The following is a 57,671-nucleotide window of genomic DNA, read 5'->3' as shown; positions in this document are numbered from 1 at the left end:
TATATTACCCTCTTGAAAACTTGTAAATTCAGGCACTTCTAAACAACCGAATAAGCTTTTTAACCCACCAAAACTGGTTGACATCCATGAAAAAGCATCATCAGCTTTAGCTGGAATCGCCATAAACAAAACTAATAAAACTAAACTCTTAAGAATTTTCATAATTTTAAATTGTTATCAAACACGTCATACTGTGGTTTTTATTTTTTGTCATTGCGAGCGACCAAAGACATTGTTGCATGGCTTGGTTTTCCGTCATTGCGAGAAGAATTACGCAGTAATTCGACGAAGCAATCCAGTAAAAAATTCTGATTTACAGAATTTTTTTTAATTATTTTTCTGGATTGCCACGTCGCTTCGCTCCTCGCAATGACGATTCGGGTATCCATGCAACAACCCAGCAACCAAAGGCGTTGTTGCATGGCTCGAAAAATGCACTCGATGTCATCCCCGCGTAAGCAGGAATGACATAAAACTAGCAATGCAACAACACTCATACCCACTCGCAATGACGATTTTCGATTCACCATCTATTTCGTTGTTTCAGGTTTAGGCGGTTCCTCATTTGTCTTTTCGCCTCCTTCTTTTTGCGTATTTTTCCTATTTTTTTTCAGCTTGATCTAATGTCTTATTGCGTTGTTTTAATCGTGCTTCTGCTCTGCCGGTAATACCTTGTCTTGTTTTATCATCCATTCCTATTGGACTTAATGCTTTTTGTCCTGCATCATGAGACATTCTATCACCAATTTCAGTAGCCGAAGGTCCGGCAGCACTAGTTAATTTTGCTACCATACGCCCTGAAAATTCGACATAACCATACATACCGTAAGCAATAATAACTAGAGCTATGATATTTTGCATATTTACTCCCATCATACCCGACATATAATCCATTCCCCAAGGGGCAAACCAATTAATACAGAAGATAGGTACATTCAGCAATGCAATAGGTAAAATAGTACTGATAAACGGAATTTTTATCGGTAAAGCACATTTCCAACAAACGCTATAACCTAGAACAAAATCTAGATAAATGGTAAATAACTGGGTTAGCACTATAATACCTGCCATCATAACTACCGGTTCTATCATATAGCGGATCGTAAACCTCACCCAATTATCAAATAAATACCTAGTAAAATCAAATAATAAGAAACTAATAAATAAAGGGGCTATACCGATTAATATACAAGTTGCCATAAATGCCATAATATAAACGGCAACAGCTCTAAGTGCCGTAATAATTACTATACCAACCGCAATAAAAGTAATTATAAAATATATAATACCGCTAAGCCCAATAGAAAGCAGTGAAAGTAATTGAGCGATAAAGGTTTGATTAAAAAATATTTTACTCATTACTGCATCTAAAAACATGAAAGGATTAGAAATAGTATTAGTAGAAGTAAACAAACTATATCCACTCATATTAGCAATAATTGCATCTGAAAAATTAGTAATTGCATCAAAAAGATAGTTATTGAAAAATTCAAAGGTATTACCGTTCATAAGTCCGCTAACTACCCCAATTTTTGCTATTCTAATTACTAGCTCTTTTTGGTTTATCTTAGCAAAACCAAGCAAGAACATTGCTCCATAAGTCATCACATATAGAATTAAAATCGCTTTAATATAGGTAAAAAAGTTAGTACAGGATGCATTATCAGTGGCTTTATAACATACCATATTTTTAAAAATAGAAGTAGCTGCTCCTTGCACTTTAGTTTTAAATAACTGAAGTAACGGATTCATTACTTTAATAGTAAAACTTCCTACTTTTAAGGATGTTGAGAAATGTACTTTATAGCTACCTTCACTATCTTTATAGTCCCTTAAATTATTACTAGGATCATTTAGAATTTTCATCCATATATAACCATCCTCATTTGCGTTAAAGTGATATTGACCGTCACTATTAACGCTAATTCCTTGAGGTGAATAGGTTTTACCGCTAGTATTCGGGTTTTCCGAAGGCTTTACTATTATGTATTGCACTCGTCCCCGATCATCAAAAGTATCGTTAAAACTATTACCATTCTCTCTATAGCATTTAGTCTGTTTAATATTTAAAACGTATCCTCCCGTATTCTTACTAGCATCTTGTGAGGCGGGATACCAAAGCCTATATTGTAAATAGCTTTTTTCAATATTACTGTTAAAAGGTCTATTATATATAACTTTATATAAATATTTACCGTCTTTAGCTTTATAGTCAGGCGGTTGCTCTGGCTCCGCAACAAACTCAGCAAATTCTAGCTTAGAAGGCAGAGCTTGACTTACAGAACCCGCATCATTCATTTGATATATTAATCCAGTTGGTCCTTTGCCTCCTTTACCGTCCGCCGTATACCAAAATCTTCGATTCTTTTGAAAATCTCCATCCTTACATATTCCTGAAGTACAATTTACACCTCCAATATAATCTTTATCTTTAGGACTACGATTCTCGACACTATCAGGACATTGACCGTTTGGAGGAATATTGGCGTTATTAGAACATTGAAGTCCCGCATAATCAATAAATAAATTACTGGAATTATTCGACCAGCTAAAGGTAAAACTACCGTCATCTTTATAAGCCTCTGGCATGTCGCCCTCATGATTTATCCAAGCAGGTAAGGAGTCACATGTAAAACCAAGGCAACAATGAGAAGCGGCATTAGCAGCATCACATATCCACTGTGCAACATCTTCTTGATGAATACATCCAAAAACACAATGACATTTTTCCCGATGCTTATTACCTTGCCAATAATTTTGCTTCAGTTCGCAAGCATTAACATATTTACCGGAATAAATAGAATATTTTCCACAAATCGACTCATAAGAAGTTTTGCCTTGGGAACAATCTTTCGTAACCGTATCATCTTTAAAAGCATCCTCAACTGTCGCATCTGTATTGGCAAAATTAGGAGATACGGAAACTAAAACTCTATCATTAGCGTATAATTCGGCAATATTACGCCATTCATTATTTTTTGCATCCATTATTAGAGAGAGAGGCGGATGATTTGCATCGGTAATACGAGGAATCGGAATCATGTTACCTTTATCGTCTAAATTAGATTTACCAGGCCTTGTACTTTCAGTAAATTGTACATTATCTTTTGGTACATAAGCTAAACATAAACTAACCTGACCGACCACTTGTAAATTCACCGGTTGGCTTTTTTCTACTAGTACCTGAGTATTTAACCATTCACCGTAATGATTGGGATCAGGAATAAGCTGAGTCGTACCGTCGGGCAATATCTTAGAAGTATTTACATAATTAGCATTAGCATTAAGAGTTATAGTACCCGTTATTGAATCTGAACCTCCTTTACCGTCCGGAGCATATCTCATGTAGCAGCCGTCACCGACTTTTACTGCTCCTATCATACCAAGTGCTGCAAAAATAAAGCAAACTAACGTTCCTACTATAGCGAGTACTCCTAAAACTTTTAATAAGTTACTCTGCATATTCTATTATTTACCTCCACCCGAACCACTTGCTACATCAGCTAATCCTCCGCCTGCACCGCTTTCTGAATCCCCACCTTGCTGTTCTCCCTCTTTACGCTTACCTCCAACATCCGGCTTATCTCCTACCGACGGCTTACCTTGTGAAGCCATGGCTGCATCCTTAAGGAAAGCTGCTCCTTTCTTTACTAAATCAACGATTTTAGTTGGGCTTGCCGTTACTGTATCCATATTAGGACCATTAGTTAAATCAGAAGCAAATCGCCCTATAGATTTAGAGAAATAATAAAAAATAACCGAAAATACTAATATGCACAAAAGTTCCGCTAAAATAGATACAACATCTCTAACAATTGATTTTATTGGGAAAAGTCTCAATAAATGCTCTTCCCAACCTTCACCTGCATAATATTGTAACATTTTATATCCAAAACTTTCCTGACATTTATCTGCTCCGCCGTTAGGGAGCCTTAACTCAAAAGTGCTAAATCTAATATCCCCTTTTTCATAATCATATCTAAGGAATTCACAATTTTTAAATATTGCGGAATCATACATAGTGAGTAATAAAGCTATAAAACCTGCTACTACTGCCGGCTGCAATGCACATGAAATACATACTTTTAACCACCCGTCAAAATAAGCTTTTGTACGAGTAAATAGAGCCATAGGAATGAATATAGGAGAAATATATGTCATAACGTAAATAGTAATCATGCAAACTAAATAATGCGTAATAAAATATAAAAGTATAGATAAAAATATTACAGAAAATACTAAACCTGCCGCAAGTATAATAACGTTTCCGGCCATAAGGAATCCAAACATAACGGTAAAAAATCTAAGTGCTCCTGCTTTACTTAAATCTTTCGGTCTATCTTTTTTGCCGTCAGGATCAAAATTAGGTATAGGTGTATTATTACCGCCGGGACCATTACCGACTGAATTCCCTAAAACTCCATTCTTATCTATATTATAAAGTAAATCCAAGCCAAGATAATAACCTATACGGCAATCAATCGCGTCCCATAAACCGTAAAATTTATAACCATCCTTATACTTTGAATTATCAAATTGACATAATCCTCTAGAACCTACTGCATTAAAGATCATCTGTGCAAAGTCCGGTGCTGCTCCCGTCAAAAGAGGTAATCCATATTTTAACATACCGTTTTCTTTTATCGGCTGACCACCGCTAAAATCTAAAGGTCCAAGACCAATAGAAAAATAGGTAACAAATAAGAACTTTATTACAAAAAGAGCTATTTTTTCAGTACTTGCATATTCTTTATTTAGAGCCATATTAAAGGCAAAAAACATAGTATAAAGAATTAATGCCGCACCTATAATTCTCTTTAAATAACCTTGAAACGTAGAAAAAGCAGCAAGATGAGTTATTCTAGAATTTTGATCTTGAGAGCTACAACCATTTCCGGCAAAAAATATTTTATTAAGCGTTTCGCTCAAACACTGAACTGCAAGACCGGAAAAATTAATTAACGATTGACTATAATTTGCTCCCGTATAGCAACTTTTTCCTATATTACAATTTTCATCATTAGGCGGAGTAGGCGGCGGAGTAGCACTTAAAGATTTACATGCTACCGGCATCGGTCCTCTTGACGTAGGCATAACTAAACATAGATCATTATCCCATTTTTTAACCGTTAAAACAATATTCTTTAATATAGGATTTGCTCCAAGATCAGGATTATTATCAGTACTTAAATCACTAATCTTCTTAGAGTCACCTTCATTTAAATTATATATGGTGCAAGGACTACTACTACCTGCGACATTTTTAAAACAAAACGTTATACTAGACGCAACTGAATTACAATTACCTCTCGGATCTTTCATATCAATACTACGAATTATATAGCCATATGCCGTGTCCGTTTCTAAATACCCATCTGAAGTAGTCGGTAAACTAGAACATGATTCTCCAAAGCCGGCAAAGCTCACTAAGTTTACAGACACTATATAAACTATAATAAATATCTTTAAGGTTTTAAGAGTTTTCATTAGAACTATTATCTTTTTTTTCTGTTACTACGCCACTTTTTACTAACTCATCCCATGCCTTTTCAGCATTTACACGTCGTTCTGATATTTCTCCTCCTTCTTGTTCTCTTACTCTTCCTCCTCCGCTTGCTACTAGTGCATTCCATGCTGTTTCTACTTTTACACGTTTATCTCGAATCTCTACATTTTCCCGTATCTGTTTTACTCCTGTCGGATTTTCATGTTCCTTTAAGTTAAAACTATAATCAATTACTCCTGACCCTCTACTTGTACTGTCAACTTTTTCTTGCGGTGACGTAGTGGTATTATCTTCTTTTTTGTCATTTTCTATATTTTTATTTTCTTCTACCTTTGCTTTTTCTGACTTATTAAGTGCATCAGCTAATTTATCAAATTTATTAGTTACACTATTATCTCTTTCTCTTATCTCAGTTACTACACCGCTATCGACTAACTCATTCCATTTCTTTTCTGCATTCGCACGTCGCTCCGATGTTTCTTCACCTTGCTGATCTCTTATTCTTCCTCCGCCGCTTGCTACTAATTCGTTCCACGCTTTCTCTACTTCTACACGTTTATCTCGAATCTCTGCATTTTCTCGTATTTGCTTTACTCCTGCCGGATTTTCATGTTCCTTTAAGTTAAAACTATAATAAATTACTCCTGTACCTTTACTTGTGCTGTCAACTTTTTCCTGTGGAGGCGGAGTATTATCAATCTCTTTTTTACTTTCTTGATTATTATCTCTTATGATTTTTCCAACACTTTCAGTTTCAATATTACTTTGTGGTGCAGGTGTAGAAATAGAAGTTCTAATATTAGTAGGCGGTGGTGAAACAGCTTCTGGAGGAGCAGGAGGAGGAGTAACAACATCTGATCTTACTTCACTACTTACTGTTTTTGGACTAGAAGTTGCTACAGAAGACGAAGCTGTCGGTGTTGTTACCGCAGGTGCCGACGTACCTCCACTTGCAGCAATATTATCATTTGGCCCTCCGCCTCCGCTCTTAGCAATATTATCACTTACTCCTCCACCTTGACCAGCTTTTAAATCAGCAACTCCTCCTCTACTTGCTATCTGATCAACCCCCTTAGTTGCCGCACCTGCAGCAGCAAGGGCTGCCATACCTACCTTAAATATTGCTTGCGGTTTTATAGCAACATTATTAAGAGCTACTCCTTCCGTCATATCTGCAGCAAATTCAGCTAGCTGACTACTAAAATTATACATCAAATACAATGTAAAACACGCCGTAACTAACGCAAGCAAAATATTTTTAATTTTCTCAAAAAGCACTTTTGGAGACATGAAAAACATTCCGGGTCCCAAAACTACTCCCGATAAAAACTGGAATTTAGCAAGAAATTTATCGGTAGGGGTATCTCCTGGTTTACTATCAACGATTTCACTTACACTATCTTTTGCAAAATTAAATGCCGTGGTAATAGGGTTATTTAACATATAACCTAAACTATTTTGACAGCTTTCTACTGAATCTTTATCAGGATATTGTGACGCATCATCCCAATCATTATTAATATAAAATATTAAAATATCCCTCTTAGAAGTAATACCACCTTGAATTTTGTCTTCTATACTATTGTGAATTAACTTGCTCTTATATTGACATTTACCGTAGAAACCATAATCATATACTGAAAACATCGTAATCATAAAAGTAACTACCACCATAGGCTGTAGCAAGAACGAAATCATCAGCTTAACCCAGCTGTCAAAATAATTGCGTGTATAGGTGAATAAAAACATAGGCACGAAAAGAGGAGCTAGAATACCGAGTATTACTATCGATATCATACACATAATCGTTGCATTAACCATAAAGGCAGCAACCGAAATCACAAGTAACGGATAAGAAAGAGCGAGTGATACCAACATCATATTACCGGATATTATCGCCGGAATTAGCAAATAAACATATGGTGGAGCACTAAAACTAAAGAAATCAAAATTTAAAAAATCATGGCTTCGATAAGCATTTTCGACAAGTAACGTAGATAATATATCAAGTCCTAAATAATGAGCTACCCTACAATCTAACGCATCCCATAATGCAATATAAGAAACGGTACTGTCATAAGAAAGGTTGTTAAATTTACATAAACCGGACGGAGCAGCATTCATCACCCAACCTGCTAAACCGTTTATACCATTAAGTAAGAAAGGAAACGCCCACTGAATCATACCGTCTAGCCGGTCATACGGAGAACCATGACCAGGGGTTATATTAATTCCTATTGAAAAATAAGTTACGAATATCATTTTCAATATAAAATTTATATACTCACTTTTTGGCAGCACTTCACCTGCAAGTAATAGTTTAAAGCCAAAAAATATAACATATAAAGTTAGAAAAGCCGTAACTATTTTATACATTCCTACTTGGAACTGAAATAATGCACTATCTTGCCTTGAAGCCAAATGAACCACTTGATCTACATTATCAAAACTACAAACATCTTTACTAATTAGTAATCTAGCAATCATTTGCCTCATACATTCTATAAGAGGAGAAGTCATGACTACTGCAGTTTTTGAAGCATTATAAGCTTTTTGATAACATCCGCCGCCTGCTGCACTACAAGAAACTAAAGCTAAAGGATCGGTAGGCGTTTCCTTAGGATCTTCAATAAAATCCTTATCTGCTACATCCATAAAACTATTATACATGGATTGCGGAAACGGCTCTTTCATATATTTACAGCCGACAGGGACGTCTCCTGTAAATCCTTTTGTCGATACGCATATTCTATCTTTATCTTGAATAACTTTCCAATATATTACAGGGAAGCCTACATCAAATGCAAAACCGTCATCACCGGGCTTACCGCTATATGGAACATGATATTCCTTTTTTTTATTTTCCCACGCTTTCTTTATATCATCCCAAGGGTCACTCCCTGTTAAGACGGCTTTAGCAATAGCAAGTGCCGATTCAGCAACAGATTTTTCCCGAGATACAATTAATTTAGCATTACTACATAAAGCAAAACGTAATTCTGGATTTTTAGGATCAATTCTGTGTTCACGAGTACATTGACCTCCGGGGAAATTTCCAAAATTACTATCGTTAAATAAATCACTGTCGTTTATTTTAAGCTTTAAAAACGTATTCATGTATAAAACGGGAGAGACACGATTCATGACCGCAAAAGTAAAGAACGGAGCAACAATACATGTATGAGAAAATTCAGTACGCAGCAAATCGCCTACGCCTTGGGTTTCGCAAGTTAAGCCACTCAAAATATCTACAATGCTATCAAGAGTATCCTCGGCATGGGTTTTAGTAACTAGCCCTAAATTTAGGGCGAAGCTTAATACTAATGTTATAAGTATACTACGAGGAAATAATTTCATGACTAGTTACTTGCCTCGTATGAGATAGTTTTTAACGTCATTGCGAGGAAAAATTGAAAATTTTGACTAAGCAATCCAGTAAAAAATTCTAATTTACAGAATTTTTTTATTACTTTTTCTGGATTGCCACGCAGTCTACGACTGCTTGCAATGACGACTCGGTATCCATTAAATCTATAATGTTTTAACTGCTTCATAAAATATAGGTAACCACTTATCCGGATCATTACCGTATTTCTCTCTAATTTGATCGAGCAATATTACAGTCTCAACTCTGCCTGATAAAACACTAATTATATTATTCATACCTTCTAAGTTAACTTTAGCAACTACGGCCTCTATTCCTTGTTTTATTAAAAAATAACGTGTAGTAGGGTCGGTAGTTTTAATTAAAATATATTCTCGCTGACTTAACATAAATGCACTACGATAAATATCCGTAGCTTTCAAATTAGGTAAAAAAATCTGCGTAGCTGTTTGTTGAATCAATGTATCACTAATTCTACTTTTTGCGGCATCTTCAACACTCTGTGTAGCAAATATAACAAAAGTATTTAATTTTCTCAACACTTTTAACCAATCTTTGATCTTAGGTGCAAATACCGGATTATCGATTAAAGCCCATGCTTCATCAAGTACTATCATAGTTTTCTGTCCATCTAAAGAGATATTAATGCGATGGAAAATATATAACAATACCGGTGCAAGGCTTACAGGATCTTTAAGTAATTCAGTCATATCAAAACCGAATACCCTTGCTTTTTGTAAATCAATATCATCTACTTCATTGTCAAATATCTTAGCATGTGAACCTTTACCAACCCACATTGCAATCCTACTTGCCAAACTATTGGGTGTATCAATACCAAGAAATGCTATAACATTACTAAGCCTTCTGTCTTTTTTCTCTAATCTAAAATTACCACTTACTGCTTGAGATAAGATTTTATTATCTTGTGCAGTTACACTTTCACCGTTAGAAGTTACAAGTACACGAAGCCACTCTAAAATAAATGTTCTATTCCCACTAGTATCTTCAAGCTGCAAGGGATTAAAATTACATTTTAATCCCGGATCAATTACCGTATAAACTCCGTTTAAAGCACGTATAAATATTTCTGCTCCTCGATCTTTATCAAAAAAGAACATACGAGGTTTGAATTTTTGTGCTTCCGCACATAAGAAATTCATAAGAACTGTTTTACCGGCACCAGTTGGACCGATAATTAGAGTATGTCCAACATCCCTTACATGGAAATTAAAATAAAACGGCGTACCTGAAGTAGTATCAAGTACTGTGACATATTCTCCCCAATGGTTATCTCTAATTTTACCGAGCGGATAATTATGTTGTGAGGCAAAGCTAGCCATATTAAGAGTATTTATAGTAGATTTACGTACTATATAATCCATATTTCCCGGCAACTGTCCCCAATAGCTAGGTTCCATGTTAACTTTTTCTCTAACCGGCTGAATGCCTGAATTAGAAAGCTCCACTGCTGCCATTGATAATATATCTTCCAAAGCTTTAATATTATTCGCAGAACATAAAAGCGATAAATGATGCTCACCGAAACCGATATCACCGCTAGTGGCCATATCAAGGGCCGTATTAATTTCAGCAATTTGCGAAGTAGCTTTATCACCGGATTGTATCATTCTATTTTGCTGTAATTGCATTTTACCGATCGCTATGGTTCTATTAGCAAAGACAAAGCTTTGAGTCATGACAAATTCAAAAGGCATTTGCAGAAATCCATCAAACATTCCTGCCGAAGTATTAGGCCCGTATTCAAGTATACCGATCATTCCGGCATATTTTTTGCCAAGCGGACTTCTTGCTTCAATAGTACGAGAATCAAAAAATAAACGATGAGTCGGTAAATATTCGTCAATAGTACCACGCGGTAATGCTATAGGACCTGGTGAATCGCCGCAATTGATTAAAGATGAAAGGAATTCTAAAATTTCACAATAACTACCTGACTGCGTTTGACGAACTCCAAGTAATCTTGCTCCGTAACTTCTGAATGTATTAACCACTCTAGTTGACATTTCTTGAAGATTTTCTTTCATCTCTTTCATGTCATTTTCCCAAGCGGTTTTATTAGATTTTTGTCTAAGCTTCTTTAGAAAATACTCAACTATAGCAGCACCGCCGGTATCAGGCTTATATAAAATACTAACATATAATTCGTTAAAAAATGACCTAGCACCCGCATGTTTCTTACGCCATTCTACACCTAAATAAGTAATGAAATCATTAGGAACTTTTACAGTAGGATCATATGTAAATTCCGTATCGTCAAATATTACTGCTTTACGTCTTCTAATAGTATGGAAATACATAACGATATTTCCCGAAGCCATATTTTTAAGTAAGGCATTTCTGATATTCTTTTTAATGTCTAGATCTTCATCATCAGCAGTTTCAAAAGAAAATCCGTTTATTTTAATAACTTGTAATAAAGAATTAGCTTTTGTTAAAATAGTATTACTATCCCAATGACATTTATAAGGAATAAAATGCGAAGTTGGTCTTTCTTGTTTAGACCTTAATTCTTTAGCTGCTCTAGTTCTAAATAACTTCATTACCTCACCTGATTTAACGATTTTGATTTATTTTGTCATTGCGAGAAGAGGCGAAGCCTCGACGTGGCAATCTCAGAAATTTTATACTGTCAGCCTACGGCTGCTCGCAAGGCATTGTTGCGTAGACCGGTAAATGCTCTTGTGTCATTCCCGCGAAAGCGGAAATCCAGCATAAAGCGAAATAAATCGAGCTTTTAATTTCAAAAATTTGCTGTATTTATACCTTTTTTCTGGATCCCCGCCTACGCGAGGATGACATCGAGTAGGTTTAGCATCCACGAGGGAATGACATAAAACTCAAATATGATACGAATTTGCTCCGTAGTAAAATTTATTAGGACATTGGCTAGTTCTGGACATTTTATTTAAATATAGCTCTATGAATCTCGGTTCTTTAAAACATATAATATAAGCTACCAAATGCAAAGCAGCTGCAATGAATAAAATCATAATGCCGTTATTCCAAATAAATACTATCATCGTCATTATCATATTTAATGCAGCAAACTTAATACTTACTCCAAATATCATCGGCGGTCTAGTTAACCCTACAAATAAAAGATCAGATGCTAATGCTCCTGACATAAAAAACCTCTATTAATTTATGTTAATATCAAACATAGTTGACAATATTGAATTCGGTACTTCACTATTCACAAAATGTATGTAACCGTTTTATTTTCAAGCGCATCAACCGCTATCTTAATTAATTCTTCTTCGATGAAATTATTACTATCATCTAACATTGATTTCAATAAGTTAATATCTTGTATTTTTATATTATACGGAAATATCTCGGATACCTGTAATATCTCATATGGCAATATTAAATGTTCCGCACTTAATGCAGAAGCAATTGTTGCTACCATTAAGTTAACATTTAATAAATGCGTTTTTTCCTGATTGTCACTCGCAAATGGTGCTATCACTGGTATAATATTATTATCTTCAAAATTTAATAAAATTTCTGGATTAATCATAATAGGCTTGCTTAAAAAAACCAATATTTATAACATCATGATTTACAATTTTTCGGTGAGATAATTTTGACTTTTTTGCTTGCAGTAAATTAGCATCCTTACCTGAGATACCAACTGCATAACAACCTATACTACTTAACTTTGTTACTATAAGCTTGTTAACGTAACTGGATAAAATTTCCATAATAATAGGATTATTTAGAGAACTATAGTCGCTTATTTTACTAATTTTTTGACTAAAATTTCATCTATTTGTGATATTAAAGACGAACTTCGTAAATCAATATGATCATGTACTATATATATTTTAGCACCGCACATCTCAAGCAATCTAACAGATTCAATAAAAGCCGTAAATAATTTATCGTCAATAATAATAGCAGCAGGTAATTTTAGAACTATTGCTTGATGCTTCAACTCACTACTACACTTTAATTATATTCTTAATTATAGCAATGTTATTTAATGAAGAAATACTATCTACCTCTTTACCTTTAAGGTTTGATGCATTTTGCCAAACTAGCTTTAAGTTCTCTTGCACCTTCTTTACTCCTACTACTTACATACATAACATTACATGAGTAGTTTAAAGTTGCAAGAAAATTCTGTACTTCATCGTTAAGGTTTTTACAATCCGTAACTTTATCGGATTTTGTGAAAATAATTTGAAATTCTCTTTTATTTGCAAATAATAGCTCAGCTACTTTCTTATCGTTTTCTTTTATACCCCTTCTTCTTGAGTCAATCAATAAGTTAACTAACCTTAAATTATGACTATTTCGTAAATAATAACCAATTAATACTTCCCACTGTTCTTTGACTGATATAGGAACATTAGCAAAACCATAACCGGGAAGGTCAACTATAATAAGTTTATCTGCAAGGTTAAAAAAATTGATTTGCCTAGTACGTCCCGGAGTATTAGAAACTTTAGCAAGATTTTTATTATTACATATCGTATTTATTAGGCTTGATTTGCCGACATTTGACTTACCGACAAAAGCAATTTCCGGTAATGAAAAATTGGGGATTTGATTTATATTCATAGCACCGGCTACAAATTTAACTTGATGACGAAAAAGCTTACTGCCATCAGTTGATTTTTTATTATTTACCGCTTTTTCATTATTAATCATAGTTTTTTAGATTTGATAAATTTGCAGGTGTTGTATAATCCATTGTAAGAAAAATTAGACGTTATTATATGGATAGGTTTTGTCGTCATTGCAAGAAGGCATTGTTGCGTGGATCAATTTTACCTCTTTGTCAAGACACAGGATGACAACTGATCCACACAACAATGCCTTGCGAGAAGAATTACATAGTAATCAGGGCGAAGCAATGATAAAAAAAACTATCCACGCAGCAATACCTTCACGCAAAGACAGGGAAACCAAACCATGCAACAACACTGAGTTAGGCATGGCATCAACAGGCTTCAATAACGCTATAAGTGAGCTAGAATGACATTTAAAAATATGGTAGCGGGGGCTGGATTTGAACCAACGACCTTCAGGTTATGAGCCTGACGAGCTACCGAGCTGCTCCACCCCGCAATAATTGAGAATTGACAACTTATCTGTGTTATATTGTGATTTAGTCTAATACTATGCGAATATTGTTAGTGTCATTCTTGCATAGATAACGAATAATCATAGATTGCACGGCAATCTAAAAAAAATAATAAAATTCTATAAATCAGAATTTTTTACTGGATTGCGGACATACAACTGCTATGCAATTTCCTCACATAATGATTTGTTATCCACAAACAAAGCCTAACTAGCTTCTTTCTTACCACCGAAAGAAAGACCTGAGAACCTTTTATTAAAATCACTAACACTTTTGTTGGATTGATTTACTACATTTCCGGAACCTTTATTCCATGCCGGATGCTTTCTAAAATCAACATCCATTAAAATTTCACCTGTAGGATGAGTAGACATTGTTTCAAAAACATCGCTTCCTACTTTAATCAAAAACTTTTTATATTCTGGATGTATACCGCTTTTCATAATGATTTTGCCGTTTTAGTCTGAATTATTTTTTTCTTAATAGCTCTAGCGTTACTTGATAAAACATTATCATCGGCTTGTAAAATATATGCATCAAAACCGCCGGCTTTTTCCACTGCACTAATACATCTAGCATTAACCGATAATCTATATTCTCCGGCTGTTATATCACTTGCAAACTTAACTGACCTTAAATTAGGCTCAAAACGTCTTCTAGTTTTACGTTGAGAATGTGATACATTGTTGCCGTATAAAACACCCACACCTGTGAGTTCGCACTTACGTGACATAAGCTAAATACCTTAAAACTTATAAATATATCAATAGATAAAGAGTATAAAGTAATACTCCCTTAGTGTCAAGAGCTAATTACATTCCGTCTAGTGAATAAATAAAGATAGGTACGATGTATTTATATGTGAAATAGGCACAAGCCAAGCCTAACATAGTACCGATAACGATTATACGGAATTTTGCAGGACTAAAAATTAAAATAACTATTCCAAGAATAATTACTATTTTTATTATATCATCTGTCGTATAAGAGCTAGAGTTTATAGCATAAACATTTAGGTTTATACCTAGAAATATTATTATACATAATAAGTGCTTAAACATTTTATACCTCTATAGGACCGGTAGTTAATCCATTTATAAATTGTTTTAAATAAGGATTATCACTATTACGCATTTCATCTTTACTACCGTACCATTTAATTTTTCCTTGATAAATCATAGCTACTTCTTTAGCTATTTTTTCGGCACTAATCATATCATGAGTTATAGTAATCGTAGTTGCCCCTAACTCTTCTTGGATTTTTATAATTAATTCGTTGATAACATTTGCCATTATAGGATCAAGCCCTGTGGTAGGTTCATCAAGAAATAAAATCGACGGTGTACTACAAATAGCCCTAGCAAGGGCTACTCTTTTTTGCATTCCTCCCGATAATTCGGAAGGGTAAAGATCAAGTATTCTAGGGGACAAACCGACAGAATTCAGCTTTGCACCGGCAAGGTCGTTTTTTTCTTTCTTAGATAATTTTTTAGTCTCGAAAGTAACATTATCACGTATATTTAAGGAGTCAAATAATGCTCCGCCTTGAAATAAAAAGCCTATACCGTCCATAATCTCAAATTTTTTTTTACTTGAAATATCTTGGATTTCTACATTATCAATAAAAATTTTACCTTTATCAGGTTTAATCAGTCCTACTATATTTTTAATTAGAACCGATTTGCCACTACCAGAACCGCCTAAAATAACTAATGAACTACCCTTTTTTACATCCAAATCTATTCCATCTAACACCTTATGATTAGCAAATGATTTATATAATGACCGAATTTTAATTTTAAATTCTTCCACACTCATGCATACTCCAAATAAAAAAACTATAGATGAAGTTTAATTTGAAAAAGAGCAAGGCTGCGTACGACTCACTTTTACCTCTATCATCCCGCGACTTGATCGCAGGATCCAGTTAAAAACACTAATATTAGTGTTTTTAGTTGTTTTCTGGATACCGTGGTTAAGACACGGCATGACACCAAGTGAGTTTTTCTAACTACGCAACAAAGCCAATTTGTCAAATTAAACGAGTCTATACTTTAAAAAATAATTCGGTTATTAAATAATTGCTTATTAAGATACTGATAGAAGAATTTACTACTGCCGAGGTAGTGGCTCTTCCAACTCCCTTAGCCCCTTTACCTGAATAATAACCGCTATAGCAACTTATTATAGAAATAATAAACCCAAAAATTCCCGCTTTAACAAGACCGGAAATGACGTCAATCGGTTCCAAATACTGAAAAGTGCTAGTTAAATAAGCCGTACTATTAAAATCAAGTTTATATACCCCTACTAAATAACCGCCCATAACACCGATTATATCCCCGATTAAAACAAGACAAGGCATTGTAATAATAGTTGCTATTACTCTTGGAAAAACTAAATATTTAATAGGATCGGTAGATAAAGTATATAAAGCATCTACCTGTTCCGTTACTCTCATTGTCGCTATTTCGGCGGCGATTGATGCCCCAACTCTTCCCGATACCATTAGTCCGGCTAAGACAGGTCCAAGCTCTCTAGTCAGCGACAATACTACTACCGTTGCAATAGAGCTTTCAGCTGAGAAACGGGAAAAACCAGTATAGCTCTGTAATGCAAGTACCGCACCTGAGCAGAAAGTCGTCATCGCAACAACCGGCAGCGAGTGAAACCCGATAAATAATAATTGTCTGATGATGAAACTCAAATATAAAGGCGGTCTTATGATACTGCTAACGGCAGCAAAGCTAAACAGAGAAAAGCTGCCTACACTTTGTGCAAACTTTATAGTACGTTTACCGACCGAATTAGCTATATTTAATAACATTTGTGTATATTTTTTATAATTTAAGTACTCTATGTCATGCCTGCAAAAGCAGGAATCCAGTGAAAGCGTATTTTATACGCTTATTTTGTTAAACACGCATTTTTCATACCAATATTTAAGATATTTGATTAGATTCCTGCTTTCGCAGGAATGACACCCTGAACGTTCATACACTAGAATGGCATCACACATAGGCATCTACTCAATATAAATTCTCTTATACCTACTACCGAGACTAGTCAATACCTCATACCCTATAGTACCTATAATACTCGCTATTTTATCGGGCGTGCAATAATTTCCGATAATTTCCGCTTCCTGCCCTAGAAAAATATCAAGCGGTGGTAGATCGGTAACATCGATATTTATCAAATCCATCGATATTCGCCCTACTATAGGAACGCTGCGACCATTAATAAATACTTCGCCTTGATTGCTAAAATTACGACTAAACCCATCGGCATAACCAAGCGGTAACGTGGCAATAACACTATCACGCTTAGTTGTAAAAGTCATATTATAACCGATATGGCTATCTAGTGTCAAATTCTGTAAATGAATTATAGGAGCTTTTAAGGTTACGGGATTTTTCATTACAGGATTAAGCCCATATAAAGCAGCCCCTGGTCTTGCTAAATCAAAATGGTAATCCTGCCCTAAAAATATGCCGCCGGAATTAGCAAGGCTTGCTTTGACGTTTGGGAAATATTGTAAATAAGCTTTAAATATGTTTAATTGCTCTAGATTATAAGGATTATCTATTTCCTCAGAGATAGCTAGATGGCTTATAATATATTGTAAATCTAGCCCTTGTAATAAATCACGATCATTAATTAGCTGCTCTATCTCATCAGAGCTTAAGCCAATACGATTAATCCCCGTATTGAAATGTAGATAACAAGGTAATAATCTGTGTTTCAAATCACTAAATTTTTGCCAAATTTCTATTTGTTTTAAGTTATTTAGAACAGGGGTTAAATTATATTCTATAAGCTCTAAAGCATCATGTTCAAAAACGCCGTTAAGAACTAAAATATTAACATCTAACCCTAAAGCTTTGCGTAAATTCACTCCCTCCTCGCTTGTGGCTACAAAAAAATGCCTACAATTTTCTTCTATTAAAGCTTTAGAAATTTGCACTGCTCCAAGACCGTAACCGTTAGCTTTAACGGCAGCACCGACTAATGATGTTTTGCAAATACTTTGTAATAAAAGATAATTATTTTTTATTGCAGATATATTTATCTCTAGAGTACACAAGCTCATAGTATATTTCTTAACTCTTTTATGATAATTGGCATTACCGGTATTATATGAAATTTTGGAGGTAAGTCACCTACTTCTATAGTATCGGTAACAAAAATATTATCTATTATCGAAGTTTCAATTTTATCTTTAGAACCGCCAGCAAGCACAGCATAAGTTATAAAAGCACTAACCAATAAGGCCGCATGTTCTTTTAAAAATCTTACTGCTTTTATGATTGTTTCACCGCTATCTATAATATTATCAAGTAATATGCAATTTTACTCTCTACATTACCTGTTATTAATATCATCTCGCAATTATTATTTATATCCCTTTTTGTTTATATAAGCTGAATCTATATTTAATAAATTACTAATTTTTTAACACGATTGATACTTCCTTTATCAGGTGCAACTATAACGCAATTGCTATAAGTTCTTAAAAACGGGATATATAAATTTATAGGTTCAAGATTAGAAACAGGAATATTAAAAAATTTCTCTATTTTATCGAAATGTAAATTAATAGTAATTACATAGTTTACTTCGAGCTTCTCTAAAAAATCCGCTATTAACTTAGCAGGAATGATATTTTGAGAATTGATACTATCTTGCCTTGCATAACCGCAATAAGGCATTACTAAAATTATTCGACTTGCTCCCGCTTTTTTTTTGCTGCATCTACTAGTAAGAACAGCTCAATTAAGCGATCATTAACGGACTTTGATGTGGATTGTATTATGATTACATCTTCATTATGAAACGATTCTTGAATTTCTACTTTTATTTCGGAATCATTGAAATAGGTAATTCTCGGCTCAATATATTTAATGCTATAGCTAAACGAGATGTAAGTAACTTATTACTAATGCCTGCTAAGATCTTCAGGGAGATAATGTTTTAAAGTGCTTGAGTCCTGTGGCTTGACCATAGTACCTGACAGTTTTTAAAAAGATCTCGATGTCATTCCCGCGCAAGCGGGAATGACATCGAATCCTAAAAAATGATACATTTAAGAACGACTTTCTAATTTTTGTATTAGTGCCTCAAATCCTTGATTTTTTAAAGTATCAGTAAACTCATCTTGTTGAGCCCCAATAAGACTTACACCTTCCGTAATTATATCAGAAACTTTAAAAATATCTTTTCCGTTCCCTTTCATTTCACGTACAAGATATGCCACTTTAATAGGGTCTTGCTCTTTATTACTAATGATATTCATAGCAACCATAAAATCGGTCGAGCTTAAAGGACGAACTCCTACTATTTTAGGCTGTGCACCTTTATAATCTTTTATTAAATCAGTATAAGATTTAGTAACATATTTAGAGTAAACTTTGATGAATTCCTGAACCTGCCCACCTGATAAAGTTTTTATCCCGTTTCTGCCTAATGTATATTTAGCCATCCAATCAAAATCTAGGTTCTGAGACATTAATTCACGTGCTTTAGCAATTTTTACTCGCTCAGATAGCTTACTATCGTTTAATATACTAGAAGCTTCATTTACTAAATTAGTAACGTAATCATTCAAACCAGTAGGCACTTTCTCGCTAGAATAAGCGGAACACGTCATAACTAATAAAAATAAACCTGTAATAATTTTTTGCATATAATCCTCGTTAATTTAATTAATTCTTGGGTTTAGGACATTTAAAATTTTCAGGATATTGAACTGATGCTTCACGAACACGATGTAATGCTGATCTCATAGCCACATAAGGATCGGTAGAATTCTTCATCACATAATCACTAAACGGTAATACTACATATCGATCGTTTATTTTACTAACTGCTAGTACTCCTAAGTCAAAATCATTATGAGTGTAGTACATTAATGGATTAAGAGCATAATTAGTAACTACCGAATCCGTCATATCTCTTGCGTTAGTACTACCGATTATCGGCAATACTAAATAAGGACCTGGGGCAACTCCATAATGTGCAAGGGTACTACCGAAAGTTTGACGTTCAGACGGCAAACCTACTTTACCTGCCACATCAAATAAACCGCCTATACCAAGCGTCGTGTTAATGAGAAACCGCCAAACGCTTTTCATAGTTTTATTGTAATTTAACTGAAGCACGTAATTTACCGCCGTAAGCGGTGTATCGACATTACTGACGAAACTATTAACGCGTGCTTTTACGTAATCATTCGTTATATTCTTATAACCTATCGCTAAAGGACGCAATATTATATAATCTAGTACAGAATTAAATGCAAACACTTTACGGTTAAATTTTTCGTATGGATCATAAACTTCCAAGCAACCGTTTTCATTTCTTCCACCATTATAGTTATATATGTCATTATCAACATATTCAAGATCAGCTCTTGCGAATAATGAGCATAGTATAATAGATAGTATAATTAAAATTCTCATTGATTTATGTTATTTTCTTACAAACAATAATACTATATTTATTGTTGTCCGCTAGTATTATTTCTTCCGAAGTGAATATAGTAAAATTATTTTTTTGTAAAATATTATTTATTTCATTCAAGTTAAAAATAAATTCTTTGCGTTTTACTGAGAATTGCGTCTTCGCGGCGTTTGGTAAACAAAGGGCAAAATACCCTTGTGCACTAAGAGATGAGTATATTAAATTAAAATATTCTATTAAATTGTTAGTAAACGATAATCCGCAAAAACTAAAAATAATATCAAATTTATTAGAGTTTTGTTTTAAAAATTCATCGATAGCAATATTATATATTTGATCGTAAATTTTAGTGTTCGGGTAATATGTTTCTTGTAAATCATTCATTAAAGTAGAAATTTCTACACCGGTTAAAGTAAAACTTTCCGGAAAACGTTTTTGTATTTCATAACCTACCAGCCCTATATTACTTCCAAGTTCCAAAATAGAATAATTATCCGGTAAATCAGATATCTGCTTGAGTGTATCATTAACAAACCTATACGGGAGATGGATATTTTTATCGTTATTAAAAATAGTAGGATAATATTGTGCAGTTAAATCATGATATTTTCCCCAAATTTCTTGAGGTATTTCAGTAATATCCTTATAATTTTTCAAAAAATTTATAAATATAGCTTTATATTGTGCATTAGATTGTTCTAAATATTCTATAGCTTGTCTGTAATTATTTTTTAAAAAATAAACCCATCCGAGTTGATAATATACTTTAGAATCATTAGGATTAAAAAATTTATCGACTAGTTTAAACCTAAGCAATGCATCATTTAAATTACCTCTATATAAATGATCAAGTCCAAGCTGATAATTAGTTTCGGCTAAATGAGAGAATTTATATTTACAATCACTTATATAATTTCTAAATTCTAAAATTTTATTCTTAATAAAATTCGGTATATTTATTATAGTTAAGCAATAATGTTTGATTTTGTCTTTTATTTTACCGAGCATAGTTTAATTACTAAATTAATATTCCTTACTATAATAAAGCATATCTTGATAAATTTTTAAATAAAATAATTTTATTGCGATTAAAATTGCTGTATTATCGCTTATTAATGTCATTCCCGCGGAAGCGGGAATCCAGTACTTTAAGGATTTTTAAAAGCTCGCTTTACTCTGGATTCCTGCTGTCACAGGAATGATATCAAACTATCTCATTAATACGAACTCAAAATTATGTCAATTATTTCTACGAGGCTAAATTCTATAAAGCCGTCACCAACCCTTGCAGTTGTAAAGAAAACCCTTGAACTCAAAAAATCGGGAGTTGATATTATTGCACTTGCTGCAGGTGAGCCTGATTTTGATACGCCTGACAATATTAAGGAAGCGGCGATTAAAGCGATTAAAGACGGCTTTACTAAATATACTAACGTTGAGGGTATGCCTCTTTTAAAGCAAGCAATAAAAGACAAATTCAAACGTGAAAATAGTATAGATTACGAACTTGATGAAATAATAGTAAGTACCGGCGGTAAACAAGTTATATATAATTTATTTATGGCATCCTTAGATAAAGAGAATGAGGTAATTATTCCGGCACCCTATTGGGTTTCATATCCTGATATAGTTGCACTTAGCACAGGAACACCTGTTTTTGTAAATTGCGGAATTGAAAATAACTTTAAATTAAGTGTAGAAGCTTTAGAATGTTCAATTACGGATAAAACTAAATGGCTTATTATTAACTCACCTAGTAATCCAACAGGTGCAAGCTATAACTTTGAAGAGCTAGAAAATATTGCTAAAGTTTTAAGAAAATATCCTCATGTGAACGTAATGTCCGATGATATTTATGAACATATTATTTTTGATGATTTTAAATTTTATACATTAGCCCAAATAGCACCTGATTTAAAAGAGAGAATATTTACCGTAAACGGAGTATCTAAAGCTTATTCTATGACGGGTTGGCGTATAGGCTACGGCGTGGGCTCTAAAGCTTTAATTAAAGCAATGACTATTATTCAGTCGCAAAGTACTTCAAACCCTTGTTCAATAAGTCAAATGGCTGCTATTGAAGCATTAAACGGTCTTCAAGATTATATCAAGCCTAATGCTTTAAATTTTCAAAAAAAACGTGATTTTGCTTTATCAATTTTGAAAAGAGTAAAATATTTTGAGTGCTATAAGCCGGAAGGTGCGTTTTACTTATTTGTTAAATGCGATAAAATATTTGGGCATAAAACTAAGTCAGGAAAAATAATTAGCAATAGTAATGATTTTGCCGAATATTTACTTGAAGAAGCAAAAGTTGCCGTGGTACCCGGTATCGCTTTCGGATTAGAGGGATATTTTAGAATCTCTTATGCTACTTCTATGGAAGAGCTAGAAGAAGCTTGTATGAGAATTGAGAGAGCTTGTGATGCTTTATAGTACTAAGCTGTCATACCGCGGCTTGACTGCAGTATCTAAAGAAGAAATAATATTAACAATGTAAATCTTTATATGGATACTGCGGTCAAGCCGCGGTATGACACCGGCAAAACAAATCATGCGGAAAGTTTTTAAAAAATTTTTAAAAAATAATAAATACGTACTTAGTATAATTACTATTTTACTATATTGGTATTTGCTTTTTGTTTATTTTACATCAAAACAGCAATTTATTTTTTACGATAACGGCAATAAGGAAAAATTCCTAAACGAACAAGGGGTAATTTTTGCATTTTGGCATAATATGCTTGCCTTAAGTCCGGCTATGTTTATAGGACATAGAAATATCTATGCTTTAATATCACCGCATTTAGACGGGGAAATTTTAAACGCTTTAGTAGGAAAATTCGGTTGCAGAGTGATAGTAGGTTCTACTAATAAAAATTCAATTGGAGCTTTACGTAATATTATAGGTAAGTTATCTCAAGGGGCAAATATAATAGTCACACCGGACGGTCCTAAAGGACCGGTATATAAAGTAAATAGCGGCATTACCGAAATTGCTTATAGATATAACAAAAAACTTATTCCTATAGTCAGTTCCACTTCTAGATGTTTCAGGTTAAAAAGTTGGGATAAATTAATAATACCCCTACCGTTTGGTATCATTAAAATCATAGTTGGCTTACCTTTAGAACTCATAAATGATAAAATACAAAACCATATAAGCCTTGAAAAACAACTAACAAGCTTAACAGAGAGCTTAAAGAAATGATGTTATTATATTATGCTTTAAGCTTTATATTATTGCCTGTTTATTTTATCATAATTCTTATACGCTTATTAATAGGTAAAGAAGATATAAGACGCATCCAAGAACGTTTTGCTATAGGTAAGTATCGACCAGACAACTCCTTCTTAATATGGATCCATGCAGCTAGCGTCGGTGAGTCTATGGCAGCTTTAACATTAATATATAATATAAGTAAACGCTATCCTGAAATTCGTTTTTTAGTAACTTCTTGGACTAACAGCTCCGCTAAAATATTAACTGCCAAATTACCTAAAATAGCAGTTCACCAATTTTTACCGATAGATAATATTATTTTTACTCGAAAATTTTTAAAAAATTGGCAACCTAATTTAGGTATTTTTATAGAATCGGAATTATGGCCGTGTACTATTAATGAAGGAGCGAGGCAGTGTAAATTGCTGTTAGTTAACGCACGTATTTCCGATAAATCATTTAAAGCTTGGCTAAAAAGAAAAAGCTTCTTTCAGCTTATCCTCAAACATTTTAGTAACATTATTGTGCAAAGCGAGCGTGACTTACAAAAATTCAATGAACTTGGCGTATCAGATGCAATTAATTTAGGCAATATTAAATTTGCCAATGAAAAACTTCCAGTTAATCAAGAAGAGCTATCAAAATTAAGCTCACATTTAGACAATAGACAAATGGTGGTATTTGCTAGCACTCACCCTGAAGATGAAGAGGTGATTTTACCTATAATCAAAAACCTACAAGAGCAATTTTCAGATTGCTATATTATCCTAATTCCAAGACATCCCGAGCGAGTTAAATCCATTATCGATAATTGTAAATCACATAATTTATCCGCGACCGCTAAGTCACAAAATGATTTACCTGTTTTAAGCAATGATATTTATATAGTTGATAGATTCGGCGAAATGGGATTATTTTTTTCCTTAGCTACAATTTCTTTTATCGGCGGTTCTTTTAAACAAGGCGGACATAATATTTTAGAAGCGGCATATTTCTCTAATTGTATTATATTCGGTCCCGATATGAGTAAAAACACCGATATCGCTAAAGGAGTACTGCAAAATGAAGCAGCTATCCAAATCAAAAACGGTGAAGATTTACTCACCAAACTAACATATCTCCTTAGCCCTAATAATTCTCTAGAACTTAAAGCTTATCGTGAAAAAGCTTTAAAATTTGTTGAGAATAACCAAAAAGTCCTAGATGAATATTTGAAGGTAATTACGAAGTTTCTTCCATAGCTAAGGCTAGTTAATAAAAGTAGAATTTTCAAAAATAAAATTTGACTTTTAATTGTGACATGATTAAATAGCTATTTAATCATGAAGGATATAATTATGCAAGATCCAGATACTATACGTCACATTGCAAATCAACAGGCAACAGATCAAATCGAGGCAAGAGAAAGAAGAAAAAAATACAGAAATTCATCTGATAGTGGAGAGGGCGAATTTTTAGGAGCCGTAATAATAATTACCAGTTATGTATTCTATAAAGCAGTGGCAGGGGTGCTAAAAGTTACAACTGCCGGAAGTAAAATTTTGGTAAATGCTTATAAGATAAATACAGGAAAAATAGAAGTTTTAGGTACCAATCCTAAAAATAAAACAACCTATATAGCAAGGAATCCTGCTCCTCACAGTACTACTAGTACCACTGAATCTTTAGATTCTGCTGAGCAAGTTTCTCCTAGTTTCTCAAATAGAAAAAGTTTAAAAATTAGGAAAATGAAAATGGTTATCGTTACCAAATACTCCTATAATTTTTGAGAACCAACGGTATCCAGCCTTAACTGTTTATAACGGTAAATTATATTCCTTACCGGTAAGTAGCGGATACTATAAGTATTGAAATAAACTAGTACAACAAAATGAAGGTGGTGTAAACATAGATCACCTAGAACGCGAATTTACTATAGAACTTTTAGGGGAGTAACGAGACACTGAGTGGATTCAAAAAGTACTAGATGTGATCCCCATAAAAGTAGAGATTTGTTGCATGAACCCAAATCATCATTACGGCCGACTATAAGCTTTGTTGCATGGCTCGAAAACCTACTCGCTGTCATTCCCGCGAAAGCGGGAATCCAGAAAAAAGCGAGATAAATCGAGCTTTTAATTTTAAAAACTTGTTATATTTGTACTTTCTAATTACTGGATTTCCTGCTTTTATCTAGGAATGACATCGAGCAATGCAACAACACCGTTCAAATCGCGGGATGATAGGATGGAATTGTGTCTGCATAACAACGCATGCTTGCAATGATGTTTTGGTATCCACGTGGGAATGACATTGAAGCTATAAAACAAACCCCTTAACTTTGCGTAATAGCAGCTACTTCATCGACAAAGTTTTGTTTTTCGTGTTCTATACCTTCACCAAGTTCGTATCTAATAAATTTGGCGATTTTAATTTCTGCGCCGAGTTCTTTTTCAGCATTTTTAATTACTTCCGCAACAGTAAGTTTAGGATCAAATAAGAAATTCTGCTGAAGCAATACAACTTCAGAGAAGAATTTACGTATTCTACCTTCTACCATTTTTTCTATAATATTATCAGGCTTTCCTTCTTCTTTAGATTTCTCAAAAAATACTTTTCTCTCACGCTCTACGAGTGCTTGATCCAAGCTTGAATCATTTATACTTTGCGGGTTATTTCCTGCTACATGAACAGCAATTTGTTTAGCTAAAGCTTCTAGTTTTGCTTTATCTTTTGCGTTAGACGCAAGACCTACTAATACGGAAATTTTTCCTAGATTCGGTACAACTTCATTATGTACGTACGAACCGATTGCTCCTTCGGATATCTCTAATATATCCATACGACGTAATGTTAAATTTTCACCGATTGTAGCGATATTTTCTATAATCTCTTCTTCAACTGATTTACCGCTTTGCATTTTAGATGTTTTTAGCGTGTCTATAGTTTTTGCAATTACTGCAAGGTTTGCAATATCCTTAGCTAGATCCTGAAATTGCTCATTTCTAGCAACAAAATCCGTTTCGGAATTGACTTCAACCACCACTCCGGTAAGCCCATCAACTTTTACAACCGTTAAACCTTCAGAAGCAATACGTCCGGCTTTTTTTGCTGCTGCAGCTAAGCCTTTCTTACGCAAGAAATCTATAGCTTCTTCAAAATTACCGCTGGTTTCTATTAATGCTTTTTTGCAGTCCATCATACCTGCACCGGTTTTTTCTCTTAATTCTTTAACCGCTACAGCACTTATATTTATTTCACTCATACCTTACTTTCTCCTTAATTATTATATTTGGCTTGGGGTGTCTAATCGTCTGAGCTATGGAAATTGCTCTTTATGTCATTCCCGCGAAAGCGGGAATCCAGTAAAACAGATAAAAACTTTTATCTTTTATTCTATAAAATTATGTAGCGTCTATATTAATATTAAAATTATGTTTCTGGATCACCGCCTACACGGGGATGACATCGAGTAGGTTTTTCAATCCACACAACAACATTTATGCATTATCAGAATTTTTATTTTCATCGGTATCATTTAATGCTTGCTCAAATTCTGTATTTATCTCTTCATCAATATTTTTTGTTTTAGAGAATTTTTTAGCTTGTTTTAATTGAGAAACATTTTTAGAAGTTAACGCCTTATCTGTATGCTCCTGCATAGCACCCATATCAACCCCTGAAGCTTTCATTGATTCTTCAAGTCCTTGTAATGCTGCATCTGCAAATAAACTACAATAAAGTCTTATTGACCTTATAGAATCGTCATTACCCGGAATCGGATAATCTACATTATCAGGATTAGAATTAGTATCGACTACTGCAACTATAGGAACATTAAGCTTTACCGCTTCATTAATTGCGATATGCTCTTTATTAGTGTCAATAACTACTAGAAGATCAGGTTTAGAATTAAGATTTCTAATACCAGCAAGAGATAGAAGTAACTTCTCTTTCTTACGGCTCATATTGAGTATCTCTTTCTTAGTATACCCCATAAGTGCTTCTTCATTTTCTAAGGTTTTTTCTAACTTATTTAGTTTTTCTATTGAACCCGCAATAGTTGTCCAGTTAGTTAGCATACCGCCAAGCCATCTATGATTTACGTAATATTGTCCGCATTTTTCGGCATATTCCGCTATAATATCACTGGCCTGTATTTTAGTACTTACAAATAATATTTTACCGTCTTTTTTTACGGTTTCATATATTGTATTCAAAGCAGCACTCATTAAAACGGCGCTTTGTCTTAAATCGATTATATGAACATCATCACGTTCACCATATATATAAGATGCCATTTTAGGATTCCAACGTGAGGTCTTATGACCGAAATGCACTCCTGCATCCAATAATTCTTTAATGTTAACAGATGATATGTTTGACATTTTTAAATTCTCCTAATTGTTAGTTTATACCTCCGTAAGATATTGTGTATATTTGTCATCCCGTGGCTTGTCCACAGGATCCAAAAACAACTTATTATCATATATTTACTGGATGCCGCAATCAAGGAGCTAGCATGACAGCTCTATACATGAACTAACTATATCTTACGTGTGAATTTTTTGCTTAAGTTTTGCATAATCGTCATTGCGAGCAGCCATAGGCTGCACGGCAATCTCATCCAATATCCTGAGATTGCTGCGTCAATTATTACATAATTTCCTCGTAATGACGTTCTACAATAAGCCTACAAACTATATACATATATTGCATAATTTACAATCTTTTATTCTTTTCGCCAAATAGTAGTACCATCAGGTTTATCTTCTAGAATTATTTTTTCCTCTAATAACTGCTTACGAATTTGATCGGCTAATAACCAATTTTTTTGTTTTTTTGCTTCCAAACGCTTATTTACAAGCTCATTTATATAGAGTTCATCCACACCGCTATTAAACCACTCATGGGGAGTCTTATTCATTAAACCAATAAAATTAGCACAAGTAATAATAACAGAGGCGTTAAGCTGCCTTTCTTCTTCAGTTTTAGAAATAAAAACACCTTTCGCATAGTCATTAATTATTTTAACGGCAAGCGACGTATTCATGTCATCAAGTAAGCTTTGCATGAAATTGTAAGGTAAATCTATTTTTTGTACATTAATATTTTCTATGGCTCTATACCAATAATCTAAAGTCTTTTGAGCATCTTCTATAGCTTTATCATTATAATCAAGTGGACGCCTATAATGGCTACTTAATAAGAATAATCTTACTACCTCTCCTGAAATTTTTTTATCCATTAAATCCCTTACGGTAATAAAATTACCGAGAGATTTACTCATTTTCTCACCGTTCACCGTTAGAAAGCCATTATGTACCCAATATTTAGCATAGGTAGAATCCGGAAAAGCACATCTACTTTGTGCAATTTCATTAGTATGATGCGGGAAGATTAAATCTGCTCCGCCACCGTGAATATCAAAATTCTCACCTAAATATTTGTAGCTCATGGCTGAACATTCAATATGCCATCCAGGGCGACCAAACCCCCAAGGACTTTCAAAATTCATATTTGTGGATTCATTTGGCTTTGCCGGTTTCCATAATACAAAATCCTGTGGATGCTTTTTGGTTTTACTGTTTTCTATACGCACTCCCTCAAACATTTCTTCTAAATTTCGGTTAGATAATTCCGTATAATTTGGAGCTGATAAAACATCAAAATAAACATGATTATCCATAATATATGCATGATCTTTTGCTATTAAGCGTTCTATTATTTCGATCATTACATCAATATGCTCTGTAGCTTTCGGCTCAATACTCGGTAGCATGCAACCTAAATATGCCATATTTGTATGAAACTCTTGTGTAACTTTATCAGTCAACTCATTAATAGTAATGCCAAGTAGTTCAGCTCTATCAATAATTTTATCGTCAACATTGGTAATATTGCGTACATATTTTACTGCTCTACTGCCGAATATTTTTATAACTATACGATAAAGTAAATCATATACTACTACCGATCTACTATTGCCTATATGAGGATTATCATAAACAGTCGGTCCACATACATACATTTTTATGTTAGCTTGATCTTGAGGATTAAAAACCTCTTTAGTACGGCTAAGAGTGTTATATAAGTGAAATTGAATTTGCATATTTTATTTATCAAAAATTAAGATGCCATTAGTATGTAATGTATTAAGCACATTTTGGTTTAAAAATCTATTAGTTAACAAAAATTAATAATTAATAATTTACATAAGTTAATAAATATTGTATAATTTGCCTCGTTTATATTTAAAAAAATAATAACTGATCGAGGTTTGAATGAAATTACAAAATTCCTACTCAAAAAAATATGTTTTAACTTTTTTCATGTCAACCTGTTTATTGACTAATAGCTTTTTAAGTACAAGTGCTAGAGCGGCAAGCTTTAAGGATTTAGTTAGTAAAACCCCGACATGGCAAAAGTACAATTCAAAACAGCAACAAAGTATTTGGAACTCTTTTACTCCAAATGAAAAAATCAAAAAATGGCAAAACGCAAACTTAATTCCTAGTTTTACTCAAGCCACAGATGATCTAAAAGATTATCTAGGAATAAAGTATAAGGAAACAGATTTATCAGGTTTTTTAGATAATACTAGACATAAAGCAAGACAAGCAAGAGCTGAAATTTTATTATACATCGAAAGCATAAAACAACAGGATTTTAATACAAAAAAACAAGAATATATTAAGCAAGGCATAGTTCCTACAGATATGGAAGCAGCAACAAATCTTGGCATAAGTTATGACCCTAACAAAATAGACAAGAATGTAGAAAAAGATCAAAAGGTACGTCGTGCAGAAAAAGACAAAAAAGCAGTAATCGATCTATATATCCGCTCAATAAACAGAGCTATTAAATACAAACATTATATTGATTATAATATTATCCCTGCAGTGCAAGAAGTAAAGACTGCTCTTCACATGGATAAAGATGATGCAGAATCTTTTGTTGCATTAATAAGAACTGAAATAATGGAAAACGCAAAGGAACAATATATAGCGGATGGCCATGTTCCTACAGAAGAAGAGTTAAAAAATAGGTTTGGTGTGTCTCGTGATGATAATAGAGAGACCTATATTAAGTCAATAAGACTTAAAGTTATGGACAGAGAAAAGCCACAATATATAGCGGATAGCCATGTTCCTACAGAAAAAGAGATAAAGCAGAGATTTGGTGCTGATAACAGTGAGGCACAACCCTATATTAAATCAATAGTAACTCAGAAAATGCTTAATAAAAAAGCATACTATATAGATAATAATATTGTCCCTACAGTTGAAGCATTACAGAAAGAATTTAAGATAGGGATAGTAAAAGCAAGTTCTTATAGAGACCAAATAATAGAGGGAATAAATGCAAACCAGCTGTTAAATAACAATAATACTACTAAACCGTCTGCCGGAGGCTCAAAAAAAAAGAGCGAAACCAAACATTGGTGTATGTTATCAAATCAAGATACCAATACTACAGGAACATCTACTACAGGAACATCTTCGGGAGTTCCCACGGGTAGACAAGAGAAACAACCATATTCTTTTGATCCTATAAGTACTTTTAAAACTCACTTTAATAATAAAGCAAGTCAGGGTAATTTAACGCAGTCTCAACACAATATAAAGAGAATAATACAACAAGAAGAAAATATTGAAGAATTTAAAAATCTTATTAAAACAGATCCTATAGCAGCATTAAATCTTCAAGTAGATAGTAGTTATAAAAAAGAAGCAATAACTGCTATATTAAGTGATTTTAATGATGATACTATTCAAAGGGTATTATTTAGCAACGATAGTGGACAATTAGATTTCAAGACCAATATTGACGTTAAAAATAGACCTATGCTAAAAGCATTATTAGACAATAGTTCTTCTAAAGAAAAAACTAAATTGGTTGAAAGAATTAAAGACTATGCAACGCGAAATATATCTAATAGTCAATTTGAAGAAAATGCACGATTAGATCTTATCAAACTAGCAGCAAGTAAAGATAAGAGTTCAGTAGAAAAATTTGTAGCTCTGCAATTAGAGTTAAAAAATAAAATGCAATCATATATTGTAAAAAGCGAATATATTTTAACATCGGAAATAGTAGCAGAAATAAATATAGCACTAAAAAATCAAGGACTAATAATAGATAGTTTAACTAAAGACTATATGATTAAACTAGCCAAAGAATTAAAGACACAAGAATTAAATTCAGTAATTAAAGTAATATTATCTGATAATAATGCACTAAGCAATGAAACCAATAAAATTTTAGGATTAGCAGTAGGTAATAATGCAAATAATTTAGAACAAACACAAAGCAGCATGCCGAATCCACCACCTCTATCACTAAATGGTGGTATTCCAAATCCGCCGCCTCTACCGCTAAATGGGAGTATACCACCACCACCTCCTCCTCCCTTAAATTCTCAAGGCTTTATTAGCAAATCTAACAATTTTGATTTAAATAAGTTACAAGCAGAATATCCTCAGATACATTCATTATATACTCAGTTTATTCGTAATACTACTGTTAAACCAAAAGTGTTATTACGACCTACAACTTCTAGTATAACCAGCACAGAAAGAAGTGCACCAAAGACAGCTTATGCAAAACTATATGCAGAATATAGAACTGAGACAGGAGGTGCAAAAGCTGATGATTTACAGGATCAGCTTATAACAAGACAAGCTGATCTTACAAATGTTATACGTCAAATATTAACCGCATCATACGCCAACCAAGGAGCTGACGGAAAAACTCTTGTAAATTTATTTAGCATTTCAACCACTGCAATCGAAGAAAAAGCTACAGAAGTTTTTAACACACTTGTTCAAGACCCGTATATACAAGATATAACCGTAAATGGTAAGAACAACATAACAAGCAAAGACATAATTAAAAATCTTTTCAATGAAGACACTGATGATGCTGTAACACGTCTTTTATTATCGTCATGCAAAATATCTGAAGAATTAAAGAAGCCTATTAAACATGAATTAAATCAATTCAAATTGATTAGAGCATTAGAGGGCAAACCAACTCCATTTGAACAATTAGCATTTGCCTATGCTAATGCACAAAACTTCGATCAAGATATATTTGGCAATAGAGTTGAAGAGTTAATTAACAACCCTAGTACATTAACTATAGCACAACAAGCTACTTTTTTAACAACAGAAGATACCAACTTAAGAAAAACAATTAACGATGATCAAGCACAGGCTAAACTTGATGATTTAAGAACAGCTATTTTAAGGACAATAAAATTTGAAGAATTAATTACAGCAAATTTACCTAACAATGAGTTTATTGCTATAGTCAAGGAAAAAGAACCTGAATTATTAAAAAAGTTTTTAAAAGCTGCTACTATCAAACTAGAAGGTCATAATAATTTAGATCAATTAAGATTAGTTTTGCCTACATTTACAGGTATGAGCAATGAACAAGTAAGAATTCTTGCTAATAAATTAAATATGACTATAATATTAAAAGCTCTTAAAGAGTACTCACAAGCAAAAGATAAAAAACACATCCATACCGGAAACATGCCACCACCGCCACCGCCACCACCGTCCGGTTCAAAAGATTTGGAATTAGCTTATCTAACAACTTTAGGGATTACTAAAGATTGGATAAGTAGAATTACTAAATTAAATGCAAAGATATCTACATCTATTTTTAAAACAACTCCAAAAATTTATAACTTTAACTCCGATATAGCTGTAAGATATAAAGAATTTGCTTTATCAGGACAAAAATCAGCAGGACATAAAGCAAGATACTCTGATACCAATTTGTTTAAAAAAGCTATAGCGGAATCAGTAGCATTTGAGCATTCAAAAAATTTATCTCAAGTTCATCAAAATAATACGTATTTTGCAAAAATCCAAGAAGCAGTCGACACTATGCGCTCTAGCTTTATAGGTCCTAGAACTGAAATAGGACAAAAAATACATAATATTTATACTTCGAAACTTTTGGAATTAACAAACGATAAAGAATTTATTAAATATGTTGAAGATGATATTATACTTAGTAAAAAATTAACGGAGGCGTTTACTTCAGCTTATTCTGATTTTATAGGTCCTAGAACTGAAATAGGACAAGAAGTACATAATATTTATACACAGCAATTCACAGAATATCCAGAAGAAACGGTAAAAGAGGCATTTAATACTGCTCACTCTAATTTTATAGGTCCTAGAACTGAAATAGGACAAGAAGTACATAATATTTATAAATCCAAACTTTTAGAGTTAGCAAAAGATAAAGAATTGTTTGTATTTGTTGAAGAATTACTCGCAGAGTCTGCTGAACTAGAACAAAAATATGGTAGTGATGTTCAATCAGAAAATAATCACCAGGCAAAGACAGTAGGACGTTTAGATCCGAAACAATTACGATTATTCCAACAAAAAAACGAATCTGCAAATGACGAATCCTCAACAAAGGATAATACACAACCTGAATATAGTAATAAAAAGTCAGAGGAATCCGATTCAGAAACCGCTTTATCACCTAGGTTACTGAGTTCTAACGATAGCAAAAATGATAAATCATCAGATAATAAAAAATCACTTCTAGACTTAAGATCTAGTGATGAAGAAGAGAAGGGATATGAAACTGATGAAGGATATGAAACTGATGAAGGATTAGAAGCAAGCAATAATACAACTGAAGAAGAATCAAAAAAAGATATAGCGTTAGAAAGCGAAGATGAAGCTATCGATGTGTCATTCAAAACTGAAGCAATCGCAGAACAAGATGAGGCAGCACAGAGACAACAAGTATCTTATGATACCAGTGGGAGAGTAGCAATATTAGTTAAGGCGCCTTCAACTCTTCACAAACCTGTTCATCATCATATTTTAAGTGATAGATTCAATGTTGTTGCAATAGGGGCCGGTGATGAAGAACCCACTATCGCAAGAGGAGTATGGATTAGCGGCTTATACGGCGTCAACAAACAAGGAACTTGGAAGAATATTCCAAAATATCAAGGTCGTACAACCGGCGTAACTATCGGGGCTGATGCTGAATTTATCAATAGTCATGATGTTATCGGAATAGCTTATAGCCGTTTAGAATCCCAAATTAAATATAATAAAAAACTAGGAAACACAGCAGTTAACGGTCATCTTTTAAGCATTTACGGTCTAAAAGAACTCATTAAAGGTTTCTCATTACAGGCTATAACATCTTATGGTCATAATTATATTAAGAATAAATCTAAAAGTATTAATAATATAATTGGAAAATATCAAAACAATAATTTAAGTTTTGAAAGCTTGTTAAATTATAAATATCATACAAAATACGATTTACATTTTATTCCTAATATCGGTTTTAAATATGATTATTCAAGAGCTAGCAACTACAAAGAATATAATGTAGATATAGAAAATTTGATGATTCAAAAGAAATCAAATCAATCATTTGAAAGTAGTATTGGCGGTAAAATAGTGTTTAAGCCTATAGCGACCATAAATAATATAGTATTAACACCAAGTTTGTACGGTAATATTGAGTATCACTTCAATAATAAAAATACAAAAGTTAATGCAAAAGCGACCTTTAAAGGACAAACATTACAAGAAACAATTATTATACCAAAGCAACCTAAGCTTGGATATAATATAGGTAGTAATATACTTATGAACAGAAAAAATATAAATGTTCTACTTGAATATAATTATTATACTCATAGAAAATATCAAAGCCATCAAGGACTTGTTAAGTTAAAAGTCAATTTGTAAAGATAAATACAGGATAGTTTTTTGAGCATCTTATCCTTATTTATCAAACTTCTTAATAGATAAGCGTATTAACCAAACTGCCAAATAGAATATCGGTGTACTAAATACGGTAAAAAATAGTTTAAATGAATAGCTATTAAGTACAAGATGACGTAATTGGTCAAAAGGAAAAATATTAAATAAGCTCATAATCCCAATTACAATAACAGTATCAAGAAATAAAGAAATTGCCGTACTAAAATTGTTTCTTATCCATAAATATTTACCTTTAGTAATTTTACGTATCCATAAATAGATATTAATATCAACAAGTTGAGCTATATAACAGGCAAAAGTTGATGCTAAAAAAGATATATAATATGAACCAAACACTTTATGAAAAGTTATGTTATCAACCTTAGACCAATTAGTAGCTTCCAATTTATCCATAAGACTTATTATTAAAACTACTATTATATTAAAAATAATAGCAAGCTTCACGCAAAAATTGGATCTTTCTTTACCATAAAACTCAGCTATTAAATCTGTTAATAAAAAAGTTAACGGGTAAAAAATTGCTCCTATAGATAATTCAAGAATATAAAGATTAAAAATATTAAGGTAAACAAATTTTTGATATATTAAGTTTCCTACTATAATAAGGACTGTAAAAAACGTACATAAAATGATATAAAATTTTTCTTTTATATTAAATGCCATAGACATTGCTAAAATTATTTTGTGAATTATTGTCATGCGGCTTTGTTGCATGGCTCGGTTTTTTCGTCATTACGAGAAGAAACTGTAAGTTGCGATGGAGCAATCCAGTAAGAAATTCTGTAAATCAGAATTTCTTTAATTATTTTTTTGGATTGCCACGTCGCTTTGCTCCTAGCAATGACTGTTCGGGTATCCATGCGGGCAATACCAACCAAAGTAAACAATGACAAGTATGAGAGATATTATCAAGATAAAGCTGTAACTATTTAGCTATAGGTAAACTATTTTCTGCTTGATTTTCTTCAATTTCATTAATCTTAGAAACTAAATCAGATTTCTTCTTTGAGGAAAGATTAGCAAGTACTATTGCATTTATTAAAAATAATGTTGTAAGTATTATAGTGCTTTTAGTAAGAAAATTACTGACTGTTTTAACACTAACTACTCCCATATTATTACCACCGCTTATACTACTAATACCATCCGATCCGCTACGCTGCATCAGAATAACTATAATTAACAATATAGCAATGGTAATATGCACAAAAAGAAGAATATCTATCATAATATATATTTTCAGTGGTGCTACTAGGGGGAATTGAACCCCCGACCTCTTCATTACCAATGAAGTGCTCTACCCCTGAGCTATAGTAGCTTAGAATTTTATCTTAAATTCTTTTTGCCACATATTTGTTATTAAATCAAGAAGAATTTTGGAAATGCGTTTACTATTTACAAAAAAGCTCTTATTCTAGTTTTTCATTCGCTCCACCTATATGTACTTCATCAGAAGATGCTACTGTAGTTTCATTAGCATACATCCCAAATGCTTTCTGCAAATAATCACTTTATTATCTTGTACTAACTTTTGTAATTGGGCTATCTCATTTGCAGAAGCAGGTCTCATTTCTAAAGAGCCGTTTTCTTCTTGCCGTAGTCGGTCAGTCGTTACAGCTGTAGTAATGCGATGGCATGTACCTAATAAGTCTATATCTATCCTTGAAATTCCCTCGTTACTAGTTATTTTTTCAACAGTTTTGGAGTGATTTATACTATCCTGTGAGATACTAGCAAAAACTAATCCTTTTTTAGTTATTTTGTGTTCGTAAGCATTGCCATAGTAAGAACTCTTAGGTGTCAAGACTACAATTTTATCATTAAATTCAACTAGGTTTGCAGGTTTTGTAATTTTTTTCATATTGTATCTAAACTTCCATTTTTGTAAAAAGATAAGGCGATCAATGCAAAAATACAGCTTAATATGACATAATAAACTGCCGAGGTTACATGCCCTGTTTTTTGTACTAAATATTCAAAGACAAGAGGCGTAGTACCACCAAAAATACTTGTAGCAGTGTTATATGAAATAGAGAGAGCAGTGTTACGTATATTTGTAGGATAAAATTCTGCTTGTAATGCCGGTTCAGGACCGATATAGCTAGCCGCAAGTATAGCAAGCATAAATTGTGAAATAATTACACTTGTGAAATCCCCGCTCTCAAAATTATTAAGTAAAAACGGTGTTGTTACAATAATTATTATCAGATTAATTACAAAAATTTTCCTGCGGCCTATAATATCGGATAGATAACCGCTTAATAAAGTTACGGCTATCATAATCACATAACATACACTAGTGAAGCTATTTACCTCATTTTCAGTAAAGTTACGGCTGATTTTTAAAAACGATACCAAGTAAAGTGTAGTTAGATAGAATATTATCGAACCGGGAGCATTGATAAAAATCGAGATTAATATATCAAACCAATGACTGGTAATGACTTTTTTTAACGGTGATTGTAAAATCTTTTTCTGCTCTCTTAGATTTTTAAAATTCGGTGTTTCGTGTGTATTTTTTTTAATATAAAATGCTGCAAAAAGAATAAAAAATCCAAGTAGAAAAGGTATTCTCCAGCCAAAACTATCAAATTGTGAAGCTGTTAGGATATTCTTAACGATATAAGAAACAAAAGAACCAAGCAATAAACCGGAGCATATACTAGACATTGCAATACTACCGATAAAGCCTCGGTGTTTATGGCTAGTATGTTCAATAACAAAAGAAATAGAACCGGTCAAAGCTCCTCCCATTGATAATCCTTGTAGAATTCGTACACAAATCATTAATATAGTCGCAGTTATACCTATAGTATGGTAAGTTGGTAATATTCCCATTAATACGGTTGGGGCAGACATGCAAAATAACGCACTAGTTAAGGCTACTTTGCGTCCAAATCTATCACCAATGACACCAAAAAATATGCCACCCAACGGTCTTGCCAAATAACCTATAGCAAAAACTAAAAAAGCTTGCAGTAAAGAAGTATTAGCATCATCATTCGGAAAAAATTTTGCTCCTATTATGGGTGCAAAATAACCGAATAATAAATAATCATACCATTCAAAAGTGTTAGCGATACCGCTTAAAAATACTAGCTTACTGCGATTCATGTTTTCTACTCATAGCTTTTTTTTCGGAGTATATTATAAATAAGGTGGTAGGAATTATTATTACTGCTCCATGCAGTGTATTTTTATCAGGAAACTCGTTAAATATGAAATATGCCGCTATTGCCGAAATCACCAGCTCTAAATATCTATAAGGAGCGGTAGCGGTTGCATCTACCATGGAAAAAGCTTTAAGCAGGAAGAATAATATTAAGCTTCCGCTACTACCAAGTACAAATAATAACGCTAATTCAAAACCACTAGGAGTTAGCCAATACTGCGACGCCACAGGTAGCGACACTATAGCAGTTACTATTGCCGAATAAAATAGCATGTTAATCATTGATTCTTTTATTACGAATTTTTTATTAATAATATCAAGCATAGCAAATGAAATAGCCGCTAATACAAAATACAAAATTTCGGGGTTAAAATCCTCGGCATGCGGTTTAAGCGTAACAACAAGCCCTATAAATCCTACTACGGTAACTACCCATCTTTGCCAAATAATATTTTCGTTAAGAAAAAATACGGCAAGTATTAAAGTAAATAAAGGGATAGAAAAACTTACAACGGTTGCAGTAGTAACAGGAGCTATAGTCAAACCGTAAGTCCATGAAGTCATACCAAAAAATAATAATAATCCTCTTAATATATGTACAAAAGGACGACTTGTTTTTAAGGTATTTTTACCGTAATACACAACAAAAGGTAGTAAAACTATGCTACTGAAAAAGAAGCGGAAAAAAGCTACTTCAAAGCTATGTAAACGAGTCCCAAGATATTTAGACATTACATCATTGGCACTACTACTTACTAAACTAAGTAAAAACCAACCTATACCGGTTAAATATGTTTTTAATGCATCATTCATTAATATACTCCAATAATTTCTATAATTTTACTTAAATGTCTTGACTTTTAGCATAAAAGAATTCTATCTTTTATAACAATTGGTATAAATATATAAATAAAAATTTTATACTAATACGGTAATCAATTTTAAGCAAGTAAAGGTTATAATTAATATGTTAAGAATAGTGCAAAAATTAGGGATGATTTTGTTTGTATCCAGCATAAGTATTAATAGTTTTGCTAAAAGCATGTATGATGATGTAGATTCTGCTCCTGACTATGATAGTACACCGTATTATGAACACGAAGGAAGTTTAGTTTTCAAGATGCGTCTAGGAGGTGTTTTCTCAAGTACTAAGCAAAAAGTACTACCTACTCCTACCTCTTCTCAACCTGTTCCAGTAGGGGAAGTTGCAAAAAACGGTTATGGAGGTGATGCATCTACTACTATATTCTTTAACAATTATTTAGCTACTGAATTATCGCTTGGCTTTAATGTTTTACGCACTAAATATACATCCCTTGCAGCCGTTGCTCATAATTATGGCGTTGATAATGTCAAACTAGGAAAAAACAAACCTATTTATATGATTCCTGCAACGGTTACCGGACAATTTCATATAGCCCCTTACGGTGGAATAAGACCGTATATAGGCATAGGTTATCACGGTTCTTATATGCTTACGCAAGCTACCGGTCTTAAAATTAGAAACGGACACGGTGCCGTAGGACAAATAGGTGTAGATTTTTATGCTAAAGATGATACTTTAATCAATATTGACGTAAGACAATTTTTCTTAAATCCTAAACTTGAGTACAAACCGAATTTAGTAGGTACTAAAACCGTGACCTCTAAAGTTAAACTTAATCCTTTAATCCTTTCTATAGGTATAGGATTTACTTTTTAAGAATATACGGCACTTTTCTATGTCATTCCCGCGAAAAAGCGGGAATCCAAAATAAAAGTGTAAACAGCAAATTTTTAAAATTAAAAGCTCGATTTATCTCATTTTATGATGGGTTCCTGCTTTCGTAGGAATGATATAAGTGTCCACGCAACAACGCCACGCGGAAATCACATAAGAGAACGGGAATAACATATAATAATTAAGTAATCCATCTATGTCCCTACAAATTATCCAGTTATTATACTTAGTTGCAGCTGTTTGCTTTATTCTATCACTCAAATTCTTATCCTCACAGAAACAAGCACGTTTAGGTAGTACCATAGGTATCTTGGGAATGGTGATAGCAGTCGGCGTTACTTTTTTCCTTCCGGATTTTACTCATAAATTACCGATTATAGCAACCCTATTATTAGGTGCTATAATCGGAGGGATTATTGCACTTAAAATCTCCATGACGGCAATTCCTCAATTAGTAGCAGGTTTTCACTCTTGTGTCGGTCTTGCTGCAGTATTTGTAGCTTACGCTACGATACTTGCTCCTGAAAATTTTTCTATAGGAATAGCAGGAAGTTTACCGATTAATTCATTAATAGAAATATCAGTAGGCGTCTCTATTGGTGCTTTAACTTTTAGCGGTTCGGTTATAGCTTTTCTAAAACTACAAGGCTTAATGAAAAGTAGCCCGTTAAAATTCTACGGTCAGCCATATATATGCTTATTAACGGCAATAATATTAGTTATTCTAGTAATATATTTTATTCGTTCAGAAAATATATTTTTATTTAATCTAATAGTCTTTTTATCGCTGTTAATCGGAGTATTACTAATAATACCGGTAGGTGGTGCAGATATGCCTGTTATAGTATCAATGCTAAACTCTTATTCAGGTTTTGCGGCAGCAGGTATAGGCTTTACGCTTAGCAATAGCCTACTTATTATTACCGGAGCATTAGTTGGTAGTAGCGGAGCTATACTTAGCTATATAATGTGCAGGGCTATGAATCGTCCATTAATCAAGGTTATTTTTGGAGCATTTTTATCTATACCTACCGGAATTAACAAGGATATAGACGACGATAAAATAGCAAAAACAAGCTGCCCTGAAGATGCGGCACATTTACTACTTAATGCATCATCGGTGATAATTGTTCCCGGTTACGGTATGGCAGTAGCCCAGGCTCAGCATATCATAAAAGAGATGGTTGATATATTAGAACATTCAGATATTAATATACGTTTTGCCGTACATCCGGTAGCAGGTAGAATGCCAGGGCATATGAATGTTTTACTTGCAGAAGCTAATATAGATTACGAGAAAGTACTTGAGCTTGAAGAAATTAATAGAGATTTCGCTACCACTGACGTAGTGCTTGTGATTGGGGCAAATGATGTCACTAATCCTGCTGCCAAAAATGATCCAAACAGTCCAATTTATGGTATGCCGGTACTCGATGCTGAAACAGCACGTACGATTTTGTTTATTAAACGTTCTATGGCTTCAGGATATGCAGGTATAGAAAATGAGCTATTTTATCACGATAATACTTTTATGTTATTCGGCGATGCTAAGAAAGTAGTTGAGGAGATAGTTAAGTTTCTAAATGAAGATTGACTTAAATCACTCTATTTGTTATAGTTTCTTAAATTAAGCCAAAAAACAATTATCATGAATTCGCAAAAAACATTACCGCTTCTACCAAAAGCCACGGCTATGTGGTTAATTAGAAATACTTCTTTAACTTTTAAACAAATTGCCGATTTTTGTGGTATTCATGAATTTGAAATAAAAGGTATGGCTGACGGTGAAGTAGCACAATCTATAAAAGGTTTAAATCCAATTGCAAACGGTCAGTTAACTTTAGAGGAAATTGAGCGTTGCAGTAAAAATTCTAATGCTAATTTACAAATTTCATATAGTCCTGCTGATGAATTGATGAACAATCAGAAAAAACAGCGTGCTAAATACACCCCTATAGCAAGACGTCAAGATAAACCGGATGCTATATATTGGTTATTGTCTAATTATCCGAACATCCAAGACCATCAAATAATTAAATTAATAGGCACTACTAAGACTACTATAGATGCTATTAGAACTCGTAGCCATTGGAATATGAATTCTATTCGTCCTCGTGATCCCGTATTACTGGGGATCTGTAGTCAAATAGACCTGAATAAAATAGTAGCAAGCCTAAAGCCTACACAAAATCCTATGAAAGAATCATAAAATTATACTAACTTCTATCCTGCGAAAAGCTTGCTTACGTGAATTATTCTTTGATTGTTATCCCCGCCTATTGCGTGGATAGCAAATTGTCATTGCAGGCAGCCGTAGGCATTGTGGCAAGCTCATGCAATAATAACAAACTCTTGAGATTGCATACGTACAACTACTTATGTAATTTTCTTGCAATGACGTTAAAAACCATCCTGCGAGCTTGTGGTAGAATTCAGTTTAAAATACTAAAGCTATTAGTATTTTAAGTTGTTTTTGAATACCGTGGTCAAGCCACGGTATGATATCGAATGGATTTTTTTATGGATTAGAAAAGTGATTATTGCCTAATAAGTCGTTTATCGCTAGGGAAACTATAACTTTTATCGGTAGAACGATAGGGACAAATATCAATTCCTCCGCGCCTAGTATATACTATATAAATAGAAAGAAAGTCAGGATTTATAGCGTTTTTAATATCTGTAAAAATACGCTCAGCACACTGCTCTGCAAACTCATGACAATTTCTAAAAGATATTAAATATTTCAGAAAAGAATCATGTTTTAACTTTTTTCCTTTATATTTTATAACGATTGAACCCCAATCCGGTTGACCGGTTACTAAGCAATTTGATTTTAGTAAATTAGAATTAATCTCTTCTTCTACTAAAACATCTTCATACTCAACTAAACTATTATCGGGCGGACCGTAATTATTGCATACTATATCTAAATCATCGATATTTTTACCGCTTGGAATACCAAATGCTATTTTTGTATTTATAGGAAATATGCGTCCTGTTACTTTAGCGTGTGTAACATTACTTAGATCCTGCAAGATAATTCTTGCTAGTTCTTCTACTGATTCAACAACAAAATTATTAAAAGAATTTAGATATAGTTTAAATGATTTTGATTCTACTATATTTTCAGAATCCGTCGGTATATAAAAAGTGCCTACTCCAACCCATGGCTTACCTTTCTTATTAAGACAAGATAGTTCATATGTATTCCAAATATCTACACCGTAAAACGGAAGATTATTACTATTTATTCCAAGTTCGTTTCGATTATTTATACGTGGAATTTTAAATAATAAAGTCGCATCATAACTATCTTTATAAGTACTTTTTTTACCAAGTAAAGAAGTTGATAAAGGCATTAATTATGCTCCTTGTACTAAAATTTCTTTTTGTTGTAATTCATCATATTCTTTTAGCATATAACCGCGTCCCCATACTGTGTCGATATAATCTCTACCGCCAGCAGCATCACTTAACTTTTTACGAAGTTTACAAATAAATACGTCAATAATTTTCATTTCCGGTTCGTCAACACTACTATATAAGTGATTTAAGAACATTTCTTTAGTTAAAATAGTTCCTCTTCGTAGTATTAATAGCTCTAAAATAGCATATTCCTTGTTCGTCAAATGTACTTTTTTGCCGTCAACTTCTACAGTTCTAGTATCTAGGTTTACGCTAACCTTATCAAACCTAAATACTGATGCTGCATGACCTTTAGAACGTCTAACTATAGCTTTAATTCTAGCAATTAATTCCTCTCTTACAAACGGCTTGGTTAAATAATCATCGGCTCCAGAAGAGAAACCGGTAATCTTTTGATCCGTATCCGTTAAGCTAGATAAAATTAAGATCGGGGTTTTTATTTTTGCAGCACGCAATCTTAATAATATCTCAAAACCATTAATATCCGGTAACATAAGGTCTAAAATCACTAGATCATAACCACCGACTTTACCAAGCCTTAAACCTTCCACACCAACTGAAGCTTTATCGCAAACTATACCTTCTGAAGCTAAAGTTAGCTCAATTAAGTTAGCCATTTCCGGCTCGTCTTCAATTAACAAAACTCTCATTATTTTTCTCCATAAAATTCAATTTTTATATTGTGCTATAATTTCATTACAGTTAATTATTGTTAACTAAATTATAATTTTTTATCTAGTGCTTTATACTCATTAATTACATCAGTAAAGAATATTGAATCAAATTGATAAAATTTTTACTATCAACTCTATCTATGATTTAAAAACCATGGCGTTTAAAAACAAAATTTATTAAATAATGCAATGATTTTCTTAGTTTTGATGCTCTGACATTTTCTTATGATATAAGGCACCAAAATCTATAGGATCAATCATTAAAGGCTGGAATCCTGCATCTTGAGTACAGCTAGCTATAATTTTTCTAGCAAATGGAAATATCATTGCCGGACAATGAACAGATAACAAAATCAGATGTTGTTCAGAATCAATACTAATTAAATTAAATACTCCAGCATATTTTAATTCTATATGAAATAATTTATATTTTTCATTTCTTGCAGTTGCTTCGATATTTAACTCTACTTCATAGAAATTTTCTTCCGATAAATTAGTAATATTTATATCTAGAGATAAATCAATTTGAGGGCGTTGATCTAAAGCCGCGAGAGAAGACGGGGCAGAAGGGTTCTCAAGAGATAAATCTTTTATATATTGTGCGTTAACGGAAATATGCGGCATTGCCTCATTAGTATCGGTGTTTATTGTACTCATAAAAATCCTTATTAAAAATTTAATATAATTTTCTAGAGCCTATCTACGACTTTATTTTGATTGATAATTAAACAGATTGTTAAGCAAAAATTAATAAGATCTTTATAGGAATAGTATTCTTATTTCAAAAAAATCTCATAATTTGCGGCTAATAAAGATTTTAATTAGCTTTAAAATTAAGATCATGAACAGGTTCTTACATAAAAAAGTTATGTTAACGGTAAAGTTACGCCTACTTGTTTCATATATTTTCCTTGGCGATCGGCATATGAAGTATCACAAATTTGATCACTCTTTAAAAATAAAAACTGACAAGCTCCTTCATTTGCATATATTTTAGCAGGTAATGGAGTAGTATTAGAAAATTCTAAAGTTACATGTCCTTCCCACTCCGGTTCTAACGGAGTCACATTTACTATTATACCGCATCTTGCATAAGTGGACTTGCCGACACAAATAACTAATACATCACGCGGTATTTTAAAATATTCTATAGTTCTGCCAAGAGCAAAACTATTAGGTGGAATAATACACACATCTACTTCTCTATCAACTAAATTATATTCACTGAAATTTTTTGGATCAACCGTAGTAGAATTTATATTTGTGAATATTTTGAATTCATTAGATACTCTAGCATCATAACCGTAAGAAGATAAGCCATAAGAAATAATCTTTGCTTTATTATGAACTCTTACCTGCTTTTCCGCAAATGGCCTTATCATACTTCGATTTATAACAGCTTCCTTTATCAACTTATCTGACATTATAGCCATAAAACTTAATTTAATTAATAAACTGATGATTATAACTCATAATTATTTACAATACAAAATTTTTCTTTAAAACTATAAGTCTAAGACTACTTGAATAATGATAGTAATAATAATACAACATTATATATTTTAAATTAAATTATTACAAATTAAAATAGTTTTTTATTGTCAATTCTGAAAAGTATTATTATATTATAGTGTAGTTGATTTATATTGATTAATACTAAAAATTTATAGTGTAGTTGATTTATATTTATGAATACTAAAAATTTATTTTGTATAGTAAATTTGATTATTTAAAGTTTATGGGGACTTATATTAAAGATGAAAAAATTATTATTAGCTGCAAGTATTATTTGCTTTGCATCGGCTGGTCTTGCCGAAGAAAATCCAACACCTGTTATTTCTAATTCTGATACTGAAATAAAATTAGAAGGATTGTATTTATTTGAAAGCGGTTATATTAAACAGAATCATTTAATTTTATTTGATAAAAATGTAACTGATAACAGGAAAAAGTTAGGGTTTGACACGGAAGCAGCATTTGCGGCAACTATTTCTAAAACTATCAATGATGTAATAGCAGGTGCTAAAATAGTGCTTCAGCCTACTACAAGAGCAAAAACCTCTGCAAGTTATAACGGATCACATATCTTTATTGAAACTAGTTACGGTAAAGTAGAATTAGGTTCTCCTGTCGATGCAAGTTCTAAATTGCGTGTTACCGGCTCTCAAGTAACCGCAGGTACCGGAGGATGGTATAGATATGCTCTACTTGATGGGCAATATATGAGGTATAATGGTTTAAAACCGGATTTCGACACTGGTGCTAGCTTTTATCTTGCATCATACTCGAACTCTTTTGATCAAATCAATGCAAAAACTGAAAAAGCTAGAAGACTCAACTTTTTCACACCTAAAATGAAAGGCTTCCAGGCTGGTATCTCTTATACTCCCGATACTGCTAATACGGGCGGTAACAAAGATATGAATAATTTAAAGTGTGAAAGCTCAGGAAGAAACGGAGTTAGTGTTTCTAGAACCGGAATAAAGACGGTTTCCTTAGGAAATGGCGAAACTATGACTATAAATCAGAATATTAGAGATGCTTTTTCTGCCGGCTTAACTTATGAACATGAAATTAGCGAAGATGCAGACTTAAAATTATCCGTTACCGGAGAGTATGGTAAACCTGCTCGTCGTCTTGTTCATGCTAAAATGGAAGGCACTAAGGTAATAGAAGTATTGAATACCTATAAGCTTTCTAATTTAAAAGCATATAATCTTGGAGCCATATTTACTTATGGTAATTTCTCTTGTGGGGCTTCTTACGGTAATTTAGGTAAAAGCTTAACCGCTAAGGAATATTATAAAGTCGGTCGTGATACCTATTATTACAATGGAGCAGTTGCTTATGGACAAGGACCTATAAAGACAAGTCTTGAATATCTTAAAACTTCAAGATATAAAAACACCGTCGATGCTGTGAGCCTCGCTACTGAATATAAGATTATGCCTGGTTTATTACCATATGCTGAAATTTCTCATTTCCAAGCTAAAGGTAAACCTGTATATTACCCTGAAGCACCTAGTAAAACAACACGAGGTACTGTTGGTCTTATAGGTACAAAACTTAAGTTTTAATTATTATTCCCATTACTACTATAATCAATGCTTAGAGCAATCTTATGTATAGTACTGGACAATTTTTAAAAAGCCATCCTATGTGTTATCCCTGCGAAAGCAGGGATCCATGCTAAAAAATCTTGATTTTAAAGATTTTTTAGGTTTTACTGGATTCCGGCGTTGTTGCATGGCTCGCAAAACCCACTCTATGTCATTCCCGCCTCCGCGGGAATGACATAGAGTAAAAACTTTCTAGTATCTTACGCCTTGATTATTATACCTTTTTAATAAACTATCAACAAATTATAGTTTTGTCTTCACATAATAGCTTTTGTCTACTCTTCTAACCTTTAAACCCATTCTATTAGCTTACAGCTCTCTAATTCTTGTCAAATTATACTTAGCTTTGTACTTTAAGTCCCCAGTGAATTTTGAAAAATTCCGGTTATACTGCCTTTTGATTAAATAAAATTATATATTTTATTTTTAGCTATTGACTTTCTCTGATTACCATATATTGTGTTGCAACCATAATATATGGTAATTATGTGATATATGATTTTTATTATTTTAAAACAGGAGTAACACTATTAATCATGCTCAATTGACAACCTCAGGATATTCCTTTGTAAATGGATTAAAAGCAATTACAAGATATGCAACCGCTGCTAAATTATTATTTAAAGATGCATATAATTTTGTTTCTAGTTCCAACTTAAAAAAATATTTACAATATTACATGCTTTAAATATTCAGAAAGTCTATACAAAAGACAGGGATTTTGAGGCAGCATTGAAGTTTTTTAATATGAAATAGGATAATTCTCTCAAGATAAAGATAGATGTCACTCAGAACATAGAAAAACCAACGTCAGAAGACCGTGAAAATTTTTTCTCTCCTATATTAAACGTATTTAAAAACATGATGGAAACAAGTAATATTATAGATAAATATATTACTGCAATCCCTCATTTAATGAGTATAGGTTTTACAAAAAAAAAATTTCAAACCCCAACCATGTTATAAGTAAATTTGATGCAATAAAGGTACCAGCACTTATGGCTGCTGCTACCGCTATCGGAAAACCTTTAATAGATATAATTAGCGAGGATTGTTCTACTATAATTCAATTTTTTAAAGATAGTAATAAGCTATTAACCGGTGTTTATAACCTTTTCGGTAATAATATGAAGATTTTACATATTATCAGTTAGAGGAAAATCATCAGGATAATCAGGTTGATATTATAGGAGTAGGAGATAGTAACATCTATTAATTTAAATAGGTAAGATGAATTTCAAAACTTTTCATAATAGAACGATACAAGCGAATTTATAGATAATGCGCTTGTATCACACCATATAAAATATGCTATTTTTTTGTATACACTCAAATTATGATGAAAATCTATTATTTTTAGGGAAACCCATAGGCGGTAATTTACCAGTACTACCTCTTTTTCCTAAAAATGCAATGATATTTTTCTCAAGTTTTACTTTTCCATTGTTGTTCCAACCTAAGCCATCTTCTTTATTAAATATTTTAATATCAAGTAACTTTGCATTCTTAAATTTTTGCAGCGTTACGCCTTGCCCCTTTTTCATTTCAGGTATTACATCTACATTAAATACCAATAATTTACGGCTCTCACCGATACAGGCAACGGCATCACCCGCTACAGGTAAACAAGCTATACATGCATGACCATCCGGTACATTCATAATTTGCTTCCCTGTTTTTGTTTGAGCTATTACTTCGTTTGAATTAACTAAAAACCCCTTACCTACACTACTTGCGAGTAATAAAAGCTGATCAGGTTTATGGACTAAAATATTAGTAATATCGTTATTGCCTATATCCACAAGCAGCTTTATAGATTCGCCGGTTCCTTTACCTTTGGAAATATTATCGGCAAGCAAAGTAAAAAACCTACCTTCCGAACTAACTATTAATATTTTATCGGTTGTATAAGCTTCTAAAATAAACTTCTCTGCATCACCTTCTTTATATTTAATATTCGATAAATCAGTGTTATGACCTTTTAGTGAACGCACCCACCCCATTTTTGAGCAGATAATAGTAATCGGCTCTTTAGTAATAAATGCTGTTATATCAACTACTTGATTCGTAAGCGTTACTTCTTCAAAGCTTGTACGTCTATCTCCTATTACGGTATTTAATCCAAATTTCGTTTGTACTGCTTTGATTTCTTTTTTAACTATTTTCCATAGTTCTTTAGGATTATTTAAAATCTCTTCTAATATAGCTTGTTGCTTCTGCAAATTACTATGCTCATTAATAATTTCCTGCTCTTCAAGCTTACGGAGCGAACGAAGACGAGTATTTAATATTGCTTCTACCTGTATTTCGGTTAGTTTAAACTGCTCCATCATTATCGCTTTCGGCTCATCCTCTTCACGAATAATTTTAATTATCTCATCAAGGTTTAGATAAGCTATTCTAAGCCCTTCTAGAATTTCTAAACGATGCTTGATTTTATTCAAAAGATAAGTTGACCTGCGAGTAACAATATTCTGTCTATGAGCTAAAAACTCTTGTAAAACCTCTAAAATATTCATTACTCTAGGCACGTTATTACTGCCGATCACATTCATATTGAGCTGAATGCGGCTTTCTAAATTCGTTAGCTTAAATAAAGACTCCATAACTATCTGCGGATCACAACTACGGTCTCTTGGCTCTATAACCAACCTTATAATGTCGGTTGATTCATCTCTAATATTGCTAACAAGCGGGATTTTTTTATCCTTTAGTAATATTGCTATTTGTTCTATAAGTTTTGATTTCTGAACCTGATAAGGTATTTCGGTTACGACTATCTTATATGTACCGTAACTTAGCTCCTCTTTTTCCCATCTACTTCTCACTCTAAGACTACCGCGTCCGGTAGTATATGCAGCATTAATAACTTCAGCTTTATCAATAATTATGCCGCCGGTCGGAAAATCAGGACCTTTGATAAAGTGCATTATATCATTAATTTCAGCTTTCGGGTGGTCGATTAAATGTATTAGAGCATCACAAAGCTCATGTAAATTATGCGGTGGTATATTGGTTGCCATACCGACTGCTATCCCTTCAGAACCGTTAGCTAGTAAATTCGGAAAACTTGCCGGCATTATTATCGGTTCTAAATCGGAATCATCATAAGTAGGGCGAAAATCTACCGTATCTTTATCAATATCTACCATTAATAAAGTACATATTTCCGTCATACGTGATTCGGTATAACGCATAGCTGCTGCATTATCACCGTCGATAGAACCGAAATTACCCTGCCCGTCAATCAAAGGATAACGTAACGAAAAATGCTGAGCAAGGCGTACCAAAGTATCATACACTGCCACATCACCGTGCGGGTGGTATTTACCTATTACATCACCGACCACCCTTGCACATTTCTTATAGCCGGAATTCGGCTCAAGCTTTAGCTGTAGCATTGCGTATAATAACCTACGATGTACAGGCTTAAGTCCATCGCGTACATCAGGAAGCGAACGTGACATAATCGTTGACAACGCGTAAGCAAGATAACGCTCCGATAATGCATTACCAAAGTCAATATTTTCTATTTTAGCTTCTTTCATAAGTTATTTAATTTTTATTTATCGTCATTGCGAGAAGAATTACGGAGTAATTCGACGAAGCAATCCAGTTAAAAATTCTGATTTACAGAATTTTTTTAATTATTCTCTGGATTGCCACGTCGCTTCGTTCCTCTCAATGACGACTGTGTATCCACACAACAATGCTCACTAACAATGCCAAGAATATCCAAGCATCTTCATGTTTTATCCAATATTTAGTTTCTTTCAATCTTTTATCTGCAAGTTTTGAAAATGCTATATCTTCCCCAATTGTCATTTCATCAAAATCTTCTTCATCTATTATCATAAATTATTCCAATTATATTATTTCAACACACAACTTTGCTTATTATATGCTAGTTTCTTACAAACCGCTTTAGCTTGACTAAGACTACCATAATCACCGGCTAAGATTAAATAGAAAAATTTTCCGTCGTCATATTTAACTTTTTTGGTTGTGATAACAACATTTTTAAGAATTTTTGGGAATTTCTTTTTTATTCTTTCCCCTTCTTGCATTGCTTCTGCTTCAGATTTTACTGAACCTAGTTGTACCTTATAACTTTCATTATTTTTACAATTTTTAGCATTACTAACCTTATTCTTACTTCCTTTTTCAAGCTTTATTATATTTAAATCAGTTTCATTTTTGGCGTTATTACTTGGCTCTATTAATGCAATAAGGTTGGATATTTCATCAAAAGATTCATCACTTTGACCTTGATTGCGAGAATCTATACTCATAGGTTTCTCAGGATCAGGAAGCAATTTTACGGTTTTAATATTTGTATCTTTAGCAATAAGATTTTCATATATCGTACTATGTACTGCTGCTATTTGGTTATTTTCTATTATAGATGGTCTTATTTTTGTAGGCAGCTCATCAGGATAAATAGTAATTACTGGCTTACTATTCTGATAATATTGATCACTAAAATAAATACCGGATATACATATCAAGCATACTAGACATATTTTAACAAAAACATTATTGATCATATTGCATGGCTCAGTTTCACCACTGTCACCCCGTGGCTTGACCACGGGGTCCAGTAAAAAAATACGAATACAAAAAGCTTGATTTATCTTGCTTTATGCTGGATCCCGTGGTCAAGCCACGGGATGACAGGATTAGTTGCCTCATATTACATCCTATCCATAGGTTCTACACCTATCACTTCAAGACCGTTAGCTATAACTTTCTGTATGGCACTTGCAAGAGCAAGACGAGCAGTAGTTAATGCTTTATTGCTCTCAATTACAAATCTATAGTCGCTATTTTCTTTACCAAAATTCCACATAGAATGAAATTTTGAAGCTAAATTTATTAAATAAAATGCAATGCGGTGCGGTTCAAAATATTTTGCAGATGTTTCTAATGTTTTTGTCCAACTAGCTAAAAGTTTTATGATCTCAATTTCTTCTTCTGAGGATAATAAAGATAAATCATACTTGCCGTCTTCAAAGTTATTATAAGATTCAGGCATTAATGCTCTAGCTTTTGATAAAATTGATATTGTTCTTACATGTGCATATTGTACATAAAAAATGGGGTTTTCTCTTGATTGTTCTTTCACTTTTACTAAATCAAAATCAAGCGGCTTATCATTTTGTCTTGTTAACATCATAAATCTTATGATATCTTTCCCCACCTCATGATTTACATCTTGTACACTAGCAAAGCTTCCAAGACGTTTTGACATTTTAACCGGCACACCGTTTGCAACAAAATTGACCAATTGACAGATTTTAACGTCTACTTTAACTTGCTCTTTGCCTAGAGCCTTAACTATTGCCTCAATTCTTTTAACATACCCGCTATGATCAGCACCAAGTATATAAATTAGGTGGCTCACTCCCCTATCTATTTTATCCTTAGCATATGCAAGATCGGAAGCAAAATAAGACCAACTTCCGTCAGCTTTTTCTATAGGACGATCCTGACTATCACCATAGTTAGTAGATTTAAATAATTTTTGAACTCTGTTATCCCATTCATCGTGAACTTTACCTTTAGGAGCGGGGAGTATTCCTTCATAAATCAGCCCCATACCGGTAAGTAATTTCACTGTTTCCTTTATTTCGCCTTTATCATGCAATGACTGTTCAGAAAAAAATATATCATGTTTAATACCAAGATCTGCTAAATCTTTTCTATTTAAATCAAGCATCTTTTCTACGGCAAAATTTTTGACTATTTTGAATCTTTCCTCTTCATCCATCATTAATAATTTATTACCGTATTCTTGCGCCAAAATTTGCCCAAGCGGAATTAAATACTCGCCTGGATACAAACCGGCAGGGATAGTAATTTTCTCGCCCAGAGCTTCTCTATAACGTAATAATACCGTACTAACTAAATCATTTATTTGCGAACCTGCATCATTAACATAATATTCTTTTGTAACGAAATAACCTACTTTTTGCAAAATTCTAGCTAGCACATCACCATATACTGCACCCCTAGCATGCCCTATATGCATTGGACCGGTGGGATTTGCCGAAACATACTCGATGTTAATATTTCTGCTTTTATCTATATCAATTTCAAAAAACTTTTCTTCGTGCTGTAGAATATCTTTAATTGCTATCTGCCAAGTTTCGGCTTTTATAGTAAAGTTAATAAAGCCGGGTCCTGCTATTTCTATACTTGCAATATAAGGTAATGTTATAAGGATTTCTTTAAACTTTAAAGCCACTTCCCGAGGAGAAATATTTTCTTTAGCAGCAATAATCATTGCAATATTACTTGATAAATCGCCGTTAAAACTATCTTTCGGAGTTTCAATAGTAGCATTATTTGCTATTTCTTGATTATTATATAATTGCCTGCTTGCCGCAATTATATCTTGTTTTAGTTGATTAAATATATTCATAATTAAGTTTTTAGATATTATTAAAATTCAGCGAACAAAGCTGATTATATTCTTGAATAGCAAAACGGTCGGTCATACCTGCTATATAATCGGCAATAATTCTAGCTTTACTATATGTTTCATTAGAGTCTATTAGCATTTTCCAATCAACCGGTAATAAATTAATATCATCCATATAAACCTTAAATAGACCTTGTACGATTTTAGTACATTTAAGGCTGATGGCCGTAATTTTATTACTTTTATAAACTCGCTCATGCAGAAACTTTTTAGTTTCCTTAATACGGTCATTAGTTTTTTCGGTAAAATCCACTATCTGATAATTTAAGTTACGTATTTCGTCTATATTAATAATTTTTTCTTTATTTAAATTTTCTTTTGTTTGCCATAATAAATCGGTAATCAATTCATGCATTAGCTTACGTACTACCTCATAAATCAGACAAGAGGAGCTAATATTCTTAAATTTTGATTTGAGTTCAAAAACATGCTGATCAATATATTTAAGCTCAGCAAGACTATTAAAATCGATCATTTTAGCACCGATACTATCTTCCAAATCATGCGAAATATAGCTAATATCATCGGCAAGTGCTGCTATTTGAGCCTCCGCCGACGCATAAGTACTAAGCTCTAAATCATTTTGTTTATTATACTCCGCTATATATTCATTTATTTCACCAGCTATAGGACCATTATGTTTTACGATTCCTTCTAAAACTTCCCATGTTAAATTTACTCCGTTATAAGCCGCATATCTTTTTTCAAGTAGTGTTAGTATCTTTAAAGATTGAGCATTATGGGAAAAGCCGTTATACTCTTTCATACATTCATTTAAAGCTTTCTCTCCCGCATGACCGAAAGGCGTATGCCCAAGATCGTGAGCAAGTGCTATTGTCTCAGCTAAATCACTTGATAAATTTAAAGTATTAGCAACCGAACGTGCAACAGTCGCAACCTCTAGGGAATGAGTTAGCCTATTTCTGTAATGGTCTCCCTCATGATTAATAAAAACCTGAGTTTTATATTGCAAACGCCTAAATGCATTGGTATGAATAATGCGATCACGATCACATTCAAACTCGTTTCTATAAGAGGTAGGGATTTCTTTATATAATCTTCCCCTACTTTTAAGAGGATCAGAAGCGTATGAAGCAAGCATCGTTATCCTTTATTTTGAAAGGCGTTATTATGAGTCTCTTATGTCATTCCCGCGTAGGAAAAAATCCAGTAAAATCTATAAAAACAAGTTTTTATAGATTTATTTTATTAAGTATGCTTATTATTAGGCTATTTATTCTGGATTCCTGCCTACGCGGGAATGACATAGAACCGCTGTACCAAAGCTACACCACAACGCCATCTTGAAAAAATATTCATTATACTATATAATTTACAAGACTTTTACAAGGTAATTTTGGTGACGGTAACAATTACGGATAGAGCTTTTCAACGAGTTTGCGAGTTAATAGAGCTAGAAAAAGATAAGAATTTAGTACTGCGAGTTTCTGTTGATAGCGGCGGTTGTTCAGGACTTATGTATAATTACGAACTAGTCTCAAAAGATAATATAGAGCAAGATGATTATGTCATTACTAAACATAATGCTACAATTATTATTGATCCTATCTCTCAAAAATTTATGCTAGATTGTACTTTAGATTTTATAGAGGAACTCGGCAGTTCATATTTCAACGTTAGTAATCCGCAAGCTAAAGTAAAATGCGGCTGCGGTAATTCTTTTTCGGTGTAACGTGTCACATCCCGTGTCTTGACCACGGGATCCAGTTAAAATACTAAAATTATTAGTATTTTTTATTGTTTTTATGGACCCCGTGGTCAAGACACGGGATGTGACACAGTAGGTTTTACTGGTCCACGCAACAATACCTATTATCACCATAAGGAGGATAGGCTATTTCTTCATTATTATTACTATTATTCTCCTTCTTATTATCATCTTCTTCATCTGAGCTATTAAACTTTGTTTTAATGTTTCAGCTTGAGGTTTTCTTAAATTTAGTCCTTGTTCTCTACATTGCTCCATAGAGAGAATTTCAAGACCTTGAGATTGTCTTACTAAATTATCACATACAAAAACTCCACAGTCCGAAGTATTTCCTTCTTCTTGTTGTGGAGTTTTCAAATCTATTATTTCTGCATCAGAACAAACCTCGGTAATAAAGGCTACTAAGTCAGGACGATCGTTTAACGATCGACCCAAAGGATCATTATAAGTAAATATTATCTTATTTGTATTATCATCTTTAGTAATCACCATACTTACCCAATACCCATGTCCTGTATTAATAGGCATAAGTACAACTTTACCTTTGTTCTGCAAATCCTCATGCACTCCCTCTCTAAGTGCATCTCTTAATTGGTCAGGGCTTGTTAAATCAACATTGGTAACTGTAGAGAATTTATTTTTATCTATATTTGCTTCTAATATATTTTTTATATCATCTTCACTATACCAGTAATCCGATTCTTGTATATTTTCTATAGTGTGAAGCGGGGTATTTCTTGTTGGCTGTTGTTGTGTTTGCTGCGGCTGAATTAAAGCTTCTTCTTGTTTTTGAAGCTGCATATCATTTTGTTTATTTGTTTCTTTTTGTTCATTAGTCAATTGCTCATTTTGATTTTGTTGTACTTTTGGCCACTCCTTGGCTTGCGGCTCCGGCAGTGGTACAAAATCATTTATTAGAATCTGTGTATCGCTGAAAAATTTTGTTCTGTTAACCTCCTCGGTAAACATACTAAGATCTTCTATTTTGCCTTTTTCAAGTATTGCACTTATAAAACCAATATTTTCATATCCATATCAAAAGCTTTTAACGCTTTTGATACTAATGCTTATTTTTCCTTATCATCTTTATCGCTTCTACTTGCAGCTCTCAAATATTCAAGCCCTGCTTTGTATTAAATTTAATTTAAATAAAAATTCTGCTACAGATATATGAAGATCTTTTTCTAAAGATACATAATGTGCTTTCGTTTCTCTTTTATTTTTTACAATACTAAAAATTTCATGCAGAATATTACTACTCTCCTCAATATTGGCTATACTTAAACTTACTTTAAAATATTTCATTGCTTCATGAATTAACTTGATAGCACTTACATTTTCATTTTTACTTTTATACCATTGCCCTAGTACTAAAAGTAAGTCACTTATTTTTTTACAAATATTGCTAAAAATGTACAGAATGGTATCATAACCATAGAAAAAGTTAGAATCTTTATCAATTTCTAGAGCTTTAATATATTCTCTTATTGCTCTAAACCAATCTAATTCTGATTTACTATTTTCATAAATCATACCTAAATAATAATGAGCATTGGCTTTTATCTCATCTATAGATATAACAACAACCTCAACTTGCGGTCTCATAAGTTTATCAAGCCACGCTAAAGCTTCGGTATAATACTCTGTTGTTCCGTTATTTTTTAATGTCCCTATCGGGGATGAGAAATCCCTTCACCTAAAGGCGAAGGGAAGATATAATGAAGTTACCTTGGCAACTAATTTATAAAGAGATATGAGGCGTTATAGAAAAAGTAGCCATAGCCAGTATGATTTGAAAGTACACATTATATGGATACCAAAGTATAGAAAGAGGGTATTAACGAGAAAGGTAGCGGAGAGAGCTAGAGATTTATTGAGGCGGATTTG

At 33.0% G+C, this 57,671-nt stretch carries 51 protein-coding genes, 2 tRNA genes and 2 pseudogenes (1 of these 55 running past the window's edge); 12 read left to right on the top strand and 43 right to left on the bottom strand.

The window, feature by feature from the left end:
• The 23 genes and pseudogenes from ACKTSD_RS00720 to ACKTSD_RS00610 form a co-directional block, all read right to left on the bottom strand.
• Positions 1–162 carry the start of a TrbL/VirB6 family protein gene (locus tag ACKTSD_RS00720; RefSeq protein WP_412707545.1) on the bottom strand. 2,508 nt of this gene lie to the left of the window's left edge, so 162 of the gene's 2,670 nt are visible here — the first part of the coding sequence; its start codon is at positions 160–162; its stop codon lies beyond the left edge, outside the window.
• Between the two features lie 86 nt (positions 163–248).
• Positions 249–389 (bottom strand): annotated as a pseudogene (locus tag ACKTSD_RS00715) (zinc ABC transporter substrate-binding protein); the annotation flags it as partial.
• Positions 390–600: 211 nt separating this feature from the next.
• A complete protein-coding gene (locus ACKTSD_RS00710; protein ID WP_412707544.1) occupies positions 601–3,462 on the bottom strand; it encodes a TrbL/VirB6 family protein in 2,862 nt (953 codons plus the stop codon).
• Positions 3,463–3,468: 6 nt separating this feature from the next.
• Positions 3,469–5,487 (bottom strand): TrbL/VirB6 family protein, encoded by a 2,019-nt coding sequence (locus ACKTSD_RS00705; RefSeq protein ID WP_412707543.1) that lies wholly within the window; start codon positions 5,485–5,487, stop codon positions 3,469–3,471.
• Positions 5,474–8,863 carry a TrbL/VirB6 family protein gene (locus ACKTSD_RS00700; RefSeq protein ID WP_412707542.1) on the bottom strand — a complete coding sequence of 1,130 codons (3,390 nt, stop codon included), beginning with the start codon at positions 8,861–8,863 and terminating at the stop codon, positions 5,474–5,476. The genes ACKTSD_RS00705 and ACKTSD_RS00700 overlap by 14 nt, the downstream gene beginning before the upstream one ends.
• Before the next feature lie 174 nt (positions 8,864–9,037).
• On the bottom strand, positions 9,038–11,455 hold the full coding sequence (locus ACKTSD_RS00695) for a VirB4 family type IV secretion/conjugal transfer ATPase (RefSeq protein WP_412707541.1): 2,418 nt from the start codon (positions 11,453–11,455) through the stop codon (positions 9,038–9,040).
• Positions 11,456–11,752: 297 nt separating this feature from the next.
• Positions 11,753–12,040, bottom strand: a complete 288-nt coding sequence (locus ACKTSD_RS00690; RefSeq protein ID WP_412707540.1) for a type IV secretion system protein VirB3 — start codon at positions 12,038–12,040, stop codon at positions 11,753–11,755.
• Between the two features lie 12 nt (positions 12,041–12,052).
• Positions 12,053–12,976: pseudogene (locus ACKTSD_RS00685) on the bottom strand (amino acid kinase family protein).
• Positions 12,930–13,571, bottom strand: a complete 642-nt coding sequence (gene yihA / locus ACKTSD_RS00680; RefSeq protein WP_412707539.1) for a ribosome biogenesis GTP-binding protein YihA/YsxC — start codon at positions 13,569–13,571, stop codon at positions 12,930–12,932. Before yihA ends, ACKTSD_RS00685 begins: the two are co-directional and overlap by 47 nt.
• A gap of 343 nt (positions 13,572–13,914) precedes the next feature.
• Positions 13,915–13,991: transfer RNA gene (locus tag ACKTSD_RS00675), tRNA-Met, on the bottom strand.
• Positions 13,992–14,213: 222 nt separating this feature from the next.
• Positions 14,214–14,450, bottom strand: coding sequence for a 50S ribosomal protein L31 (gene rpmE, locus ACKTSD_RS00670; RefSeq protein WP_412707538.1), 237 nt, complete (start codon positions 14,448–14,450; stop codon positions 14,214–14,216).
• Positions 14,447–14,740 carry a 50S ribosomal protein L28 gene (gene rpmB / locus ACKTSD_RS00665; protein WP_412707537.1) on the bottom strand — a complete coding sequence of 98 codons (294 nt, stop codon included), beginning with the start codon at positions 14,738–14,740 and terminating at the stop codon, positions 14,447–14,449. Before rpmB ends, rpmE begins: the two co-directional genes overlap by 4 nt.
• 79 nt (positions 14,741–14,819) lie before the next feature.
• On the bottom strand, positions 14,820–15,068 hold the full coding sequence (locus ACKTSD_RS00660) for a DUF5510 family protein (RefSeq protein WP_412707536.1): 249 nt from the start codon (positions 15,066–15,068) through the stop codon (positions 14,820–14,822).
• Between the two features lies 1 nt (position 15,069).
• A complete protein-coding gene (locus tag ACKTSD_RS00655; protein WP_412707535.1) occupies positions 15,070–15,825 on the bottom strand; it encodes an ABC transporter ATP-binding protein in 756 nt (251 codons plus the stop codon).
• Positions 15,826–15,858: 33 nt separating this feature from the next.
• The gene (locus tag ACKTSD_RS07795; RefSeq protein WP_456237190.1) at positions 15,859–15,996 is read right to left on the bottom strand and encodes a hypothetical protein; all 138 of its coding nucleotides are present in this window, start codon (positions 15,994–15,996) and stop codon (positions 15,859–15,861) included.
• Positions 15,997–16,054: 58 nt separating this feature from the next.
• Positions 16,055–16,834, bottom strand: coding sequence for an MlaE family ABC transporter permease (locus tag ACKTSD_RS00645; protein WP_412707534.1), 780 nt, complete (start codon positions 16,832–16,834; stop codon positions 16,055–16,057).
• A gap of 198 nt (positions 16,835–17,032) precedes the next feature.
• The gene (locus ACKTSD_RS00640; RefSeq protein WP_412707533.1) at positions 17,033–18,100 is read right to left on the bottom strand and encodes an alanine racemase; all 1,068 of its coding nucleotides are present in this window, start codon (positions 18,098–18,100) and stop codon (positions 17,033–17,035) included.
• Positions 18,097–18,315, bottom strand: a complete 219-nt coding sequence (locus ACKTSD_RS00635; RefSeq protein WP_412707560.1) for a hypothetical protein — start codon at positions 18,313–18,315, stop codon at positions 18,097–18,099. The genes ACKTSD_RS00640 and ACKTSD_RS00635 overlap by 4 nt, the downstream gene beginning before the upstream one ends.
• 128 nt (positions 18,316–18,443) lie before the next feature.
• Positions 18,444–18,719 (bottom strand): ribose-phosphate diphosphokinase, encoded by a 276-nt coding sequence (locus tag ACKTSD_RS00630; RefSeq protein ID WP_412707532.1) that lies wholly within the window; start codon positions 18,717–18,719, stop codon positions 18,444–18,446.
• A gap of 8 nt (positions 18,720–18,727) precedes the next feature.
• Positions 18,728–18,868: a ribose-phosphate pyrophosphokinase-like domain-containing protein gene (locus ACKTSD_RS00625; RefSeq protein ID WP_412707559.1), complete on the bottom strand. Its 141-nt coding sequence runs from the start codon at positions 18,866–18,868 to the stop codon at positions 18,728–18,730.
• Positions 18,869–19,093: 225 nt separating this feature from the next.
• Positions 19,094–19,693: an MlaC/ttg2D family ABC transporter substrate-binding protein gene (locus tag ACKTSD_RS00620; RefSeq protein WP_412707531.1), complete on the bottom strand. Its 600-nt coding sequence runs from the start codon at positions 19,691–19,693 to the stop codon at positions 19,094–19,096.
• A gap of 19 nt (positions 19,694–19,712) precedes the next feature.
• Positions 19,713–20,468 (bottom strand): MlaA family lipoprotein, encoded by a 756-nt coding sequence (locus ACKTSD_RS00615; protein WP_412707530.1) that lies wholly within the window; start codon positions 20,466–20,468, stop codon positions 19,713–19,715.
• 4 nt (positions 20,469–20,472) lie between these two features.
• Positions 20,473–21,477 carry a methyltransferase domain-containing protein gene (locus ACKTSD_RS00610; RefSeq protein WP_412707529.1) on the bottom strand — a complete coding sequence of 335 codons (1,005 nt, stop codon included), beginning with the start codon at positions 21,475–21,477 and terminating at the stop codon, positions 20,473–20,475.
• A 228-nt stretch (positions 21,478–21,705) separates the two neighbouring features.
• Between ACKTSD_RS00610 and ACKTSD_RS00605 the strand changes: the two genes are divergently transcribed.
• The 4 genes from ACKTSD_RS00605 to ACKTSD_RS00590 all read left to right on the top strand — a co-directional run bounded on the left by ACKTSD_RS00605 (position 21,706) and on the right by ACKTSD_RS00590 (position 25,461).
• The gene (locus ACKTSD_RS00605; protein ID WP_412707528.1) at positions 21,706–22,905 is read left to right on the top strand and encodes a pyridoxal phosphate-dependent aminotransferase; all 1,200 of its coding nucleotides are present in this window, start codon (positions 21,706–21,708) and stop codon (positions 22,903–22,905) included.
• Positions 22,906–23,023: 118 nt separating this feature from the next.
• On the top strand, positions 23,024–23,680 hold the full coding sequence (locus tag ACKTSD_RS00600) for a lysophospholipid acyltransferase family protein (protein ID WP_412707558.1): 657 nt from the start codon (positions 23,024–23,026) through the stop codon (positions 23,678–23,680).
• The gene (waaA, locus tag ACKTSD_RS00595) at positions 23,677–24,933 is read left to right on the top strand and encodes a lipid IV(A) 3-deoxy-D-manno-octulosonic acid transferase (RefSeq protein ID WP_412707527.1); all 1,257 of its coding nucleotides are present in this window, start codon (positions 23,677–23,679) and stop codon (positions 24,931–24,933) included. The genes ACKTSD_RS00600 and waaA overlap by 4 nt, the downstream gene beginning before the upstream one ends.
• Positions 24,934–25,029: 96 nt before the next feature.
• Entirely contained in the window at positions 25,030–25,461 is a 432-nt protein-coding gene (locus tag ACKTSD_RS00590) for a hypothetical protein (RefSeq protein ID WP_412707526.1), read from the top strand.
• A gap of 545 nt (positions 25,462–26,006) precedes the next feature.
• Here ACKTSD_RS00590 and tsf read toward each other — a convergent pair.
• The 3 genes from tsf to cysS all read right to left on the bottom strand — a co-directional run bounded on the left by tsf (position 26,007) and on the right by cysS (position 29,783).
• Positions 26,007–26,936: a translation elongation factor Ts gene (gene tsf, locus ACKTSD_RS00585; protein ID WP_412707525.1), complete on the bottom strand. Its 930-nt coding sequence runs from the start codon at positions 26,934–26,936 to the stop codon at positions 26,007–26,009.
• Between the two features lie 235 nt (positions 26,937–27,171).
• Positions 27,172–28,059, bottom strand: a complete 888-nt coding sequence (gene rpsB / locus ACKTSD_RS00580) for a 30S ribosomal protein S2 (RefSeq protein ID WP_412707524.1) — start codon at positions 28,057–28,059, stop codon at positions 27,172–27,174.
• A 344-nt stretch (positions 28,060–28,403) separates the two neighbouring features.
• Positions 28,404–29,783 (bottom strand): cysteine--tRNA ligase, encoded by a 1,380-nt coding sequence (cysS, locus tag ACKTSD_RS00575; protein WP_412707523.1) that lies wholly within the window; start codon positions 29,781–29,783, stop codon positions 28,404–28,406.
• A 172-nt stretch (positions 29,784–29,955) separates the two neighbouring features.
• Here cysS and sca2 point away from each other — a divergent pair, with 172 nt between their 5' ends.
• Positions 29,956–35,424, top strand: a complete 5,469-nt coding sequence (sca2, locus tag ACKTSD_RS00570) for a surface cell antigen Sca2 (RefSeq protein WP_412707522.1) — start codon at positions 29,956–29,958, stop codon at positions 35,422–35,424.
• Between the two features lie 36 nt (positions 35,425–35,460).
• On the opposite strand, the gene ACKTSD_RS00565 is transcribed toward sca2, so the two are convergent.
• From ACKTSD_RS00565 to ACKTSD_RS00540, 6 genes are all read right to left on the bottom strand, one after another.
• Positions 35,461–36,129: a queuosine precursor transporter gene (locus tag ACKTSD_RS00565; protein ID WP_412707557.1), complete on the bottom strand. Its 669-nt coding sequence runs from the start codon at positions 36,127–36,129 to the stop codon at positions 35,461–35,463.
• Between the two features lie 256 nt (positions 36,130–36,385).
• Positions 36,386–36,688 (bottom strand): preprotein translocase subunit SecG, encoded by a 303-nt coding sequence (secG, locus tag ACKTSD_RS00560; RefSeq protein WP_412707521.1) that lies wholly within the window; start codon positions 36,686–36,688, stop codon positions 36,386–36,388.
• Between the two features lie 15 nt (positions 36,689–36,703).
• Positions 36,704–36,778 (bottom strand) — tRNA-Thr (locus ACKTSD_RS00555).
• Between the two features lie 141 nt (positions 36,779–36,919).
• A complete protein-coding gene (locus tag ACKTSD_RS00550; RefSeq protein ID WP_412707520.1) occupies positions 36,920–37,321 on the bottom strand; it encodes a hypothetical protein in 402 nt (133 codons plus the stop codon).
• Positions 37,318–38,574: an MFS transporter gene (locus ACKTSD_RS00545; protein WP_412707519.1), complete on the bottom strand. Its 1,257-nt coding sequence runs from the start codon at positions 38,572–38,574 to the stop codon at positions 37,318–37,320. Before ACKTSD_RS00545 ends, ACKTSD_RS00550 begins: the two co-directional genes overlap by 4 nt.
• Positions 38,561–39,445, bottom strand: a complete 885-nt coding sequence (locus tag ACKTSD_RS00540) for a DMT family transporter (RefSeq protein ID WP_412707518.1) — start codon at positions 39,443–39,445, stop codon at positions 38,561–38,563. The genes ACKTSD_RS00545 and ACKTSD_RS00540 overlap by 14 nt, the downstream gene beginning before the upstream one ends.
• A gap of 154 nt (positions 39,446–39,599) precedes the next feature.
• On the opposite strand from ACKTSD_RS00540, the gene ACKTSD_RS00535 reads away from it, so the two are divergent.
• From ACKTSD_RS00535 to ACKTSD_RS00525, 3 genes are all read left to right on the top strand, one after another.
• Entirely contained in the window at positions 39,600–40,334 is a 735-nt protein-coding gene (locus ACKTSD_RS00535) for an OmpW family outer membrane protein (RefSeq protein WP_412707517.1), read from the top strand.
• A gap of 214 nt (positions 40,335–40,548) precedes the next feature.
• Positions 40,549–41,946 (top strand): NAD(P)(+) transhydrogenase (Re/Si-specific) subunit beta, encoded by a 1,398-nt coding sequence (locus ACKTSD_RS00530; RefSeq protein ID WP_412707516.1) that lies wholly within the window; start codon positions 40,549–40,551, stop codon positions 41,944–41,946.
• 54 nt (positions 41,947–42,000) lie between these two features.
• Positions 42,001–42,561: a cell cycle transcriptional regulator TrcR gene (locus ACKTSD_RS00525; protein WP_412707515.1), complete on the top strand. Its 561-nt coding sequence runs from the start codon at positions 42,001–42,003 to the stop codon at positions 42,559–42,561.
• A gap of 328 nt (positions 42,562–42,889) precedes the next feature.
• Here the strand turns inward: ACKTSD_RS00525 and queF are convergent, their stop codons facing one another.
• From queF to dcd, 4 genes are all read right to left on the bottom strand, one after another.
• Entirely contained in the window at positions 42,890–43,711 is an 822-nt protein-coding gene (gene queF, locus ACKTSD_RS00520; RefSeq protein WP_412707514.1) for an NADPH-dependent 7-cyano-7-deazaguanine reductase QueF, read from the bottom strand.
• Positions 43,712–43,714: 3 nt separating this feature from the next.
• A complete protein-coding gene (gene ctrA, locus ACKTSD_RS00515; RefSeq protein WP_412707513.1) occupies positions 43,715–44,428 on the bottom strand; it encodes a response regulator transcription factor CtrA in 714 nt (237 codons plus the stop codon).
• Positions 44,429–44,650: 222 nt separating this feature from the next.
• Positions 44,651–45,109 (bottom strand): protein-export chaperone SecB, encoded by a 459-nt coding sequence (gene secB / locus ACKTSD_RS00510; RefSeq protein ID WP_412707512.1) that lies wholly within the window; start codon positions 45,107–45,109, stop codon positions 44,651–44,653.
• 209 nt (positions 45,110–45,318) lie between these two features.
• Positions 45,319–45,885: a dCTP deaminase gene (dcd, locus tag ACKTSD_RS00505; RefSeq protein WP_412707511.1), complete on the bottom strand. Its 567-nt coding sequence runs from the start codon at positions 45,883–45,885 to the stop codon at positions 45,319–45,321.
• Between the two features lie 324 nt (positions 45,886–46,209).
• Between dcd and ACKTSD_RS00500 the strand changes: the two genes are divergently transcribed.
• Positions 46,210–47,529: a porin gene (locus ACKTSD_RS00500; RefSeq protein ID WP_412707510.1), complete on the top strand. Its 1,320-nt coding sequence runs from the start codon at positions 46,210–46,212 to the stop codon at positions 47,527–47,529.
• Positions 47,530–48,569: 1,040 nt separating this feature from the next.
• Positions 48,570–48,725: a hypothetical protein gene (locus tag ACKTSD_RS00495; RefSeq protein WP_412707509.1), complete on the top strand. Its 156-nt coding sequence runs from the start codon at positions 48,570–48,572 to the stop codon at positions 48,723–48,725.
• A 180-nt stretch (positions 48,726–48,905) separates the two neighbouring features.
• On the opposite strand, the gene parC is transcribed toward ACKTSD_RS00495, so the two are convergent.
• From parC to ACKTSD_RS00460, 5 genes are all read right to left on the bottom strand, one after another.
• A complete protein-coding gene (gene parC / locus ACKTSD_RS00490) occupies positions 48,906–51,119 on the bottom strand; it encodes a DNA topoisomerase IV subunit A (RefSeq protein WP_412707508.1) in 2,214 nt (737 codons plus the stop codon).
• Between the two features lie 133 nt (positions 51,120–51,252).
• Positions 51,253–51,426 (bottom strand): hypothetical protein, encoded by a 174-nt coding sequence (locus ACKTSD_RS00485; RefSeq protein ID WP_412707507.1) that lies wholly within the window; start codon positions 51,424–51,426, stop codon positions 51,253–51,255.
• A 17-nt stretch (positions 51,427–51,443) separates the two neighbouring features.
• On the bottom strand, positions 51,444–52,118 hold the full coding sequence (locus tag ACKTSD_RS00480) for an SPOR domain-containing protein (RefSeq protein ID WP_412707506.1): 675 nt from the start codon (positions 52,116–52,118) through the stop codon (positions 51,444–51,446).
• Positions 52,119–52,264: 146 nt separating this feature from the next.
• Entirely contained in the window at positions 52,265–53,995 is a 1,731-nt protein-coding gene (gene argS / locus ACKTSD_RS00465) for an arginine--tRNA ligase (RefSeq protein ID WP_412707504.1), read from the bottom strand.
• A gap of 10 nt (positions 53,996–54,005) precedes the next feature.
• Entirely contained in the window at positions 54,006–55,157 is a 1,152-nt protein-coding gene (locus tag ACKTSD_RS00460; protein WP_412707503.1) for a deoxyguanosinetriphosphate triphosphohydrolase, read from the bottom strand.
• A gap of 258 nt (positions 55,158–55,415) precedes the next feature.
• On the opposite strand from ACKTSD_RS00460, the gene ACKTSD_RS00455 reads away from it, so the two are divergent.
• Complete coding sequence (locus tag ACKTSD_RS00455; RefSeq protein WP_412707502.1) at positions 55,416–55,748, top strand: iron-sulfur cluster assembly accessory protein; 333 nt, start codon at positions 55,416–55,418, stop codon at positions 55,746–55,748.
• 162 nt (positions 55,749–55,910) lie between these two features.
• On the opposite strand, the gene ACKTSD_RS00450 is transcribed toward ACKTSD_RS00455, so the two are convergent.
• Positions 55,911–56,753 carry a Ulp1 family isopeptidase gene (locus tag ACKTSD_RS00450; protein WP_412707501.1) on the bottom strand — a complete coding sequence of 281 codons (843 nt, stop codon included), beginning with the start codon at positions 56,751–56,753 and terminating at the stop codon, positions 55,911–55,913.
• Between the two features lie 147 nt (positions 56,754–56,900).
• Entirely contained in the window at positions 56,901–57,389 is a 489-nt protein-coding gene (locus ACKTSD_RS00445; protein WP_412707500.1) for a hypothetical protein, read from the bottom strand.
• A 148-nt stretch (positions 57,390–57,537) separates the two neighbouring features.
• On the opposite strand from ACKTSD_RS00445, the gene ACKTSD_RS00440 reads away from it, so the two are divergent.
• A partial coding sequence (locus ACKTSD_RS00440) for a transposase (RefSeq protein WP_412707556.1) occupies positions 57,538–57,671 on the top strand: 134 nt, incomplete at its 3' end.

The sequence above is a fragment of the Candidatus Rickettsia kedanie genome (assembly GCF_045865205.1).
Lineage (GTDB): Bacteria > Pseudomonadota > Alphaproteobacteria > Rickettsiales > Rickettsiaceae > Rickettsia > Rickettsia australis.
The sequence above is the reverse complement of the archived record's forward strand: the minus strand, read 5'-3'. Positions and strand labels throughout refer to the sequence as shown.

What these genes read in the sequence shown, in the direction of transcription:
- ACKTSD_RS00460 (WP_412707503.1), bottom strand. Translation starts at nt 55,157, where the DNA reads ATGCTTGCTTCATACGCTTCTGATCCTCTTAAAAGTAGGGGAAGATTA.
- ACKTSD_RS00545 (WP_412707519.1), bottom strand. Translation starts at nt 38,574, where the DNA reads ATGAATCGCAGTAAGCTAGTATTTTTAAGCGGTATCGCTAACACTTTT.
- ACKTSD_RS00530 (WP_412707516.1), top strand. Translation starts at nt 40,549, where the DNA reads ATGTCCCTACAAATTATCCAGTTATTATACTTAGTTGCAGCTGTTTGC.
- yihA (WP_412707539.1), bottom strand. Translation starts at nt 13,571, where the DNA reads ATGATTAATAATGAAAAAGCGGTAAATAATAAAAAATCAACTGATGGC.
- ACKTSD_RS00640 (WP_412707533.1), bottom strand. Translation starts at nt 18,100, where the DNA reads ATGAGCTTGTGTACTCTAGAGATAAATATATCTGCAATAAAAAATAAT.
- ACKTSD_RS00485 (WP_412707507.1), bottom strand. Translation starts at nt 51,426, where the DNA reads ATGATAATAGATGAAGAAGATTTTGATGAAATGACAATTGGGGAAGAT.
- rpmB (WP_412707537.1), bottom strand. Translation starts at nt 14,740, where the DNA reads ATGTCACGTAAGTGCGAACTCACAGGTGTGGGTGTTTTATACGGCAAC.
- ACKTSD_RS00645 (WP_412707534.1), bottom strand. Translation starts at nt 16,834, where the DNA reads ATGTTATTAAATATAGCTAATTCGGTCGGTAAACGTACTATAAAGTTT.
- ACKTSD_RS00705 (WP_412707543.1), bottom strand. Translation starts at nt 5,487, where the DNA reads ATGAAAACTCTTAAAACCTTAAAGATATTTATTATAGTTTATATAGTG.
- ACKTSD_RS00700 (WP_412707542.1), bottom strand. Translation starts at nt 8,863, where the DNA reads ATGAAATTATTTCCTCGTAGTATACTTATAACATTAGTATTAAGCTTC.
- rpsB (WP_412707524.1), bottom strand. Translation starts at nt 28,059, where the DNA reads ATGTCAAACATATCATCTGTTAACATTAAAGAATTATTGGATGCAGGA.
- ACKTSD_RS00445 (WP_412707500.1), bottom strand. Translation starts at nt 57,389, where the DNA reads ATGAGACCGCAAGTTGAGGTTGTTGTTATATCTATAGATGAGATAAAA.
- ACKTSD_RS00565 (WP_412707557.1), bottom strand. Translation starts at nt 36,129, where the DNA reads ATGTCTATGGCATTTAATATAAAAGAAAAATTTTATATCATTTTATGT.
- ACKTSD_RS00710 (WP_412707544.1), bottom strand. Translation starts at nt 3,462, where the DNA reads ATGCAGAGTAACTTATTAAAAGTTTTAGGAGTACTCGCTATAGTAGGA.
- ACKTSD_RS00540 (WP_412707518.1), bottom strand. Translation starts at nt 39,445, where the DNA reads ATGAATGATGCATTAAAAACATATTTAACCGGTATAGGTTGGTTTTTA.
- ACKTSD_RS00450 (WP_412707501.1), bottom strand. Translation starts at nt 56,753, where the DNA reads ATGTTTACCGAGGAGGTTAACAGAACAAAATTTTTCAGCGATACACAG.
- ACKTSD_RS00535 (WP_412707517.1), top strand. Translation starts at nt 39,600, where the DNA reads ATGTTAAGAATAGTGCAAAAATTAGGGATGATTTTGTTTGTATCCAGC.
- tsf (WP_412707525.1), bottom strand. Translation starts at nt 26,936, where the DNA reads ATGAGTGAAATAAATATAAGTGCTGTAGCGGTTAAAGAATTAAGAGAA.
- secG (WP_412707521.1), bottom strand. Translation starts at nt 36,688, where the DNA reads ATGATAGATATTCTTCTTTTTGTGCATATTACCATTGCTATATTGTTA.
- ACKTSD_RS00605 (WP_412707528.1), top strand. Translation starts at nt 21,706, where the DNA reads ATGTCAATTATTTCTACGAGGCTAAATTCTATAAAGCCGTCACCAACC.
- ACKTSD_RS00550 (WP_412707520.1), bottom strand. Translation starts at nt 37,321, where the DNA reads ATGAAAAAAATTACAAAACCTGCAAACCTAGTTGAATTTAATGATAAA.
- waaA (WP_412707527.1), top strand. Translation starts at nt 23,677, where the DNA reads ATGATGTTATTATATTATGCTTTAAGCTTTATATTATTGCCTGTTTAT.
- ACKTSD_RS00480 (WP_412707506.1), bottom strand. Translation starts at nt 52,118, where the DNA reads ATGATCAATAATGTTTTTGTTAAAATATGTCTAGTATGCTTGATATGT.
- ACKTSD_RS00620 (WP_412707531.1), bottom strand. Translation starts at nt 19,693, where the DNA reads ATGCAAAAAATTATTACAGGTTTATTTTTATTAGTTATGACGTGTTCC.
- ACKTSD_RS00660 (WP_412707536.1), bottom strand. Translation starts at nt 15,068, where the DNA reads ATGTTTAAGCACTTATTATGTATAATAATATTTCTAGGTATAAACCTA.
- dcd (WP_412707511.1), bottom strand. Translation starts at nt 45,885, where the DNA reads ATGGCTATAATGTCAGATAAGTTGATAAAGGAAGCTGTTATAAATCGA.
- queF (WP_412707514.1), bottom strand. Translation starts at nt 43,711, where the DNA reads ATGCCTTTATCAACTTCTTTACTTGGTAAAAAAAGTACTTATAAAGAT.
- ACKTSD_RS00655 (WP_412707535.1), bottom strand. Translation starts at nt 15,825, where the DNA reads ATGAGTGTGGAAGAATTTAAAATTAAAATTCGGTCATTATATAAATCA.
- ACKTSD_RS00500 (WP_412707510.1), top strand. Translation starts at nt 46,210, where the DNA reads ATGAAAAAATTATTATTAGCTGCAAGTATTATTTGCTTTGCATCGGCT.
- ACKTSD_RS00690 (WP_412707540.1), bottom strand. Translation starts at nt 12,040, where the DNA reads ATGTCAGGAGCATTAGCATCTGATCTTTTATTTGTAGGGTTAACTAGA.
- ACKTSD_RS00525 (WP_412707515.1), top strand. Translation starts at nt 42,001, where the DNA reads ATGAATTCGCAAAAAACATTACCGCTTCTACCAAAAGCCACGGCTATG.
- ACKTSD_RS00615 (WP_412707530.1), bottom strand. Translation starts at nt 20,468, where the DNA reads ATGAGAATTTTAATTATACTATCTATTATACTATGCTCATTATTCGCA.
- ACKTSD_RS00590 (WP_412707526.1), top strand. Translation starts at nt 25,030, where the DNA reads ATGCAAGATCCAGATACTATACGTCACATTGCAAATCAACAGGCAACA.
- rpmE (WP_412707538.1), bottom strand. Translation starts at nt 14,450, where the DNA reads ATGAAAAGCGGTATACATCCAGAATATAAAAAGTTTTTGATTAAAGTA.
- ACKTSD_RS00630 (WP_412707532.1), bottom strand. Translation starts at nt 18,719, where the DNA reads ATGCCTTATTGCGGTTATGCAAGGCAAGATAGTATCAATTCTCAAAAT.
- secB (WP_412707512.1), bottom strand. Translation starts at nt 45,109, where the DNA reads ATGAGTACAATAAACACCGATACTAATGAGGCAATGCCGCATATTTCC.
- argS (WP_412707504.1), bottom strand. Translation starts at nt 53,995, where the DNA reads ATGAATATATTTAATCAACTAAAACAAGATATAATTGCGGCAAGCAGG.
- ctrA (WP_412707513.1), bottom strand. Translation starts at nt 44,428, where the DNA reads ATGAGAGTTTTGTTAATTGAAGACGAGCCGGAAATGGCTAACTTAATT.
- ACKTSD_RS00610 (WP_412707529.1), bottom strand. Translation starts at nt 21,477, where the DNA reads ATGCTCGGTAAAATAAAAGACAAAATCAAACATTATTGCTTAACTATA.
- ACKTSD_RS07795 (WP_456237190.1), bottom strand. Translation starts at nt 15,996, where the DNA reads ATGCCGTGTCTTAACCACGGTATCCAGAAAACAACTAAAAACACTAAT.
- sca2 (WP_412707522.1), top strand. Translation starts at nt 29,956, where the DNA reads ATGAAATTACAAAATTCCTACTCAAAAAAATATGTTTTAACTTTTTTC.
- ACKTSD_RS00600 (WP_412707558.1), top strand. Translation starts at nt 23,024, where the DNA reads ATGCGGAAAGTTTTTAAAAAATTTTTAAAAAATAATAAATACGTACTT.
- ACKTSD_RS00695 (WP_412707541.1), bottom strand. Translation starts at nt 11,455, where the DNA reads ATGAAGTTATTTAGAACTAGAGCAGCTAAAGAATTAAGGTCTAAACAA.
- cysS (WP_412707523.1), bottom strand. Translation starts at nt 29,783, where the DNA reads ATGCAAATTCAATTTCACTTATATAACACTCTTAGCCGTACTAAAGAG.
- parC (WP_412707508.1), bottom strand. Translation starts at nt 51,119, where the DNA reads ATGAAAGAAGCTAAAATAGAAAATATTGACTTTGGTAATGCATTATCG.
- ACKTSD_RS00495 (WP_412707509.1), top strand. Translation starts at nt 48,570, where the DNA reads ATGGCTGCTGCTACCGCTATCGGAAAACCTTTAATAGATATAATTAGC.